Here is a 55,584-nt window from a genome sequence, read left to right on the forward strand (position 1 = left end):
ACCGGGATGTTGATGCCCCAGACGCCGACGCCCTTGAAGAACAGCCAGAAGATCGACACCAGCAGCATGACCACCATCAGGCCGCTCGCCCCCAGCACCGCGGCCCAGGCCCACCCCTTGCCGGGCGGGTGCAGCACCGCGCCGCCGATCTGCCGGGTGACGCCGCGGTCGGTGAGGTCGGCAGGGAAGGTCCTGCCCTCGGCCATCCTCACGCCCCCCTGGTGCGGCGACGCTCGCCGATGCGGGCGAGGTAGGTGGTGCGCGGGCGGGTGCCGACCTCCTCCAAGAGCGCGTAGGCGCGGCCGTCCCGGCGGGCCTGCGCCACGGCGCTGTCCGGGCGGCTCTTGTTGCCGAAGGCGATGGCCCCGGTCGGGCAGGCGGCTTGGCAGGCGGTGCGCACCTCGATGGCGGCGGGGTCGCGGCCATCGCGCTTGGCGTCCTGGCGGGCGCGGGCGATGCGCTGGATGCAGTAGGTGCACTTCTCCATGACGCCGCGGGCGCGCACGGTGACGTCCGGGTTGTATTGCAGCCCCTGCCGGTCGGCGGCGATCTGGCCGTATTCGAAGAAGTTGAAGCGCCGTACCTTGTAGGGGCAGTAACTGGAGCAGGTGCGCGTGCCGACGCAGCGGTTGTAGACCTGCTCGTTGATGCCGTCGGGGCTGTGCACGGTGGCGTTCACCGGGCAGCCGACTTCGCAGGGCGCCTTCTCGCAGTGCATGCACGGCACGGGGAGGAAGTGGATGCGCGGGGCCTCCGGCGCGCCCTCGTAGTAGGAATCGACGCGCAGCCACAGCATCTCGCGCCCCATGGACACCTGCTCGCGCCCGACCGAGGGCACGTTGTTCTCGGCCTGACAGGCCACCACGCAGGCGTTGCAGCCGATGCACAGGTCAGTGTCGATGGCCATCGCCCAGGCGTTCTGCGGGGTGGACCAGTCCGGGTAGAGGCTGGGCGGCGCCTCCTCGATGGGCTTGAGCGTCGGGGATTCGGGGGTGACCACGCGGATCGGCTCGGCCTCGGCGATCTCGTGGTGCGGCTGGGTGGTGACCAGGGGACGCTGCTCGCCGGTCTTGCTCAGCGTCAGGCCGGGCACCGCCCATGGCGCATCGGCGGTGCGCAGCGCGTAAGCGTCGAACCCCGCCCCGTCACCCACCCGCCCGGCCCGGCGCCTCCCCTGGCCGAGGAACAGCGTGACCGAGCGCGCCGCCTGTCCGGGCTGCACCAGCACGGGCGCGCGCAACGTGCGTCCGCCGACGCTCAGATCCACCACGTCGCCGTCCTTCAGGTTGCGCTCGCGGGCGAGCTGCGGGCTGACGGCGGCGTGGCTGTCCCAGCTGATCTTGGAGATCGGCTTGGGCAATTCCTGAAGCCACGCGACGTTGGCGCGCCGGCCGTCCCACAGGCAGGGATCGGGGCGCAACGTGAGCTCCAGCCCGCCGGCCGGCTCCGGCGGCGCGGCGATGGATCCCGCGGTGGGGGAAACCTCGACGGGCGCTTGCGCCGTGCCCTCGACGAAGCCCTGGTGCAGCGCCTGCCGCCACGCGGTCTCGTCGCCCAGCCGGTCGCGCCACGTCGCGCGGACCAGCGATTGCGCGTCGGCGAAGGGATCGCCGGCCAGCGCGGCGGCAATCTCCACCAATGGCCTTCCGCCGAAGATCGGGCGGATGGTGGGCTGGATGATGGTCGCCGTGCCGTCCACCGCCCGCCCGTCGTCCCAGCTCTCCAGCGCGTGCGCCACCGGCGCGTGCCAGTGGCACAGCGCCGCCGTCTCGTCGGCGTGCAGCCCGGCATGCAGGCGGAACGGCACCCGCTCGCAGGCATCGGCGAAGCCCAGGTCGGCCGCGGCATCGTAGGCTGGGTTGAGGTCCAGCATCAGCAGCGCCCGCACCTCGCCGGCGGCCATGGCCCGCACCAGATCGGCGAAGGGCTCGGCGGTGGCGGCAATGGGCGCGGTGTAAGCCACGGCGCCGCTCCGCAGCGCCGCGTTGATGCGGTGGGCGGTCGCCTGAGCTTCGGCCGGCTGGTCGGGGCCGATGGTGACGAGTGCGCGTTCGCCGTGTGCGCGCAGCAGGTTGGCCGCGTTGTCCAGCCAGCGCCGCTCCGGTTCGTTCAGCGCCGCGTCGCCCGCCGCGCCGGGCACGGACAGCGCGCGCGCCAGCGCGTGCACCAGCAGCGGGATGCGCGCGGATTCCACCGGCAACCGTTCCGCCGCCACGGCGCCGGTCGGTGTCGGAGACGCCTCGGCCACCATCAGGCGCGGCAGATTGCCGGGCAGCCGCCCTGCCATCCGCCGCGCCGCCCAGCCAGCCGCGTTGCGGAGTTGCGCCGGGCCGATGCCGAGCAGGTCGTCGCCCAGGCTGACGATCACGTCGGCCCGGTCCAGGCGCGCGTGCACGGCGAGCGGCCGGCCGAAGGCGAGCCGTGTCCCGCCGTCGCGCCGTTCCGCGCCGACCGGTTCGTGGACGTGCCAGCGCAACGCGGGGAACTGGCGACGCAGTTCGTCGATCCGGCGCAGCAGCGTCGGCGACGTGACGCCGCCGGTCAGCAGCCGCACGCCGCGTCCGCCGTCGGCCTGCCACTGCGCGCGTTGGGCGGCGATGGCGGCGGCGACGTTATCCCAGGTCGTCGGGCGGTCGAGGTGACGCGGCGTCTGCGAGCGGTCGGGGTCGTAGAGTTCCAGCACGGCCGACTGGCTGAAGGCGTCCAGCGCGGTCGGGTTGACGCCGCCGCGCGCCAGCGGGTGGTCGGGGTTGCCGTCCAGGCGGGTGGGACGGCCTTCGTGCGTTTCGGCCAGCACCGGCTGGGCGAAGCCCTCGAAAGGCACGGCGGTGGCGTAGAGCCGCGGCTTGCCGGGCACCGCCAGTTCCGGCTGGACGACGTAGGGGACCGCCTCCTCCTTGCCGCAGCCGGTCAGCCCGGCCAGCAGGATGGAGGCCGCCATGGCGCGCAGCACCTCGCGACGCCCCGTCTCCGGCAGCGCCAGCGCGGGGAATTCCTCGGCGAGGTAGCGGCGGAACGGCTCCGCCCCGGCGGCCTGCTCCAGCGTCTGCCAGAACCGCCGGCCGCCGCTGGCGCGCAGGCGTTCGGCAATCTCGGCGAGGTCGGGGGGCAGGGGGCGTATGCTCATGGCCTCACCGGTGGCAGACGTAGCAGTCGTCGAGGCGCTCGGGATGGATGCCGAGCCTTGCCATGCGCTCCTCGCCGCGCGTGCGCTGGTCGGGGGGCGGCTGCCAGTCCATGTCGAACACCTCCGAGGGCGCGCGCAGGTTGGGCGCCGGGTCGCGATGGCATTCCAGGCACCAGCTCATCTGCAAGCTATGGGCTTGGTAGGTCAGCGGCATGCGGTGCACCGGTCCGTGGCAGGTCGAGCAGCCGACGCCGCGCGCCACGTGGACGGAATGGTTGAAGTAGACGAAGTTCGGCAAGTCGTTGACGCGCTTCCAGCGGATGGCGGTGTCGTTGGCGAGGCTCTGCCGCACCGGGGCCAGCATGGGCGCGCCGGTCCAGATCTGCGAATGGCAGGTCATGCAGGTGTGCGTCGGCGGCAGCCCCGCGCTGGCCGCCGTCTCCACGCCCGTGTGGCAATAGCGGCAATCCAGGCCCAGGCCGGAGACGTGATGTTCGTGGCTGAACGGCACCGGCTGCTCCGTGAAGAACCCGATGGTGGTGAACCAGTCCGAGTTGACCAGCCCGCCGATCACCAGGAAGGCCGCGACGATTCCCAGCGCTGCCAGCACCATGAACAGCCGCAGCCACGTGTCGGCGGAAGGCCGGAAGATCTGGGCCATGGCATGCCTTCGCTCCCCGTGACGCGGGCGCGGAACTTATGAGTTGGTCGGCCAACGGTACGGAGAAGGCGCGGTTCCCTTTCCATTGGGCGTATCCCCGCGAGGGGCACGGCCGGTTCCTCACCAACCCCCGTGCCTTGCCTATTTTTTCGTGTCGCCGCCCGGCAGGACGCCGGCCAGCACGTCCTTCGCCGTATCCTTCAGCATGTCCCAGACCTCCGGGTCGCCCTTGGCCAGCGTCGCCATCATGGCGGCGGCGTTCTTCAGCGTGATGTGCGGCGGCAGCGGCGGGACGTTCGGATCGGTGTAGGCCTCGACCACCACGGGGCCGCGGGTCGCCAGCGCCTCGTCCCACACGCGGCCGAGGTCGCCGGGCTTGTCCACGAACAGGCCCTTGAAGCCCAGCAGCTCCGCATAGCGGGCGTAGGGAACGTCGGGAAGCTGCTGCGATGCCTCGAACTTCGGGTCGCCGGCCTGCGCGCGCATTTCCCAGGTCACCTGATTGAGGTCGCGGTTGTTCAGGACCAGCACGACAAAGCGCGGGTCGGCCCACCGCTTCCAGTACTTGGACACGGTAATCAGGCCGTTCATGCCGTTCATCTGCATGGCGCCGTCGCCGACGATGGCCAGCACCGGGCGGTCGGGATAGGCGAACTTGGCGGCGAGTGCGTAGGGCATGCCCGGCCCCATGGTCGCCAGCCCGCCGCACAGGGAAGCCTTCATGCCGCGGCGGATCTTCAGGTCGCGGGCGTACCAGTTGGTGCCCGAGCCGGTGTCGCAGGCGATGATCACGTCGTCCGGCAGCTTCGGCGACAGCTCCCAGAAGACGCGCTGCGGGTTGAGGGGCGTGGCATCGTTCATGGCGCGCGCCTCCAGCACCCTCCACCACTCCGCCACGCCGGCTTCGATCCGCTGGCGCCAGGAGCGGTCCTGCTTGCGCTGGAGCAGCGGGATCAGCGCGCGCAGCGTGCCGGCGCTGTCGCCGACGAGGTTCACCTCCATGGGGTAGCGGATGCTGAGCATCTTCGGGTCGATGTCGATCTGCACGCCGCGCGCCTGCCCCTCCTTGGGCAGGAACTCCGAATAGGGGAAGCCGGAGCCGATCATCAGCAGCGTGTCGCACTCCGTCATCATCTCGTAGCTCGGTCGGGTGCCGAGCAGGCCGATGGAGCCGGTGACGAAGGGCAGATCGTCGGGCAGCGCCGCCTTGCCGAGCAGCGCCTTGGCGACCCCGGCGCCGAGGATGTCGGCCACCTCGATCACCTCGTCGGTGGCGTGCAGCGCGCCCGCGCCGACCAGGATCGCCACCTTGGAACCGGCGTTCAGCGCGTCGGCGGCGCGCCTCAGATCCTCGTCGGCCGGGCGGACCACCGGGGCCGAATAGCCGACGCCGGAATGGATGGTGCCGTGGGCGCGCGGAGGCGTCTCCACCGCGTCCATCTCCTGGAGGTCGTTGGGCAGGATGATGCAGGTGACGGTGCGCTCCGCCTTGGCGATGCGCACGGCGCGGTCCACGAGGTGGCGGACCTGGGCGGGGGTGGAGGCCATGTGCACGTACTCGCCGGCCACGTCCTTGAACAGCGAGAGCAGGTCGACCTCCTGCTGGTAGTGGCCGCCGAGCGCGCTCAGCGCCTGCTGGCCGACGATGGCGAGCACCGGCTGGTGGTCGAGCTTGGCGTCGTACAGGCCGTTCAGCAGGTGGATGGCGCCGGGGCCGGAGGTGGCGAGACAAACGCCCAGCTCGCCGGTGTACTTGGCGTGAGCGGTCGCCATGAAAGCCGCCAGCTCCTCGTGGCGGGCCTGCACGAAGTCGAAGCGGTCGCCCGTGCGGGCGAGCGCGCCGACCAGCCCGTTGATGCCGTCGCCCGGATAGCCGAAGACGCGCCGCACGCCCCATTCGGAGAGCCGCTGCCAGAAAAAGTCGCTGACGTTCGCCGCCATGGTCGCACCCTCAGTTCTTGCCGGGATTTGTTGCCGTTGCTCCGTCAACTGCGGCTGCGGCTATCGGTTCGGCAGCACGGCATGAAATTTTGTCCGGCCTGAATGGCGCCGGTTTCAAGGAACCGGAGCCCGCCCGGTGAGTTGGTCCGCCATCCGCTGCACGATCGCGAGGACGAACGATGCGCCCGGAGGCATCCATAGAAGGGATCGGCGTCGAGGCGTTCACGATCCCGACCGACCAGCCCGAGGCCGACGGCACCATGGACTGGGACCACACGACCCTGATCGCGGTCACCGCCAAGGCAGGTGGCCGGACAGGGCTGGGCTACGGCTACGCCGACACGGCGACCGCGCGCCTGATCGCCGACGCATTGGCGGCGAGGGTGCGCGGCATCGACGCTTTCGATACCAACCGCGCCTGGATCGTCATGACCGAGGCGGTGCGCAACCTCGGCCGGCCGGGCATCGCCGCCATGGCGATCTCGGCGGTGGACGTGGCACTGTGGGACCTCAAGGGCAAACTGCTGGACCGGCCGGTCGCCGATCTGCTGGGCCGCGCGCGGGATGGCACGCCGGCCTACGGCAGCGGCGGCTTCACATCCTATTCGGACGGGACGCTGGTCGAGCAGCTCGCCGCCTGGGCGCGCGACGGGCTGCCGGCGGTCAAGATGAAGATCGGCCGCGACGCGGCGCGCGACGTCCGGCGGGTCGAGCTGGTGCGCACCGCCATCGGTCCCGGCACCGATCTCTATGTGGACGCCAACGGCGCCTATGACCGCAAGCTGGCCTTGGCGCAGGCCGAGCGCTTCGCCGGACAGGGCGTCGCGTGGTTCGAGGAGCCGGTGTCGTCGGACGATCTGGAAGGCCTGCGCCTGCTGCGCGACCGCAGCCCCGGCGGCATGATGATCGCGGCCGGGGAGTACGGCTACACGCCGTTCTATTTCCGCCGCATGCTGGAGGCGGGGGCGGTGGACGTGCTCCAGGCCGATGGGACGCGCTGCGGCGGCGTTACCGGCTTTCTGGCCGCGGCGGCTTTGGCCGAGGCGTTCGCGGTGCCGCTGTCGGCGCACACCGCGCCGACGCTGCACGCGCAGATCGGCTGCGCCTGCCGCACTTTGAAGAACATCGAGTACTTCCACGACCACGCCCGCATCGAGGCGATGCTGTTCGACGGGGCCGTCAGGCCGGTGAACGGCGAACTGACGCCGGACCGGACACGCCCTGGCCTGGGCATCGCTTTGAAGCGGGCAGACGCCGAGAGGTTCCGCACATGAGCAGTATCGACGTGCCCGCCCTGGTGGCCGCCCTGAGGAGCCGCGTGGACGGCGAGATCCGCTTCCGCGACGGCGACCGGGCGCTCTACGCCACCGATTCCTCCAACTACCGCGAAGTGCCCATCGGCGTGGTGGTGCCCCACGACGCGGAGGCGCTGGCCGAGGCGGTGCGGGTGTGCGCCGGGTTCGGCGTGCCGATCACCAACCGCGGCGGCGGCACCGCGCTGGCGGGGCAGACGACCAACCACGCGGTGGTCATCGACAGCTCGAAATATTGCAACCGTTTCCTCTCCCTCGACCTGGAGCGCCGCCTCGCCACCGTCGAGCCGGGCATCACGCTGGACGAGGTGCAGAAGCGCTGCAAGCCGCACGGGCTGCGCTTCGGCCCCGACCCGGCGACGCACGATCACAACTCCATCGGCGGGATGATCGGCAACAACTCCGCCGGGCCGCACTCGGTCATCGCCGGGGTGACCAGCCACAATGTCGAGAGCCTGGACATCCTCACCTATGACGGGCTGCGCCTGACCGTCGGCCGAACGACCGAGGCGGAACTGGCGCGCCTGATCGCCGAAGGCGGCCGGACGGGCGCGATCTACGCCGGCCTGAAGGACCTGCGCGAGCGCTACGACGAGGAGATTTGCCGGATCTATCCGAAAATCCCGCGCCGGGTGTCGGGCTTCAACCTGGACTCGCTGCTGCCGGACGGGAACGGCGCGTTCAACCTTGCCCGCGCCCTGGTCGGCACCGAGGGGACCTGCGTCACCATCCTGCGCGCCACGCTCAACCTCATCCCCGACCCGCCGGCCAAGGTGCTGCTGACGGTGGGCTTCGACACCGTGTGCCACGCCGCCGACGTGGTCTGCGAGGTGCGCGGCTTCGGCCCCGACGCCATCGAGGGCGTGGACGAACGCCTTGCCGGGTTCATGCGCAAGAAGCACCTGCACGTGGACGACCTCAAGCTTCTGCCGGAAGGGCCGTCCTGGCTGTTCGTCGAGTTCGGCGGCGAGAGCCGGGACGACGCGCTGGCCAAGGCCCGCCGGCTGGAGGAGCATCTGCGCGGCCAGCCACATGTGAAAGGCCTCAGGCTGGTCGCCGACCACCACGAGCAGACCCGGCTGTGGGAGGTGCGCGAGTCCGGCCTGGGTGCCACGGCCTGGGTGCCGGGGCAGAAGCACGACAGCTGGCCCGGCTGGGAGGATTCGGCGGTGGCGCCGGAGAACCTCGGCGCCTACATGCGCGACCTGCTCACGCTGTTCGACCGCTACGGCTATCACCCGTCCATCTACGGGCATTTCGGCGACGGGCTGATCCACTGCCGGATCGGCTTCGGCCTGCACACGAACGAGGAGGTGCGCAAGTACCGCGCTTTCATGGAGGACGCCGCCCACCTCGTCGTGCGCCACGGCGGCACGCTGTCCGGCGAGCACGGTGACGGGCAGGCGCGGGCGGAACTGCTGCCGATCATGTTCGGCGACGATCTCGTCCGGGCTTTCGCCGAATTCAAGGCGATCTGGGACCCGGACAACCGCATGAACCCGCACAAGATCGTGCATCCGCACCGCATGGACCAGGATCTGCGGCTCGGGCCCCGGTTCCACCCGCCGCACATCGACAGCGTCTTCGCCTATCCCGGCGACGGCGGGTCCTTCGCGCACGCGGCGCTGCGCTGCGTCGGCGTCGGCAAGTGCCGGCGGCACGAGGGCGGCACCATGTGCCCGAGCTTCCGCGCCACCCGCGAGGAAAAACACTCGACCCGCGGCCGCGCCCGCCTGTTGCAGGAGATGCTGCAAGGTGATCCCATCCAGGACGGCTGGAGGGATGAGGCGATCCACGACGCGCTGCACCTCTGCCTGGGGTGCAAGGGCTGCAAGGCCGACTGTCCGGTCAATGTCGACATGGCGACCTACAAGGCGGAGTTCCTGCACCACCACTATCAGGGCCGCGTCCGCCCGCGCGCGGCCTGGAGCATGGGGCTGATCCACCGCTGGGCGCGCTGGCTGGCGCCGGTGTGGTGGGCGCCCAATCTGGCGACGCAGACGCCGGTGTTCGGCCGGCTCTCAAGGGCGGTGGCCGGCATCGCCCCGCAGCGCCCGGTGCCGGCCTTCGCCCCACGGACCTTCCGCCGATCCTGGACACCCGAGCCGGACCGCGGGCGTCCGCCGGTGGTGCTGTGGACCGACAGCTTCAACAACCACTTCACGCCGGAGCCGCTGTTCGCCGCGGCCGAAGTGCTGGAGGCCGCCGGCTTCGCCGTCACCATTCCACGCCGCAACCTGTGCTGCGGCCGGCCCTACTACGATTTCGGCTGGCTGGACGCGGCCAAGCGTACCCTGCGCCACACCATGAAGGGGCTCCGGCGCGAGTTGGACGCGGGCGCCTATGTGGTCGGCATCGAGCCGAGCTGCCTGTCGGTGTTCCGCGACGAGCTGCTGAACCTGTTCCCCGATGATGCCGAGGCAAAGCGGCTCGCCAAGCGCACCATGCTGCTGGCCGAGTTCCTGGAGAAGGTCGCGCGCTTCGACCCGCCGCGGCTGTCCGGCCGCGCCCTGGTGCACGGGCATTGCCACCATAAGGCGGTGTTCGGCATGGGCTGCGACGCCGCGCAGATCCGCAAGAGCGGGCTCGAGGCGCGCATGCTCGACGACGGATGCTGCGGTATGGCCGGCGCCTTCGGCTACGAGGCGGACAAGTACGAGGTGTCGCTTGCCGTCTTCGACCAGGGGCTCGGCGCCACGCTGCGCAACGCACCGGCCGACGCGCTGTTCATCGCCGACGGCTTCTCCTGCCGCCAGCAGGTGGAGCAGCTGACCGGCCGGCACGCGCTGACGCTGGCCGAGGTCTGGCGTGACGGGCTGCGCCGCCGAACCTCGCACGTGCCTGCCAACCAGGAGCGGGCGCCGCACGCCGCAGAGTAGAGGAACAGGAGGTGACGCATGAGCAACGCACCGATCGGGCACACCCGCTGGGCCATTCCCGACGGCTACATTCCGTCCTGGAGCCACGGCCCCGAGCCCGAGATGACCAGCCACGAGGGGCTGTGCATCCTGAACGCCGGCGACCGCGAGGTGGAGGTGCGGATCACGCTGTACTTCACCGACCGCGAGCCGGCCGGCCCCTACCGCGTGCGGGTCGGCGCGCGGCGCACCAACCACGTCCGCATGAACCTCCTCAAGGACCCGGAGCCGGTCCCGCTGGGAACGCCCTATTCGAGTGTCATCGAGGCGGACGGGCCGGTGGTGGTGCAGCTCACCCGCCTCGACAGCCGGCAGGCGGAGAACGCGCTGCTCAGCACCATCGCCTTCGCCGGTTGAGCGATGGGGTCAGGGCGTTCCGCCGCCGCCGTCCGCGCGCTGCCGGGCCGGCTCGGCGTTGCGGCTGAGGTTGTGGGCGGAGTTCACCAGGGCGATGTGTGAGAATGCCTGTGGGAAGTTGCCGACCAGGCGCCGGGCGCCCGGATCGTATTCCTCCGACAGCAGGCCCAGGTCGTTGCGGAGCGCCAGCAGGCGCTCGAACAGCGCCGCCGCTTCGCTGTGCCGGCCTTGCAGGACATACGCGTCCACCAGCCAGAAGCTGCACGCCAGGAAGCAGCCCTCGCCGGGCGGCAATCCGTCCTTGACCCGGCCCGTGTCGTAGCGTCGGACGAAGCCGTCTTTCAGCAGATGGTTCTCGACGGCAGCAATGGTGCCAACCACACGCGAGTCGTCGGCGGGCAGGAAACCGACGACGGGCAACAGCAGCAGCGAGGCGTCCAGTTCCTTGGCCCCGTAGGACTGCACGAAGGAGCCCATCGCCGGATCGTAGCCCTTGGCGCAAGCATCCTCATGAATGCGCCGGCGGAGATCCTTCCAGCGCTCGACCGGCCCGTCCATGCCGAACCGCTCGGCGCTCTTGATGACGCGGTCGACCGCGGCCCAGGCCATCACTTTGGAAAAGGTGAAGGACCGGCGCCCGCCGCGGGTTTCCCATATTCCCTCGTCCGGTTGGTCCCAGATCTTTTCCAGGTGGGCGAGCAGCGCTCGCTGCAATTTCCAGCCGGCCTCGTTCCGGCCAAGGCCGCCCTGCCGACCCTGATGCAGCGTGTCCATCAGCTCGCCGTAGACGTCGAGCTGGAGCTGCGCCGAGGCGGCGTTGCCGACGCGCACGGGTTTGGCGCCTTGGTAACCGGGAAGCCATTGCGCCTCCCATTCCAGGAGGCGGCGTTCGCCGGCCAGCCCGTACATGATCTGGAGCTGGTCGGGGCTGCCGGCGGCGGCGCGCACCAGCCAGTCGCGCCATGCGTTCGCCTCGTCGTAATAGCCGGCGTTCATCAGCGCTTGCAGCGTGAAGGTGGAGTCGCGCAGCCAGCAATACCGGTAGTCCCAGTTGCGGACGCCGCCGAGCTGTTCCGGCAGCGAGGTCGTGGGGGCGGCGACGATGCCGCCGGTCGGCCGATAGGTGAGCGCCTTCAGAGTGACCAGCGAGCGCCGGACGGCGTCCGACCAGGGGCCTTCGTAGGAGCAGCGGCCTATCCAGTCCTGCCAGAATCCCTCGGTGTCGCGCAGGGCCTGCTCCGCATCCACCGGCTCGGGCAGGGCCGTGTAAGAGGCGGCGTAGGTCATGACGAACGGCACCCGCTCGCCGGCCGCCACGGTGAAGTCTCCGACCGTGGTCAGGTTCTCCCCGTGAAGCGGAACAGGCGTGCGGACGAGAAGCATGTCCGGCCCGGCGATGGCGCGCAGGCTTCCGTCGTCGAGGCGCGACACCCACGGCACGGAGCGGCCGAAGCCGAACCGGACGATCAGTTCGGTGCGCATGGCGACGCGGCCGCGGCGCCCGGCCACGATCCGCACCACGTCTGATGCCTGGCCGCGCGGCGGCATGAAGTCGATGACGGTCACCGCCCCGTCCGCCGTCTCGAAATCGGTTTCCAGGATCAGCGTGTCGCCGCGGTAGCGCCGGGACGCAACGGCCGATGGATCGGCGGGGGCCATCAGCCAGCGGCCGTGCTCCGGCGTGCCGAGCAGGGCTGCGAAGCACGCATCGGAATCGAAGCGCGGCCAGCACAGCCAGTCGATCGAGCCCTCGCGCGACACCAGGGCCGCCGTCTCGCAGTCCCCGAGCAGGGCGTAATCTTCGATCCGTGATGGCATGCCAGTCCCTCGCGCGCGGCCTGTCCGCACGTCGCCAACTCAGGAGCGGCCGACAGGTTCCCGTGGCTCATCGAGCGCACCGATGTGTTGAAGAGGCCGCTGCGCAGGCATAGGTATGACGAAACGGCTGGTGCGCACGGACGTGCGGGACCGGCTTCAGCGAAAATGGCGGGGTGTTCACCATGCGTTGTGGGTCGCGATCGACGGTCAGAAGGATGATGATGGGCCTGCTGCTCGGCGGCGCATTGCTGGGCGGGCCGGCCCTGCTGGGCAGCGCCCCGGCCGCCGCTCAGGAGGTCGAGGTCTGGAAGGCCCGCACCTGCGGCTGCTGCGAGGGCTGGGTGAAGCACATGCAGTCCTCCGGCTTCTCCGTGAAGGTCCACACGGTCGAGGACGTCGACCCGGTGAAGGCCGCCAACGGCGTGCCCGACCGGCTCGTCTCCTGCCACACCGCCGTCGTCGACGGCTATGTCATCGAAGGCCACGTACCCGCCAGCGACGTGCGGCGGCTGCTGGCCGAACGCCCGCGGGCCAAGGGGCTCTCGGCTCCGGGCATGCCGCAGTCCGCGCCCGGAATGGACAATCCCGGCCAGCCGTACGACGTCATCCTGTTCGGCTCGCCGCAAGGCAACTCGGTCTACGCGCACCACTGACCGGAAGCACCGTCCGGGACGAACAACGGAGGACGTGCCATGGGCACCGGCAGGGGCAAGGATCGTCACAACCAGGGGCACCCGGACCAGTTCCCCTTGAGGCCCGACATGGCGCTGGGCCTCTGGACGTCCTGGATGGAGTCCAGCGCCGGTGCCATCCGGGACTGGGGCGGCGCGGGCAAGCCCTGGTGGCAGGTCACGCCCGACGATCTCCTCGGCACCATGCTGGAGGGCGGAACCCGGCACCTCAACGATATCCTGGCCAAGGACCCGTTGCTCCGTTCCATCGACGATTTATGGAACGCCAACCCGTTCCGCACCATCGTCCCGGTCGATTGGGCGGAAGTCGCCCGCGCGCTGCGGACCGTGTGGGTCCTGTCGCTCGGCCGGCCCGGCAAGACCGTCCAGAAGGCCGCCGATGTCCAGACGGCCCAGTGGCAATCGGCCATGGAGGCGTGGAACGACGCCGGCCGCCGCTGGTGGGGCATCGGCGACGGCGCCGCGCCGCCGGCCGAGACCGACAAGCGCTTCGCCGCGCCGGAGTGGCACGCCAACCCGGCCTACCGCACGCTCAAGGAGATGTACCTGCTGGCCTCCGACTGGCTGCTGGACCAGGGTGAGCACGCCGACGGCCTCGACGACCGGGAACGGCAGCGGCTGACCTTCCATCTCCGCCAGTTCGTCGATGCGACGAGCCCGACGCTGCTGCTGTTCTCCAACCCCGCCGCGTTGCGCCGGGTCATGGAAACCGGGGGCGTCAGCCTCGCCGACGGCGCGCGCAACCTGCTCTCGGACCTGAAGGAAGGCCGCCTGAGCATGGTGGATGCCACGGCCTTCGCGCCGGGGCGCAATCTGGCGATGACCCCAGGCAAGGTGATCCATCGCAACCGCCTGATCGAGCTGATCCAGTACCAGCCGGCGGGTGGAGCGGTGCACGCGGTGCCGCTGCTCATCATTCCGCCCTGGATCAACAAGTACTACATCCTCGATTTGCAGCCGAAGAACTCGATGGTGCGCCATCTGGTCGAGCAGGGCTTCACGGTGTTCATGGTCTCGTGGAAGAACCCCGACGCCTCGATGGACGAGACCAGCTTCGAGGACTATATGGACCTCGGCCCGCTGGAGGCCGCCGAAATGGTGAGGGAGATCACCGGGGCCAAGTCCCTCAACGTGATGGGGTACTGCATCGGCGGCACGCTGCTCGCCATGACGCTGGCGTGGCTCGCGGCGAAGGGCGACACCCGGTTCAACGCCGCCACCTTCATGGTGTCGTTGCAGGATTTCTCCCACGTCGGCGACACCGCGGTGTTCCTGGGCGAGCCGACCATCGACTTCATCGAACAGCAGATGATGGAGCGCGGCTATCTCGACAGCCGGGAGATGAGCAACATGTTCAACCTCCTGCGCTCCAACGACCTGATCTGGTCGAACGTCGTCAACAACTACCTCATGGGCAACAAGGCGCCGGCCTTCGACCTGCTGTACTGGAACAGCGACGGCACCCGCATGGCGCGGGCGGCGCACAGCTGGTACCTGCGCAACACCTACGTCGAAAACAACCTGATCGAGCCGGGCCGGATCACGCTGAAGGGAGAAGCCATCGACCTCGGCCGCATCCCACAGGACGTCTACGCGGTCGGTGCGGAGAAGGACCACATCGTGCCCTGGGACGCCGCGTGGCGCGTCACCCAACTGCTGGAACACAGCAAGGTGCGCTATGTGCTGGCGTCCAGCGGGCACATCGCGGGGATCATCAACCCGCCCGGCGGCAAGGGCACCTATTGGATCAATGACGCTGCCGAACCCGCCGCCACCGCGCAGGCGTGGCGCGAGGCCGCCACCGCGCACGGCGGCAGCTGGTGGACGGACTGGACGGCGTGGCTGGCCGAGCGGTCGGGCCGGAAGGGCAAGCCGCCGCCGCTCGGACGTGCGGCGAATCCCCCGCTCGGCGACGCGCCCGGCACCTACGTGCTGGAGACCTGACCCCGCAGGAAGTCGGCGCCGGCCTGCGCTTCGCTCTGCGTGATGGTGTGGCCGACGCCGGGTTCCACCCGCGTCTCCACGGTGAAGCCCGCTTGGCGCAACGCCTGGGCGGCGATCTCCATTTCCTCGACGGGAATGACCGGGTCGGCGGCGCCGTGCGCCAGCAGCACGCGGGTGCCGGCGACGATCCCCTCCGGCGGCCGCCGAGCGAGTCGCCCGGCGTAGGCCACGACCGCCGATGGCTGCCAACGGCCGGTGGCGACGGCGTCGAGCGCCATGATGGACCCTTGCGAGAAGCCGACGAGAATCAGTGCCTCCGGCCCGACGCCGGCCCAGGCCAGTTCCCCGGCCAACACGCGGTCGAAGGCCGGGACGGCGTCCGCCACGCGGTGCGCCCGGTTCGCCGGGGTGACGCCATCGACGCTGAACCACTGCCGCCCGACGGGGCCGAGGTCGAAGGGCAGGGGGCCGTCCGGCACGGCCATGGCGGCGTCGGGCAGCGCGCTCTGCCACATCCGGGCCAGCGGCGCCAGATCGGCGCCGTCGCTCCCCACCCCGTGCAGGAACACCACGAGGCGCTTGGCGCTTCCCCCCGAGGCCGGCGGCAGCCGGATCGTCGATGGTGACGGGCTCATGTCCTTCCTCTTCACAAAGTGCGGGCATTCAGCGGGAGGCCACAATAGCCGGGGCCGACGTGCGCGTCGATGCCGGCTCCTATACTTTGACTTGGGTCGATGGCTTGGGTACCTCTTTTGAGGGAACCAATTTGGGGGATATCGGCCTATGCGACAGGTGGCGGCTTTCTGGAGCGTCATGCTCATGGCGACCGTTTCGGGTACGGCGCTGGCACAGCGCGTCGACTCGGTGGCGATCGACGGGGTCAAGGCAGGGGATGCCAAAGGGTGGAGCGCCACCCGCGCCGTCGGTGCCGATGGCAAGCTGGCGCGTTGTGCCGTCGTCCGTACCCTCGCCGATGGCGGCGTGCTGAAATTCTCGCAGGACCGCGCCCGCTCGCTGTTCCTCAGCGCCACCCATCCCGACTGGGCGTTGGCCGCGGGCGGCAAGGAAACCGTCCGGGTCGGCATCGACAAGGGACGCGGCGCTCCGGTCGAGGTGCCCGTCGTCGCCGGTGAGGGGATCGTCCTCGACCTGACGCGGGACGCCGATCTGGTCGGCGGTCTGCGCGCCGGTCGCGAACTGTTCGTGAAGGCCGGCAAGGCGAGCGCCACCTTCCCGCTCGCCGGAGCCCGCAAGGCGCTGGCCGGGCTTTCCAGCTGCGTCGACGCCGCCCTCGCCGCCGAAGCCGCCACGCCGCCGGCCCCGGCTGCGGCGCCGGCTCCGGCCCCCGTGCCGGTTGCGGCACCCGCTCCCACCCCCGCCGCCGCCCCGGAGCCGCCGCCGGCCCCGGCCCCGGTCGCGGCACCCACCCCGGAATCTCCGGCCGCCACGCCGGTCGCGCCGGAACCGCCGCCGGCTCCTGCCCCGGTCGCGGCGCCCGCCGTTGCTCCGGCTCCGGCCGCCGAGGCAGCTCCCGCAACTCCCGCCCCGGCTGAGCCCGCGCCTCCGGCTCCAGCCGCCGCTGCCCCGGCCGAGCCGGCCGCTTCGCCCCCGACCGCCGCTGCTCCGGCGGCTCCGCCCCCGGCCGAGCCTGCCGCGGCAAGTCCCACCCCGGCGGCGGCGCCGGCGGAACCGGCGCCCGTTGCCGCTCCGGTTCCGGCTCCGGCGGCGGAAGCGCCCGCGGCGGCCCCGGCTGCGGTCGCTCCCCCGGCCGCGCCGGAAGCCGCGCCAGTGGCGGCCCCCGCTCCAGCCCCGGCTCCAGTTGCGGCGGCAGAGCCCGCGGCGGCTCCGGCCGCACCCGCCGAGACTCCGGCGCCCGCGTCCACTGAAGCCAAGTAATGAGCCCCCTGTGGCGCACGGCCCCGAGCCATGCGCCACAGGGTCCCGGCGACCGATTGACGCCTCCCCCCTTCCACGTTCTGCCATTCTCTGCAAGACTCCCCGCCAACGAACCAACACGGGTCAGGGGAGGACCGCCATGCCGGGCACCACGCGCAATCCGTACGAGACCGATCTCGACCAGAACGCGGCCAACACCACGCCGCTGACGCCGCTCTCCTTCCTGCGCCGCACCGCGGCGGTCTTCCCGAACCGCACCGCGATCATCCACGGCCCGGTCCGCCGCACCTGGGCCGAGACCTACGAGCGTTGCGTGCGCCTCGCCTCGGCGCTGGCGAAGCGGGGCATCGGCGTCGGCGACACGGTGGCGGTCATGGCGCCCAACATCCCCGAGATTTTCGAGGCGCATTTCGGCCCGGCGATGATCGGCGCCGTGCTGAACGCGCTGAACATCCGCCTGGACGCCGAGGCGCTGGCCTTCATCCTCGAACACGGCGAGGCCAAGGTGCTGATCACCGACCGGGAATTCTCGGGCGTGATCTCCGCGGCGCTGGACCGCATGGACGCCGCGCGCCGGCCCATCGTCATCGACATCGACGACCCCCAGGCCAAGGGCGGCACGCTGATCGGCGAGCAGACCTACGAGCAGTTCCTGGAAACCGGCGACCCGGCCTTCGCGTGGCGCATGCCGCCCGAGGAGTGGGAGGCCATCGCGCTCAACTACACCTCCGGCACCACCGGCAATCCCAAGGGCGTCGTCTATCACCACCGCGGCGCCTACCTGAACGCCATGGGCAACATCGCCACCTGGGCGATGCCGCACCACCCCGTGTATCTGTGGACACTGCCGATGTTCCACTGCAATGGCTGGTGCTTCCCGTGGACGGTCACCGCCATGGCCGGCACCCACGTCTGCCTGCGCACCATCACGGCCAAGGCCATCTATGACAACATGGCCGACCACGGCGTCACCCACCTGTGCGGCGCGCCGATCATCATGGGCCTGATCTGCAACGCCCCGGACGACCAGCGCCGCGAACTGCCCGCCGGCATCCGCATGATGACCGCCGGTGCCGCCCCGCCGGCCGCGGTGATCGAGAAGATGGAGCGCATGGGCATCGAGGTCGCGCACGTCTACGGGCTGACCGAGGTGTACGGCCCGGTCACCATCTGCGCGTGGCACGAGGAGTGGAACGCCCTGCCGCTGGACGAGCGCGCCACGCTGAAGGCGCGCCAGGGCGTCGCCTACGTCACGCTGGAGGGGCTGATGGTCGCCGACCCCGTCTCGCTCCAGCCCGTGCCCAAGGACGGCGAGACCATGGGCGAGATCTTCATGCGCGGCAACACGGTGATGAAGGGCTACCTGAAGAACCCGCGCGCCACCCACGAGGCGTTCGCCGGCGACTGGTTCCACACCGGCGACCTGGGCGTCTGGCACGCGGACGGCTACATCCAGATCAAGGACCGCTCGAAGGACATCATCATCTCCGGCGGCGAGAACATCTCGACCATCGAGGTCGAGGGCGTGCTGTACAAGCACCCCGAGGTGGTCGAGGCGGCGGTGGTGGCCCGCGCCGACGAGAAGTGGGGCGAGACGCCCTGCGCCTTCGTCACGCTGAAGGAGGGCTCGACCGTCACCGAGGAGGACATCATCGCGTGGTGCCGCGCCAATCTGGCGCACTTCAAGTGCCCGCGCACCGTGGTGTTCTCGCCCCTGCCCAAGACCTCCACCGGCAAGATCCAGAAGTTCGTGCTGCGCGAGCAGGCGAAGGGGCTGTAAGGCGCGGCCGATGCCTACCGGCCCCATCTCCGTTGGCCCCGCCTACGACCTGTTCCGGCCGGACGACCTGGACGCCGTCGCCTATCTGGTGCGCCAGGGCTTCGGCATCCCGCGGGACGACCTGCTGCGCTTCCGCGACCTGCTGGACGACGGGGCGTTCCGCGTGTTGCGCCAGGATGGGCGGCCGGTGGCGTGTGCCGCGGTGTGGACGACGGACCAGTGGTTCGGCGGCCAGCCGGTGCCGTCCCGCGCGGTGGCGGCCATGGCGGTCGATCCGGCGGCGCGCGGCAGCGGGCTGGGCGGCGCCATGATGGCCGGCATCCTGCGCGAGGCGCAGGCCGAGGGCTGCGGGCTGTCCGTCCTCTACGCCGCCACGCTGCCGCTCTATGCCAAGGTCGGCTACGCGCGCGCCGGCAGCGCCATCAACTACCGGGCGGCTCCGTCCGTGCTGGCCTCGGGCCGCGCGGACGGCCTGCGGCGCCTCGACCCGCTGGACGCCCCGCTGGACGCTGACGCGCTGGCGGCGCTGCGGCGGCGCGAGGCGCGGTCTTCCAACGGTCTGGTGGAGCGCGACGAGGCGCGCTGGACGCTGCTGCTCAAGCCCGGCGACGAGCAGGCGGCCGATGTCTTCGTCGCCGATGGACCGGACGGGCCGGAGGGCTACGTCGCGGTGCTGCCGCCGGCGGACGGGCGGCTGGTGGTAGTCGACGTCTGCGTGCACGGCCGGCGCGCCGCGCGCCGGGTGCTGAGCTTCCTCGCCGGTTACCGCGCCCAGGTGGAGCGCGTCGTCTGGCCCGGCGGGCCGGAGGACCCGCTGGTCCACCTCGCCGCCGACGCGGGTGTCGAGATCGACGAGTGGGACGAGTGGCTGGCGCGCGTGGTGGACGTCGAGCGGGCGCTGAGTCGGCGCGGCTACCCGCCGGAGGTGGAAGGCACGCTGGTGCTGGACGTCGCCGACCCGCTGCTGGCCGGCAATCATGGCCGTTTCCGGCTGTCGGTGGGGCAGGGGAGGGGGGACGTGCAGCGCGTGACGGGGGCCGGGTCGGCCGACGTGGTGCTACCAGTTGCCGCACTGGCGCCACTCTACACCGGCCATCTCGGGGCGGCGGCGCTGGCGCGGATGGGGCTGCTGGAGGGCTGCGAGGCCGGAATTGCCTTGGCCGCTAAGCTTTTCGCGGGTCCGCGGCCCTGGATGGCGGACCGTTTCTGACCCCCGGTTCCACCCCTGGCGAAGGCCGTGACCACGCTGAGCCAACTGGTTTTCTGCGGCGTCCCGTCGTATGAAAAACCAGACTTTAACCCTTTAACGCTATAAAAAGACGCGGCGGAGGCCGCACACGCCGGGGGGGAGCCCGCAGTTATGACTATTGGTACGCGTATTGCGCTCGGTTTCGCGACCGTGCTGCTGCTGACGGTGGCGGTCGCCTTCGTCGGCTGGAACAGCTTGCGAACCTATGCCGGACGCGTGGACTTAGCGGCCCACACGGCGGAACTGGATGCCCGGCTGAAGAGCGTGCGGCTGGAAGAGGCGCGCTTCGTCACCGAGCGTGACTCCGCTGCTTCCGCCGCCGTCCCCGGCATGCTCGACACGCTGCGCCAGGAGGCGCAGGAGACCCGCACCGCGCTGGACGGCGCCGACGGCGCCCGGCTGGTGGACGAGATCCTTGCCGGCATCGACGGCTACCGCACCGCCTTCGCCAACTTCGTGGCGCAGGACGCCGAGGCCGGCAAGCGCACGCAGACCATGGCCGCCCGCGCCAAGGAACTGCGCGAGGTCGCCGAGAAGATCGGCAAGGAGCAGTCGGAGCGCTACGACCATAACATGGTCAGCCTCAACGACGCCTCCGCCGCCGCTAAGCACAGCCGCGAGACCGCCGGCCGCGCCGACCGCATGATCGAACAGCTTCTGGAGGCCCGCCGCCTGCAAAGCGAGTTCGCCCGCACCCGCACCCGCGCCTTCGCCAACGGCACCGTCAAGGTGCTGAACGCCCTGCTGGAGGACGCCGAGGCGGTGAAGGGCGAGGTGGCCGGCACCAACGACGAGGAGTTGGGCGACAACATCGCCGCCGCGGTGCGCGCCTACCGCGACACCATCGCCGAGCAGACCACCCAGTCGTCGCGCGGCGAGGATTCCGAGACGTTCCAGGCCCGCATCGTCGTGCTGGAGAAGCAGGCCGAGCAGGTGCAGGCGCTGGTCCGCGAGATGCAGGAGAACCAGACCGCCGTCTCCGGCGCGTTGCAGGACGCGGCAGGCTTCGCCCAGGCCGAGGTGAACGAGGCGGTGCTGCTGCGCGGCATTGCCATGCGCATGATGCAGAGCGCCCAGGCCGCCATGCTGGCCGAGCGCGACTACCGCCTGAAGGGCGGCGACCCCGCCCGCGCCGCCGCGGCGCTGGCCGTGAAGGACACGCTGGACCTCGCGGCGGAGGCCGGCAAGCTGCTGGTGGACGCCGGGGGCAAGACGCTGGTCGGCGGCGCCACGACCGCGGCGCAAGCCTTCGACAAGGAATTCGCGGCGCTGGTGACCACCACCGAGAACCAGCGCACCGCGCTGGCCGCCATGGCCCGGGCCGCCGGCACGGTCAGCGATCAGGCGGCGCGGCTGGTTTCCATGCAGCGCGAGGACCGCGAGAGCGGCCGGGCCAACGCGACGCTGGTCATCACGCTGGGGTCGCTGGTGGCGCTGCTGCTGGGCGGTGCCCTGGCCTGGGTCATCGACCGGGCGATCACCGTGCCGCTGCACGCCATGACCCACGCCATGGACAAGCTGGCCGAGGGCGACCTGTCGGTGGAGATCCCCGGCGGCGAGCGCAAGGACGAACTGCGCCATGTCGCCGACGCGCTGCGCGTGTTCAAGGAGAACGCGCTGGAGATGCGGCACATGGAGGAGGAGCGCGAGAGCATGCGCCGGCAGATCGACGCCGACCGCCGCCGCACCATGAACGAGTTTGCCAACGGTTTCGAGCAGGCGGTGTCCGGCGTCGTGACCTCGCTGACCGCGTCGGCCGGCGAACTCGGCCGCGACGCGCAGGAGATGTCGTCGGACGCGGCGCTGACCACCGCCAAGTCCACCGCGGTCGCCAGCGCCTCGCAGCAGGCCACCAACAACGTGCAGACGGTGGCGGCGGCGGCAGAGGAGCTGTCGGCCTCCATCGCCGAGATCTCGCGCCAGCTCACCGCCTCCTCGCAGGCGGCCATGGACGCCGCCGACAAGGCCAAGCAGACCAACTCCGCCGTGCAGGGCCTGTCCACCGCCGCCCAGCGCATCGGCGACGTGGTCGGCCTGATCCAGGAGATCGCCGAGCAGACCAACCTGCTGGCGCTGAACGCCACCATCGAGGCGGCGCGCGCCGGTGAGGCCGGCAAGGGCTTCGCCGTGGTGGCGACGGAGGTCAAGAACCTCGCCGGCCAGACCGCCAAGGCGACCGAGGAGATTTCCGCCCAGGTGTCGGAGATGCAGGCGGCGACCGGCGGTGCGGTGGAGGCGATCCGCACGATTTCCGACGCGGTGGCGACGATCAGCCACACGGTGACCGGCATCGCCGAGGCGATGCAGCAGCAGGGTTCGGCGACCCGCGAGATCGCGCAGAACGTCAACCACGCCGCCGAGGGCACGCAGGACGTCATGCGCAACATCGCCGAGGTGACGACGGCGGCCGACAAGACCGGCAGCGCCGCCGACGCCGTGCTGACCGCATCGCGCGAATTGGCCCGTCAGGCCGACATGCTGCGCAACGAGGTGACGGGCTTCCTCAACAAGGTGCGCGCGGCGTAGGGCGGGGGCCTACTTCGCTTCGCGCTTCGGCAGCGGCGTCCCGTCCCCGCGCAGGATTTCCGAGGGCTTGAGGGTGCCGTGGCTGGCGGTGCCGGTCACGGTGAGCCGGTCGCCTTCCTTAAGGCCGTCGAAGACGAACTCCTTGCTGGGGACGTCCACCGTCTGCTGCCCGTCGCTGAGCGAGACGTACTTGGCGCCGACGCGCGTGACGGTGCCGGCGACGGTCCCCTCGCCGAGCATCAGCAGGTCGATCACCCGCATCTGCGGCGGCTTCTTCGCCTCCTGCGCCTGGGCGGTGCCGAGGGTGAGAGACGCCGCGAACGCGGCGGCTACGAAAACGATTTTCATCGACGATCAGCTCCCAACGTTGGGCCGGTGGCCCACCCTACCGTGAACCGCGCGAGCCGGTAGGTTGGGCCACCAGCCCAACGTCACGCACTCCGCATCGTGGCGTCAGTATGATGGCCCGTGGCACGCACGGGCTTGACGTTCATCAAGCCCTATTGCGCCGTCCAGGCCCCGTCCATCGGCAGCGACGCGCCGGTCATCTGCGCGGCGGCGTCGGAGCACAGGAACACCGCCAGCCCGCCCAGCTGTTCCGGCGTCACGAACTGCCCGGACGGCTGCTTGGCGCTCAGCAATTCGCGCCCGGCCGCCTCGTTGCTCAGGCCCTTGGTCGCCGCCAGCGCGTCGATCTGCTTCTGCACCAAGGGCGTCAGCACCCAGCCCGGGCAGATGGCGTTGCAGGTCACGCCCGTGCCGGCGGTCTCCAGCGCCACCGTCTTGGTCAGGCCGACGACGCCGTGCTTGGCCGCCACATAGGCCGATTTCTGCGCCGAGGCCACCAGGCCGTGCGCCGAGGCGATGTTGACGATCCGCCCCCAACCGCGCGCCTTCATGCCGGGCAGGGCGCAGCGCGTGCCGTGGAACACCGCCGACAGGTTGATGGCGATCACCGCGTCCCAGCGCTCGATCGGGAAGTCCTCCACCGGCGCCACGTGCTGGATGCCGGCGTTGTTGACCAGGATGTCCACGGCGCCGAGCGTCGTCTCCGCGTGGCGGATCAGCGCCTCGACGCCGGCCGCCGTGGCGAGGTCGGCGCCGTGGTAGGTGACCCGCACGCCGCAATCGCTTTCCAGCGAGGAGCGCAGCGCCTCGATGGCCGCCGCGTCGCCGAACCCGTTGAGCACCAGATCGGCCCCGGCCTGTCCCAGCGCTCGCGCGATGCCCAGCCCGATGCCGCTGGTGGACCCCGTGACCACCGCCACCTTACCCTTCAGCATGTTCGTTCCTCCCCGTTGTTGTTCGTTGCTGTCACGCAAGACCGGTTCAGCGCTTCAGGCCCTCCAGCACGCCGCGGATGACGTCCTGCGGGGTGGCCGCCCCGCCCGGTGCCGGCACCGGCACGGCAGGCGCCACCTTGTCCACCAGCGCCGCCGCGGCGCGCTGGGCGAGGAACTCCTGAACCTCCTGCATCTCGAAGCTGCGCGTCGGCTGGTCGAGCGGGCCGGTGAGGCGCAGGCTGACCGGCGGCAACGGCTCGTTCGACCGCGCGGCGACGCGCACGCGCATGTCGATGGTCCGTGCCGGCAGGCTCACCTGTCCCACCGCCGTGGCCTCGCCCAGGTCGGAGATCAGGCGCAGATCCCCGGTGCGCGCCACGCCGCGCTCGATGGCGAAGGTTCCGTCCATCCGGCCGAAGCGGCTCTCACCGCCCTGGAGCGCCCCGAGCACCGCCGGAAGCGCGTCCTGCGGCCGTTCCACGTGGGTCAGGCGGTCGCGCAGCACGCCCAGGTCGAAGCCGCGCACCACGCCGTCGCGGGCGTGCAGCGTGCCCTTGCCGGACAGGGCCTGCATCATCGCGGCGCGGCTGGCACCGGCGGTGTTCAGTTCCAGGTCGAGATCGAGGGTGCCGCCGGCGATATCCAAGGCGCCACCGCCGAACGCCTCGGCCAGCTTCGCCTTGACCAGCGTGACGTTCAGCTCACCCTTCGCCGCATTGCCCTCGGCCGTCAGGCGCCCGGTGGCGCCGACCTGCCCGCCGAGCACCCCGCCGTCGAGTTGCTCCAGCGTCAGCACGCCGCCCTCGACGCTGGCGCGCAGGGCCGGCCGCTCGATGCGCGTGCCCTCGGCGACGATGGCGGCCGAGGTCAGGCCGAGCCGCCCGTCGAAGCCGCGCAGCCAGCCGAAATCCAGCGCGTCGCCGCCCACGGACTCGCCACCGCCACCGGCCGGAGCCCCGCCCGCCGGGCGCGAGGCCGCCGCCGGGGCGGCTGGCAGATGGTCGAGATCGAGGTCGCCGGTCTGCACCTCGGCCTGCACCCGCGGCTTGGACCCTGCGAGGTCGACCTGGGCGCCACCGCGCAACGCCGTGCCGGCGATGAGTCCCTGCATGTTGGACAGCGTGAACGCCTTGGCCGAGCCCGCGGCCTCCGCGTAGAGGTCGAGCGGGCCGACATCGCGCACCGGCTCGGCGCTGTCGGCGAACAGCGAGGCCAGCCGCGCCAGTTCCGGGTGGGTGGCGCGCAGCTTGAGGTCGGCGCTGGCGGTGCGCTGCACATCGGCGACGGTGCCGCCGGCATCCAGCGTGCCGCCAAGGGCGGCGAGGTTCAGCTCGACCGCCAGCTTCTCCAGGTCGCCGGCAAGACGGCCCTGCGCCTTGACCGGGCCGACGCGCTCAGGCGCCGGGGCGTTCGCCGGCCAGTGGACGATCTTCGGCAGGCCGACCAGACTGTCGGCCCCGGCGGTGAAGGTCAGGTGCGTGATGCGCAGCGGCGACAGGCCGCCGATCTGCCCGGTGGCCTGCGCCGTCACGCCGGCCATGTCGCCGACGCTGGCGTCCCGCACGGTCAGCGTGCCGCTGTTGGCGGTGGCGTCCAGGTGCAGCCCCTGCACCGGCAAGCCCTGCACGGTGAGTTGGGCCACGGTGAGGTCGAGGTTGGCGTCCACCGCGCGCAGCAGCCGGTCGAGCGCTGGCGGCACCGGGCCTGCCGCGCCGGCGTCGGCAGCGGTGGGGGCGTTCCCCTTCAGCCCGGCGCCTCGGAACGCGGGCAGGTAGGGGTCGAGGACCAGCCGGTCCACCTCGGCGCGCACGCCGAAGGCCGGCCGGCCACGGTCCACATAGGCGATTCCGCCGGTCAGGCGGCTGCTGTCGAGGCGCAGGTCGATGCCCGTCACCTCCATCTTGTCGCGCCGGCCCTGGGCGTGCGCCGCCAGCGAGGCCTTGCGCAGCCGGTCGGGCGGCACCGCGCCGGCATCGATCTTCAGCCAGTCGAGCAGGCCGCGCAGATTGTCGGCGTTGGCCTCCACCCGCACATCCAGCGACGGCGGCCCGCCGGCCGCGGTGAGCGACCCGGCGGCGACGATGTCCGAACCGCCGGGCAGCAGCGCGCTGACCCGGTCGAGGTTGAGCGTGCCGCCGGCCAGCGCCGCTTCCACCCGCAACTGGCGGATCAGCCCGCCGTTGTAGCCGATGCCCTCCACCGACAGGTCCAGGTGGCCGGTCACGTCGGTGGGCAGCGCAAGATCCGGCGCGGCCGCTGCCGGCGGCATGGCCGGGCCGCTGCCCTTCGCGTTGGTCGGACGCGGCGCCGGGAGAGCCGCCTGATGCAGCCACGCGTCGAGGTCCAGCCGGTTGACCGCCAGCGTCAGCGCCAGATCCGGTGCCGGTTTCAGGCGCAGGCCGGCGCTGCCGGTGGCCCGCGTGTTGCCGAGCTGCGCCTCCAGCCCGTTGAAGGCGTAAGCGCCGTTGGCCCCAGCCTCGACCACGGCGCGCAGGGCGAAGGGCTGCGCCAGCACCGTCGGGGCCGCCGGGCCCTCACCACGCAGGGTGTCCACCACGCGGGCGAGGTCGCTGCCCTCGGCGCGGACATTGAGCGACAGCAGGCCGCCGACCGTGCCGGCAAGGCGCAGCGTGGCGTCGCCGTCGGCCATGCCGATGGTGGTGCGCAGCGGCACCGCCATGCCCTCGACGATGGGGCCGAAGATCAGCTCACCGCGCAGCGGGGCGCCGCGCCACGTGAAGGTGCCCTGCACCTGGAACGGCCCGACGAGGCTGTTGGCGACGACGCGGGCGTCGACGTTCTCGGCGCGCTCGGTGCGGCCGGAGGCGTCGCGGTAGAGGATGGTGCCGCGGCGGATCTGCACGTCGTCGAACCGCACTACGCCGCCGAGTCCCTCGCCTGGCCGGCCGCCGGCCTCGGGAGCGGTTCCCCGCGCCGTGGACAGGTCCCAGTTCAGCCGGCCATCGGGCAGCACCTCGGTCGCCAGCACCGGCTCGACCAGGGTGACGCTCTCCACCGCCACCTTGCCCTCCAGCAGCGGCCAGAACGCCACCGTGGCGTCCAGCCCCTTCAGCCGGATCATGTCGGGTTCGGCGGCCCCCGGCGCGTTGGACAGGCGGGCGTCGCGCACCGATACGGTGGGCGTCGGCAGCAGCGACAGGCGGACGGCGCCGTTGATCTCCACGGTGCGGCCGGTAGCCGCGCCGATGCGCCGGGCGATCTCCGCCTTGTAGGCGTTCCAGTCGATGAAGCTGGGGACCGCCAGCACGGCGGCCACCAGGACCACCGCGAGGATCAGCAGCGTGATGAGCGTCTTCTTCACCGGATCTCCACCGCCCCTGATGCGCGAGGCTTCTCGCCCCTGTCGTCTTCCGCTAAGGTATCCGTCCCGGAAAGAACAAGCAAATCGGGCAACACCGCGGCAAGACCGCGGCTTTGCCGAAAGCGGCGCCCGTGGCGCCCGGAGGGCATACCTATGGGCGATGTCGTCAATCTGAACCGCTACCGCAAAGCGCAGGCGCGCGTCGAGCACGAGCGGCAGGCCGAAGAGAACCGCATCCGATTCGGCCGCCCCAAGGCCGAGACCCAGGCCCGCCGCCTGGAGGAGGAGCGTTCCCGCCATGATTTGGACGGCAAGAAGCGCGATGACTGAGCGTCATAGGACCGCGACTCTTTCGGAGTAATGCGGCAAAAAACCCCTATAAAACAAAAGGGAAGGCCGACTGTCTGCGGGTGCGACAATCTGGCGCACGGTGCGGTGCTTTGCTATCTTGACCGTATGGAAGGGCGCGCCCCGCCCCAACCGGCAGGAGATGGCACTATGGTCGATCTCACCACGCACCGCGCCCCCCAGCCCAACGCCAACCAACCCGGCGCCAATCGGCCCAGCGCCAACCAAAACACCGCCGTGCCGCGTCTGCACGCCATCGACACCGGGCGTCCGTGGGTGTGGCTGGCCGCCGGCTGGCGCGACATGTGCGCGGCTCCGCTGGTCAGCGCGTTCTATGGGGTGCTGGCGGTGCTCTCCAGCTTCGTGCTGGTCGCCGGGCTCGCCATGTGGGAGATGCAGTACCTCGTGCTGCCGATGGCCGCCGGGTTCATGCTGTTGGGGCCGGTGCTGGCCGTCGGCCTCTATGAGAGCAGCCGCCTCATGGAGCGCGGCGAGCCGGTGACGCCGCACGCGGTGCTTGGCGCCTACCAGCGCAACGCCTCGCAGATCGCCGGCATGGGGGTGGTGCTGATGCTGGCGCTGCTGGCGTGGATCCGCGTCGCCTTCCTGGTGTTCGCCATCTTCTACTCGTCGGCCCCGCCGGCCCTGGACCAACTGGTGGACCGCATCTTCTTCTCGGCCGAGACGATCCCCTTCCTGCTGACCGGCACCGTCCTGGGCGCCGTCATCGCTACCGCCGTGTTCGCCATTAGCGTGGTGTCGCTGCCCATGCTGCTGGACCGCGAGACCGACGTCTTCACCGCCATGGCGACCAGCGCCGAGGCGGTCCGCCACAACGGCCGGGCGATGCTGGTGTGGGCCGCGCTGATCGCGCTGTTCACCGCCGCCGGCATCGCCACCGGCTTCCTCGGCCTCGCCATCGCCTTCCCGCTGATCGGGCATGCGTCGTGGCACTGCTACCGCGATCTGGTCGGGGAGCGCTGAGGAAAGAACGAGGGGGAGCGCCCGGCCCCCCTTTCCGCTTCAACCCTTCTTGAAGAACGCCTCCGCCGCGTTCTTGTGGGCTTCCTTGGCGTCGATGAAGGTGCGGGCGCGGGCGATTTCCGTCTCCAGGCCGGCGATGTAGTCCTTCAGCTCGCCCACCGACAGGGTGGACAGATCCTTCAGCGCCACCTTCGGCTTGCGTGGTTCCAGCTCGTCGGTGTCCAAGGCCATGGCTGCCCTCCCTTGTCGATCCCTTGCCAGTACGGACGGTCAGTTCTACCTTCTGCCAGCCAGTCGGAGAAGGGGAAAGCCATGGGAATCGCGCTTCCGGACACCATGCGTTGCGTCGAGATCAGCCAGCCCGGAGGGCCGGAGGTGCTGCGCCCCACCACCCGTCAGGCGCCGATCCCCGGCCCCGGCGAGGTGCTGGTGGAGGTGGCGGCGGCCGGCGTCAACCGCCCGGACGTGCTGCAACGGACCGGCAACTACAACCCGCCGCCCGGCGCCTCCGACCTGCCGGGGCTGGAGATCGCGGGGCGCGTCGTCGCCATCGGCGAGGGCGTCATGGACTGGGCCGCCGACGACAAGGTGTGCGCGCTGGTGGCCGGCGGCGGCTACGCCCAATACTGCGTCGTGCCCGCCCCGCAGGTCCTCCCGAGCCCCAAGGGCCTGAGCGCGGTCGAGGCGGCGGCGCTGCCCGAGACCTTCTTCACCGTGTGGACCAACGTGTTCGAGCGCGGTGCGCTGAAGCGCGGCGAGACGCTGCTGGTGCACGGTGGCTCCAGCGGCATCGGCACCACCGCCATCCAGCTCGCCAAGGCGTTCGGCGCCACGGTCTTCACCACCGCCGGCAGCCCCGAAAAGTGCCGCGCCTGCGAGCAACTCGGTGCCGACCGCGCCATCGACTACAAAACAGAGGACTTCGTCGCCGTCATCAAGGAGGCCACCGGCGGCCGCGGCGTCGACGTGGTGCTGGACATGGTCGGCGGCGATTACGTCGCCCGCAATATCGACGTCCTGGCGCCCGAGGGCCGCCACGTCTCCATCGCGTTCCTGCGCAGCCCGAAGACGACGCTGAACCTGTTCCCGGTGATGGCCAAGCGGCTGACGCTGACCGGCTCGACGCTGCGCGCCCGCACGGTGGAGGAGAAGGGCCGCCTTGCCCAGGCGATTCGCGAAAAGGTCTGGCCACTGATCGAGGCCGGCACGGTCAAGCCGGTGATCCACGCCACCTTCCCGCTGGAGCAGGCCGCCGAAGCCCACCGCCTGATGGAATCCAGCGCGCACGTGGGCAAGATCGTGCTGACGGTGGAGCAGCCGCTGTAGGGGCTATTCACCCTTCAGAAGGGCGAAGGCGATGTCGAGAATGCGGTCCAGAACGGCTTGCGGGCAGGTATCGAATCGGTCGGTGTTGCGTGCTTCGTAATCGATGGTCCGCAGTTCGTTGGCGAGTGCCACGCCTTTTGCCTTGCGTGCGCCAACGATCGGCACCTCGAACGTGCCGCCCTTCGCCTTTGTGGTGACTGGAACGACAAGCACAAGCCCGGTAGCGACGGCGTAAGCAGCGGGCGTGAGCACGATCGCCGGATGCCGTCCGGCCGTTTCGTGACCGGCATGCGGCGTGAAGTCGACCCAAACCACATCGCCACGATCCGGTGTGTGGATCACAGGGTTTCCTTACCGCGCGGCGCATCGTCCCATACCCGCTCATCGGGCGTATGACGGTGTTTGGCTGGGTCGAACCCGGCCAGCAACTCGGTAAGGGTCGGCTTGCGTGCCGAGCGCAGCGTGACGACACCGTCCTCGCTGGTGAACACGACCGGACCGCCGTCCGCCAAGCCGAGCGCGCGGCGCACTTCGACGGGGATGGTCACCTGGCCTTTGCTGGTTACAGTTGCTTGATGGGAGCGCATTGCATTCTCCATTACCTCATTACATATTACGCGCCGTGTCGGGGAATGCAACGCGAAGGGAGCGGCGTTTGCCGCATCCAGGGGCACGGACGGCAGACGGACGGCGCTTTCGGCTATTTTTTGACTGGTTCTCCTTTGTGGATGGAACCGCGGGCTTGCCAAAGCCTTCCCTTCAGTTTAGCAGGGGATGGGGAGTCGGCATTCCGGCATCCCACCCTAGTACGCTTACATAAGCGGACTCCGCTCCCATATTGGGGGGATAGGGTCCGCACGATCGGGAAGGCAGGCCGGAGATCGCACCCACCGGCGGGTTGCGGTACGGCCTTGAGTTTGTCAGGAGGGATGATGGCACTGCCCTTGATGCCGAAAGCGACGGCCGTGTGGCTGGTCGAGAACACAGCGCTGAGCTTCGAGCAGATCGCCGCATTCTGCGGCCTGCATCACCTTGAGGTGCAGGCGATCGCCGATGGCGAGGTGGCGGTCGGCATGGTGGGGCTCGACCCGATCGCCAACGGCCAGCTCACCAAGGCCGAGATCGAGCGTTGCGAGAAGAACCCCGATTTGCGGCTCAAGCTGCTGGTCGTCGATCTGCCGCAGCCGGTGGCCCGTTCGAAGGGCCCGCGCTACACCCCGATCACCAAGCGTGGCGACAAGCCGGATGCCATCGCCTGGGTCGTCAAGACCCATCCCGAGCTGTCGGACGCGCAGATCAGCCGCCTGATCGGCACCACCAAGCCGACCATCGCCGCGGTGCGCGAACGCTCGCACTGGAACGCCACCAACATCAAGCCGCGCAGCCCGGTGATGCTCGGCCTGTGCACCCAGCGCGAGCTGGAAGAGGCGGTGGCCATCGCCGTCAAGCACCGCGGCCCGCTCCCGCCCGGCGAGGTGCAGGCCGCCGACGCGGACGACGCGGAGGGCAACTCCTACTCCGAGCATGCCGAGCATTGAGCCTGGCGCTCTGAAAGCGAAAACGGCGCGTCCCCGGACGCGCCGTTTTCGATTCGGGGGCGGCTCTCCGTCCGTCAGGCCCGCTCCAGCCGGCTCATCTCGTCCTTCAGGCGGAGCTTCTCTTTCTTGATGTTGATGAGGGTGTAATCGTCCGGGTGGGGTCGCTGGCATTCCGTCTTGAGCGCGGCTTCGAGTGCCTGATGCTTGATGCGCAGGGATTCGATCCGGTCCTCAAACGCCATGACGGCCCTCCATCGGAATGTTGGCGGATATGCCCCGCTACGGCACGGGACCGGTCATCCTCCGCCGGACGACAGGGTGAATCAAGGACGCGTCGGCCATACTGGACGAAGGGGGTAGCGTGCGCTACATCAGCGGCATGAGCCATTTTGTCCGCCCTCCGGCCCGTCTCCCCCCGACCCGTCTCGTGGTCGGCATCAGCGGGGCCTCGGGGGTGATCCTCGGGGTTCGCCTGCTGGAAACGCTGCGCCGGATGTCGGTGGAATCCCACCTTGTCCTCAGCCGCGCCGCCGAGGTGACGCTGGCGCACGAGACCGACCTCAAGGCCGCGGACGTGCGGGCGCTGGCCACCGCGCACTATTCCCCCGCCGACATCGGCGCCGCCATCGCGTCGGGCAGTTTCCGCACGCTGGGCATGATCGTCGCCCCGTGCTCGATCCGCTCCATGAGCGAGATCGCCACCGGCGTCACCTCCAGCCTGCTGACCCGCGCCGCCGACGTGACGCTGAAGGAACGCCGGCCGCTGGTGCTGATGGTGCGCGAGACGCCGCTGCATGTCGGCCATTTGCGCACCATGACGCAGTTGGCGGAGATGGGGGCGGTCCTCGCCCCGCCGGTGCCGGCCTTCTACACCCGGCCGCAGAGCCTCGACGATGTGATCGACCACACCGTGGGGCGGGCGCTCGATCTGTTCGGGCTGGATTCGGGAACGGTGCGGCGCTGGGGCGAGGCGGACCGACCGGACATCGGCCAACCGGAAATTGCTGGAATCTGACACTCTGTGCCTTGGCGTTTCGTATGAATTCGACTACACCGCTGAGTGCACTGTACCGCAAGGGGAACGCACAGCCATGGCGCTCAGCGTACCGCACGAGGCGATCCGCCGGTTGATGGCCGGGATCAAGGGATTCCGCGCCCGCTACTACGAAAAATATCCCGAGAGCATGCGCATGCTGGTCGAGCATGGGCAAAAACCCGACGTGTTGCTGATCGGCTGCTCGGACTCCCGCGTCGACCCCGCGCTGATCACCCAGGCCGAGCCCGGCGAGCTGTTCGTGGTGCGCAACGTCGCCAACCTCGTCCCGCCCTACCAGCCCGACGGCCACTACCACGGCACCTCGGCCGCCATCGAGTATGCCGTGAGCGTGCTGGAGGTGGGCCATGTGGTGGTGCTGGGTCACGCGCAGTGCGGCGGCATCCGCGGCCTGATCGGCATGCAGGCCGGCGAGCAGCCGCCGGGCAACTTCATCGCCCCCTGGGTGTCCATCGCGCAGTCCGCGTGCGAGCGCTTCCTCACCCCCGCCGAGGAGGGCGAGACAGTGGACGAGCGTCAGGCCGCCGCGGCGTGGCTCCGGGACTCGCCCCATCTGGTCGAGCGCGCCGCGGTGCGCGGCTCGGTCGAGAACCTGATGACCTTCCCGTTCATCCGCGAGCGGGTGGAGGAGGGCACGCTGCACCTGCACGGCTGGTGGTTCGACCTGGAAACCGGCGACCTCTGGGTCATCGACCCGCGCACGTCCGCCTTCATCCCGGCGTTCAGCTGAGATGGGCGGCTGAGATGGGCGGCCGGGGGTTGTGGTGGGCGCGCGTTGCGGTGTTGGCGCTGGCGCTGTTTGCGCCGGAGGCTCGGGCGGAAGGTGGCGGCGGCAACAGTTGCCCGTGGGCGCAGGACATCAAGCTGGATGTGAACGGCAAGTCCCTCACCATCCCCCAGGCGATCTTCGCGCCGAAGAATCCGAATCCGACGGTTGACGGCTACGAGCTGCGCCCCGACCTCGACGGGCTGTTGCTGCGCATCATCAGCCCGCGCGGCGACGTCTGGCACGCCGCGCTGACGCAACTCGTCGGTGGCAAGCGCTGCACGGTCTTCTACGTCGGCCGCGCGACGCTGGTGGAGGACGCCATCGCGTCCGACCACCTTGCCGCCGGGCACTGACGCTTTCCTCAATCCCCCAGGCTGATCCCCAGGCCGCGCGCGGTCTTCACCAGCGTGCCGTCGGGATCGACGCAGGCGTAGCGCTCGATGGCCTCCTGGATGGGCACGTCCACTACGCCGCGGTTGGACCACGCCACCATGCGGTCGAACTTGCCCTCGGCGATCAGGTCCACCGCGTGCACGCCGAAGGCCGAGGCCACCAGACGGTCGCGCGGGCTGGGCGGCGAGCCGCGCTGCACGTGGCCCAGAACGGTGACGCGGGTCTCGGCGCCGGTGGCCTGGGCGATCTTTTCGCCGATGTAGTCGCCGATGCCTCCATAGCGCTTCTCGCCGCCTTCGAAGACCTTCTTGACCTCGCCGCCGTCGGTGGTCTTCACCGCCTCCGACACGACGACCAGCCCGAAGTTGCGCCCCGTGGAGCGGACCTGCCGCATCTTCTCGGCGATCTTGTCGATGGAGTACGGGATCTCCGGGATCAGGATGACGTCGGCGCCGCCGGCGATGCCGGCCGACAGGGCGATGTGCCCGGCGTCGCGCCCCATCACCTCCAGCACCATGACGCGGGCGTGGCTGGCCGCGGTCGGCTGGAGCCGGTCCAGCGCCTCGACCGCCACGCCGACCGCGGTGTCGAAGCCGACCGAGACCTCGGTGGCGCCCAGGTCGTTGTCGATGGTCTTCGGCACGCCTACCAGATTGAGCCCGCCCTTCTGCGCCAGCTTGCGTAGGATGGCGAAGCTGCCGTCGCCGCCGATGCCGATCAGCGCGTCCAGTCCCAGCTCGCGGTAGCCGCCGATGATCTCGTCCGAGCGGTCCTTGAAGGTGCCGTCGCCCATGGGGTAGGCGAAGGGGTCGCCGCGGTTGGTGGTGCCGAGGATGGTGCCGCCCATGCGCATCATGTTGCCGTCGACCATGGGCAGATCCAGCACCTGATACTGCACCGGGCGCTTCAGCAGCCCCTGCGTGCCTTCCTTGATGCCGAGGACCTGCCACCCGTAGGTGATGCAGGCGCGGTGAACCGCGGCCCGCATGACCGCGTTCAGGCCGGCGCAATCGCCGCCGCTGGTGAGGATGCCGATGCGCTTGGTTGCCGTCATGATGGTATCCCGTGTCGCGAGGGTGTGCGGTCGCCCGGATGGTAAGGACGCAGTGTTACAAGATCGCGGGCGCTTCGCAATGGCACGCATGCGTCAACCGGCGGGACGGGGAGTGGTTTCACCATGCGTCTACGCTGGATTTCTGCTACAGTCCGCGCCGCCCCGCCAGCTCTGCGACGCCCGATGAACGAACAGGAAATGCTGAAGCAGAAACTCGCCGACTTGAGGAGCGAGCACCGCGATCTCGACGACGTGATCGCGCGCCTGTCGGAGCGAGCCCCCTTCGACCAGCTTCAGCTGCAACGGCTGAAGAAGCGCAAGCTTGCCCTGAAGGACCAGATCACGCTGCTGGAAAGCCGCATGTTGCCGGATATCATCGCGTAATCTCCCCCTCTCCCAGGGCGGGAGAGGGATTCAAGCGCCGCTGGACTCCGCGCGCGTCCTTCCTATAATGCGCCGCTTTCCGAAACACCCCCTGGAAAGCACCGCCGTGCCCGTCCAAACATCCTCCTCCGCGCCGCTGGTCGGCATCATCATGGGCAGCCAGTCCGACTGGACGACCATGAAGCACGCCGCCGACACGCTGAAGGCGCTGGGCGTGCCGCACGAGGTGCGCATCGTTTCCGCCCACCGCACCCCGCAGCGCCTCGTCGAATACGCCACCACCGCCCGTGACCGCGGCCTCAAGGTCGTCATCGCCGGGGCCGGCGGCGCCGCCCACCTGCCGGGCATGGCCGCTTCCATGACGCCCTTGCCCGTTCTAGGCGTGCCGGTCGAGAGCCACGCGCTGAAGGGCATGGACAGCCTGCTGTCCATCGTGCAGATGCCCGGCGGCGTGCCGGTCGGCACGCTGGCGATCGGCAAGGCCGGCGCCATCAACGCGGCCCTCCTGGCCGCTTCGGTGATCGCGCTGATGGACAAGGGCGTCGCCGAGGCGCTGGACGGCTGGCGCGCTTGCCAGACCGCGGCGGTCGCCGAGGCCCCCGTCGACGAACCGGCTTGACCGCCATGCTCGCTCCCGGTTCCACCATCGGCATGCTGGGTGCCGGTCAGCTCGGCCGGATGACGGCGCTGGCCGCTGCCAACCTCGGCTACCGCACCCACGTCTTCGCCCCCGACGCCGCCGGCAGCCCGTGCGGTCAGGTCGCCGACGCCATGACCGTCGCCGACTGGCACGACCGCGCGGCACTCGCCGCCTTTGCCAAGGCCGTCGACGTCGTGACGCTGGAGTGGGAGAACGTCCCCGTCGACACGGTGGAGTTCCTCAACACCCTGGTCCCCGTGCACCCCGGCTCCGGGGTGCTGGCGGTGGCGCAGGACCGCATCGCCGAGAAGTCGTTCGCCAACCGCTTAGGGATCGCCACGGCCCCCTGGCGCGCGGCATCGTCCGCCGGGGACGTGGCGCAGGCCGTGGCCGAGATCGGCCCGCGCTGCATCCTGAAGTCCACCCGCCTGGGCTATGACGGCAAGGGGCAGGCGGTGATCGGCCCCGGCACCGATCCGGCCGAGGCGTGGGCCGCCATTGGGTCAGACGCCGGCATCGTCGAAGGCTTCGTGGACTTCGTCTGCGAGGTGTCGGTGATCGTCGCCCGTTCGGCCGACGGCGACACCGCCGCCTACCCGGTGGTGGAGAACCGCCACAAGAGCGGCATCCTCGACCGCACGCTGGCCCCCGCCCGCGTGTCGCCGGAGACGGCGGCCGAAGCCGGCCGCGTCGCCACCACGCTGGCCGACGCGCTAGGCGTCGTCGGCCTGCTGGCGGTGGAGATGTTCGTGGCGCGCGACGGCCATGTGCTGGTCAACGAGATGGCGCCGCGCCCGCACAACTCCGGCCACTGGACCATGGACGCCTGCGCCACCAGCCAGTTCGAGCAGCTGGTGCGCGCCGTCTGCGGTCTGCCGCTGGGCGGCACGGAGCTGCGCTTCGAGGCGGAGATGGAGAACCTGATCGGCGACGACGTGCTGCGCTGGCCGCAGATCCTCGCCGAGCGCAACGCCCACCTGCACCTCTACGGCAAGGCCGAGGCGCGGCCCGGCCGCAAGATGGGGCACGTCAACCGGGTGTTCCCGCAGGGCCGCCCGTAAGGCGATCGCGACGCGGTGAGGACGGCCTGCGGAGCCGGGGTGCGACGCCGTGCCTGCCATCCCGGCGTGACGGAGCCCGTACACGTTCAATTTGTCGCACCGGCGCTCCGTGACATCCCCGCAATGAATGTATAAAAATTGTGAAAATATTAGCGGTAATGGCGACATTCCGCGGGGGGAAACAGTTCGCTGCGCCCCGAGGTGCGACGAACGGAGCAATGGGCTGATTCAAAGATGCTGAGTGCACTCCGGAACGTGCGTATCGCGGCGAAGCTGGCCGGCAGCGGCGCCACGGTCGTGGCGATGGTCGCCGCGATGACCTATGGCGGGTACGACGCCTTCGAGCGGGTGAAGACCGAAACCGCGCTGTCGCAACGTGCGGCCACGGTGGCAGCCTCCACCCAGGAAATCCAGGCGCGGTTCACCGCGGTGGCCTACGCCAACCTCGCCGTCGCGACCAGCGGCAGCCAGGAGGAGGTTCAGCGCTTCGCCGAGGCCAGCCGCAAGGAACGGGTCCAGAGCCTGGAGCTGATAGACCGCATGATTGAGGTGGCGGTCAAGGCCGAGCGCAAGGAGGCGCTGCGTCAGGCGCGCGAGGTGATGCACCGCTACGACGGCCTGACCGTCGAAGGCGTGGCGGCGCGCCAGCGTTACCTGGACACGCTGTCCAAGGGCTATGCGCCGGCCCGCAAGGCGGCCGACGCCGCGGTGGCCGAGGTGGTCCGCGTCACCGAAGCCGACAGCTCCGTGGGCAGCGCCATCCGCGCCTACGATCGTGAGTTGCGCGGCACGGTCGAGGCATTCACCGCTTACCTGATGAGCGGCACGCCGGCCGACCTGGAGGCGGTGACGGCGCGCCGCACCGTGCTGCGCGGCCCGATTGCCGAACTGGAGCAGCTCGCCGGCAAGTTCCCCAACCTGAAGGACGTCGTCGGCGCCCACGCGGCGCTGGACGCGGCGGTCACCTCCGTCATCGCCGCGCGCCGGGAGAACGACCGCATCTGGTTCGCCGAGGCCCGCCCGGCGCGCCTCAAGATGCAGGAGAACCTGAGCAGCATCGCCACGGCGGCGCAGAGCCTGTCGGCCGAGCTGGCGGCGCAGACCGTCGCCTCGGTGAACACCGCCTTCTGGCAGACCATTGCCGCCGCCCTCTTCGTCACCGCGATGGTCAGCCTGCTGAACGGCGCGCTGTACCGCCTGATCGCGACGCCGGTTTCCCGCCTGACCGCGGTGATGCGCGCCCTGGCGGACGGCGACAACACGTCGGAGATCCCGGCGGTGGAGCGGCGCGACGAAATCGGCGAGATGGCGCGCGCGGTGGAGGTGTTCCGGCGCAACAGCATCGAGAACGACCAGCTGCGCGCCCAGCAGGAACGCGACCGCGAGCAGGCCGAGGAGGCCCGCCGCAAGGCGCTGGAAACCATGGCCGAAACAGTGGAGCGCGAGACCCGCACGGCGGTGGACCGCATCGCCGAACGCTCGCGGGAGATGAACGTGAGCGCCGGGTCGATGGCGGAGTCCGCTGTGCTGGTGAACGGCAACGCCCAGTCGGTGGCCAGCGCTGCCCAGCAGGCGCTCGCCAACGCCCAGACGGTGGCCAGCGCCACCGAGCAGCTGACCGCCTCCATCGGCGAGATCTCCACCCAGATCGCCCAGGCCACCGTGGTCAGCCGCACGGCGGTGGAGCAGGAACGGCACACCCAGGCGGCGATCCAGCAGCTGAATCAGGCGGTCGGCGAGATCGGCGCGGCGGCGACGCTGATCAACTCCATCGCCTCGCAGACCAACCTGCTGGCGCTCAACGCCACCATCGAGGCGGCGCGGGCCGGCGAGGCCGGCAAGGGCTTCGCCGTGGTCGCCGGGGAGGTGAAGAACCTCGCCAACCAGACCGCCCAGGCCACCGAGGACATCACCGGCCAGATCGCCCGCGTGCAGGCCGGCACCGCGGCGGCCATCGGCGCGGTGGAGGCGATCGGCAGCGCCATCCGCAACATGGACCAGATCAGCGACGGCGTCGCCGCCGCCATGGAGGAGCAGGCCGCGGCGACCCAGGAGATCGCCCGCACCATCGCCGAGACGGCGCACGCCGCCCATGAGGTGTCGACGCGCATCGCCGAGGTGTCGCGCGAGGCCAACACCACCGAGGGACGGGCCTCCGACGTGTACGCCGGGACCGCGCTGGTGGCCGAGGGCATCGACGAACTGCGCCGCGTGCTGGTCCGCATCGTGCGCACCGCCACCTCGGACGTGGACCGCCGGCGCGAGCCGCGCTTCCGCTTCGACCGGCGCTGCCGGATGGAGGCCGACGGTTCCGCGCAGGAGGTGCTGGTCGAGAATCTCTCCAAGGGCGGCGCCTCCGTCCTCGGGATGAATGGGGCATCGCCGCCGCGGAGCGGCCGGCTGTGGCTCGGCGATGGGGCGGCGGTCGATTTCTACGTCGTCTCCACCAATGGCGACCACTGGAGCGTGCGCTTCGAGGGCGACCAGCAGAGCATCGAGCGGCAGGTCGCGACCCTGACGCGCGCGCTGCCGACCATCGACGCGGCGTGATGGCCGTCCGGGTTACCCGGCGCCGTCCAGCATCTCCCGGCAGGCTGCCGCCACCGCGCCGGGCGGGACGCTGAAGTCGAAATCGAAGGTGATCGTGCCGCGGTTTTCCAGCGTGCGGCCGATCACGCGGCGATAGCGTTGATGAAGCGTGGCGGTCAGCATCCCGTACTGCGGTATGGCGAGCTGTGCGTGCGTCAGTTCGACGAACGCGGCCCCCGGCGGCGCGAACAGAATGGCCGCACTGCCGCCGCCCAGCGGCCCGACGATCAGCTCGGCCGAGGCGAACAGGGCCACCTGTTCCGCCATGGAGTAGTCCTCCGGCACCACCTCTTCCACACCCAGCGGCGCCAGGGCGTCCAGCACCTCGCGTTCATTGACGATGGCGCGGTAGGTGGCGGTGCGCCGCGACAGGTAGAGCCGTCGGCGCGGCCGGCGCATGCCCTCTTCGATGAGGGGCGCCAGCTTGCGCCGCAGGAAGTCGATGTGCAGCGGCGAGGCGTATTTGTGCCGGTGTGTCAGCGAGGGAATCCACAGGCGCTCAGCCCGCACGACCGGCACGTCGGGCAGCGTGACGATGCGCGACGGGTCTACGCCGAGCAGGCCCATCAGCTCGCGCACGGACCGCATCATGTGCGGCGACACCAGCAGCGGCAGCCGGTCGAGTTCGGGGAAGCGCTCCAGCACGGTCAGGCGCGACAGCCACTCCTGCACCAGATGCGCCCAGTTGGCGACGCCGCCGATCAGAATCGCTTCCGGCTCGACGGTGGCGCTCGGCGGTTCCAGGTCCGCGAGGATTTTTCCGGTGGGGCTGTTGCACGGGAACTCGGGATGCCGGATCAGGCGGTCGGGATCGTAGTGCAGCAGGCCGTCGAGCAGCAGCGTGTCGCCGCAGGCCACCGCCCAGGTGGAGGTGGAGATCCGCGCGTCGTCGACGCGGGCGAGGAAGATCTCCGGGAATGTGACGTTGTGGTGCTGGCCGATGTCGTCGATGAGATGGGCGCGGTGGGCGGCCTGCACCCGGTGGTAGGGCCACGACCGCTCGGCGCACAGCTCGGCTGCGGGGCGGCGGCGCAGGACCGCCGGCTCCGCGTTGGGCGAGCGCTTGGGATTGTCCGCCATGCCGGCGCGGTAAGCGCGCAGCGCGTCCTCGGGGTGCCCGGCGTCCAGGAGGTGGCTGCTGATCTCCGTCAGGTCGGCGGCGCGGCCGGCGAAGCGGCCCACCAGACTGTTCAGCCGGGCGGCAGCCTCGTCCCGCCGTCCCATCGCCAGCAGCGCCTGGGCGCCACCCAGCAGGCTGTCGCGCTGGTCCGGGTCGAGGCGGACGGCTTCGTCGAAGTGCATCAGCGCGCTGGCCGCATCACCGAAGGCGAGCAGGGAGCGGCCGATGGACGCACGGGTTTCCGCGGTGTTCCCGACCGCCAGCGCCTGCCCGAAATGTTTCAGCGCAGGCTCCACGAGCCCGGTCTTCAGTTGGATATCGCCGAGATCGCGCAGGACGCTGGCGTCGTCCGGCGTCAGGTGTGCCGCCCGCAGCAGGCAGCGCACCGCTTCGGCCCGCAGCATGCCGTCCAGCATGGCGGCCCGCCCCTCGCGCATCCACGCCTCTGCCGATTCCGGCGCCAGCACGATGGCGCGGCGGAAACTCAGGCGCGCCAGCCCCACCTGTCCCAGGATCATCTCGAAGGTGCCGAGCATCAGATACAAGGCCGCATCCCTGCGGGGATTTTCCGAGACGAATGTCCGGTACTCCACGATGGCCGCCAGTTCGCCGCGCTGCATCCGCGCGATCAACAGCGCCTCGGTGGCCTCCTCATGCTCCGGGTCGATCTCCAGGACCATGCGGTAGATGACCTCTGCCTTTTCTGGCTCGCCGGCCTTATGCAGCGCCAGTGCGCGAGCAAAGGTTTGCGCCGCAAGCCCTTCAAGGAAATTGGCCAAGTATGTGTCTCCCGCAGCTCGGTTGCCCCCGAAGGGGACGGCTCAGCGATGGAGAAGGAATGGTGCCCCAGGTCGGACTCGAACCAACACGACCTCTCGGCCAACAGATTTTGAGTCTGCCGCGTCTACCATTTCGCCACTGGGGCACGGGATCAATGGTGGCGCGATCATACAGCCCCGTCCGCGCGGGTCAATCGCAAAGGAAGCGCCGGCTCCGCATCGCGACAACTGGCGCAACGCGCCGCATCGCGCTATATCCGAAGGCGCCATGCCACATCGCCTCACACTCATCGATCCCCGCCTGCCAGCCCTCCTTCTGGCGCTCGCCGCCGCCGGGGTGCTCGGCGCCGCGTTCGTCTTCCAGTACGGGTTCGGCTATCAGCCGTGCGTCCTGTGCATCTGGCAGCGCTGGCCGTACGCCGCCGTGCTCGCCTTCTCCATCACCACGCTGGCCTTCCCGCGCTGGCGCGGGGTCGGCGACGCCATGCTGGTGGCCAGCGGCTTCGCGCTGCTCGCCAACGTCGGCATCGCTTCCTACCACGTGGGCGTCGAGCAGCATTGGTGGGCCTCGGGGTGCAGCGTCACCGGCGCGGCGATGACGCTGGAGGAAATGCGCGCCCAGATCATGAGCGCGCCGGTGGTGCGCTGCGACGACATCCAGTGGTCGCTGTTCGGCATCACCATGGCCGGCTACAACGTGGCCGTCTCGCTGGTGCTGTCCGTCTTCGCCTTCGCCTCGGCGCGCACCGCCTACCTGCACGCCGACCGCAGCAACGGAATCCCGGCGTGAGCGCCGCCGCCCGCCCGCCGGTGCGTGGCGCGCTGCCCGGCGACCCCCGCCCGCGCGAGCGCATCGCCCGCATCTGCCGGGTCGATCACGCCGGCGAGTACGGCGCCAAGCGCATCTACGAGGGCCAGATCGCCGTCATGGGCGACGGCCGGCACGGCCGCACGTTGCGCCACATGGCGGCGCAGGAGAGCGAGCACCTGCGCTATTTCGAGGAGCAACTGGCGGCACGGCGCGTCCGTCCGACGGCGTTGCAGCCGCTGTGGCACGTCGGCGGCTTTCTGCTGGGCGCGGTGACCGCCGTGCTCGGCGAGAAGGCAGCCATGGCCTGCACGGTGGCGGTGGAAGAGGTCATCGACGGGCACTACGCCGCCCAGCTCGACCACCTCGGACCGGAGGACGCGGACCTGGAGGAGAAGATCCTCAAGTTCCAGGCCGAGGAACTGGACCACCGCGACATCGGTCTCGCCAACGGCGCGGAGCATGCGCCGGGGTACCCGGTGCTGTCCGGGGCCATCAAGCTCGCCACCCGCACGGCCATTTGGGTCGCCGAGCGGATCTGAATCTGTCCTACGCCGGGTCCAGTTCGGTGTCCCAGTACAGGAAGTCGCGCCAGCTCTCGTGCAGGAAGTTCGGCGGGAAGGCCCGGCCGTGCTCTTGCAGCTCGTAGGCGGTTGGCTGGAAGGGCGGGCAGAGCGGGATCATGCCGCAATGGTGCGGCAGCCGGTTGCCCTTGACCAGATTGCACGCCGAGCACGAGGTGACGACGTTCTCCCATGTCGTGCGGCCACCGCGCGAGCGCGGGATCACGTGGTCGAAGGTCAGCTCCTGGGTCGGGAACGGCTTGCCGCAGTACTGGCAGCTGAAGCGGTCGCGCAGGAACACGTTGAATCGGGTGAACGCCGGCCGCCGGGTCGCGGGGATGTACTCCTTCAGCGAGATGACGCTGGGCAAGCGAATCTCGAAACTGGGGGAGTGGACGACCCGGTCATACTGGGAAATGACGTTGACGCGGTCGAGGAAGACCGCCTTCACCGTCTCCTGCCACGACCAGAGCGACAGGGGGAAGTAGCTGAGCGGGCGAAAATCCGCGTTCAGCACCAGAGCCGGACAGTGATCGGGTGGTGGAGCCAATGGCCACTCCCTAGTCTCATTCCGTCTCGCACGGCCTCTGACCCCGAGCGCACCAGATACATAAGCGATAACGCTGGCAATCTCAACATCTCGTGTCACGGACCGCCGCCGCACCGCACAATCTTCATGGGAGCGTAACGCTTTTGCCACCCCCTCGGTGCCCTGCGCCGGCCAGAGAAAAGGGAGTGCCCAGGGGAAGACCAGATGTGACAAATCCGGTCTTCGCCATCAATAAGGGGTGAGGACAGCCGGCCGCTTACCCCTCGTTAACCATGGTTGGGCACAGTTGCCGCAATGACCACGGGGGCCACCATGACTGCACAGATCATCGACCTCACCGCGAAGCGCCTGGAACGTGAAGAGAAGGCGCGGCAGAAGCGCGTCGAGGCCTTCGACCAGGAACTGCGCCGCCGGCTCGCCCTGTACCTGGAAGGTGACGACATCCCGGTCGAGCCGATCCGCGACAACCCGTACATCTGAACAGGGGGGCCGCCCCCTTTGTGAGGGGGGTGCGGGATCGGTTATAAAGGCGGCATGACGACCGTCACCCGCTTCGCTCCCAGCCCGACCGGGCACCTGCACCTGGGCCACGCCCATTCGGCGCTGTTCGGCTGGCGCGCCTCCGGGCAAGCGCCCGGTGCCGAGGGAGGCCGCCGCTTCCTCCTGCGCATCGAGGACATCGACCCGCAGCGTTGCCGTCCCGAATTCGAGCGGGACCTGATGGAGGACCTGGCGTGGCTGGGTCTCTCGTGGGAAACGCCGGTGCGTCGGCAATCCGACCATCTCGACGACTACCGCGTGGCGCTTGATCGCCTGCGCGGCCTCGGCGTCGTCTATCCGTGCTTCTGCACCCGCAAAGACATCGCCGCGGAAATCGCCCGCGCCGGCCACGCCCCGCACGGGCCGGACGGCCCGCTCTACCCCGGCACCTGCCGGGCGCTGCCGGCGTCCGAGCGCGAGGCCCGCATGGCGGCCGGGCACGCCTTTGCGTGGCGGCTCGACGTGGCTGCGGCGATGCGCCGCACCGGGCCGCTGCGCTGGCTCGACCGCGGCAAGGGCTGGCAGCCGGCGGCGCCGCAGATCCTCGGCGACGTGGTGCTGGCCCGCAAGGACACGCCGACCAGCTATCACCTGAGCGTCACGGTGGACGACGCCGTGCAAGGCGTCACCCTGGTGACGCGCGGCGAGGATCTGTTCTTCGCCACCCATCTGCACCGGCTGCTGCAGACGCTGCTGGGCCTGGGCGTGCCGGAGTGGCACCACCACGGCCTGCTGACCAACGAGCGCGGCGAACGCCTCGCCAAGCGCGACCGGGCGCAGACGCTGCGGTCCCTGCGCGAGGCGGGGCATACGCCGGCCGCGGTGCGGGCGCTGGCTGGGTTTCCCGATTGACGCGGAACGCTCCGGCCGGAGAACCGGCCGGAGCGCGTCGGCGCTGTAAGTGAAGGGCGATCAGCGCTGGCGGACCAGCGCGCCCTGACCCGCGAAGTTGCCGATGCCGGCGGCGAGGTTCTGCACGTTGGCGGCGTTTGCCGGGCCGAACAGGCCGCTGGAGCGCTGCTTCACGGTCGCCCCCTGGACCGCAGTGTTGCCGATGCCCGCCGCGGTGTTGCCGACCAGGGCCGTCGAGCCGCCGGAGAGTTGGCCCCTGCTCCGCTGCATGACCAGCGCGCTCTGGCTGGCCGAGTTGCCGATGCCCGCGGCGAGGTTCGACACGCCGGCGACGTTCGGCCCGCCGCCACCACGCTGGAAGACGGCGGCGCCCTGGCTGGCCGAGTTGCCGATGCCGGCGGCGGTGTTGGAGACGTCGGCGACGTTCTGCGCCATGGCCGGCGCGGCGAGCAGGGCGAGCGTGGCGAAGCCGGCGAGCAGCGAGGTGCGGATCATGGGGTCGGTTTCCTTTTCAAGGGGGCCGGCGCTGTGCGTCCGGCGCGTTGTCGATGACCAGACCCTACCCAAGCCGGCCCCGGCCCGATGTGAGCCGGGCCACACAGTGCTCATGGTTTCCGGGGAGATCCGAAAGCCCTTGGCGCCGCCGGCCGATGGCGCCATTCTGGCGCGCGGATTCAGGGGCGTGCGATGATCGAAATCGAGTACACCGACGCTGGCGGGAGGCGCCGCTTCCTCTGCCCGGACACCATGGCGGAGCACGTCAAGGGCATCCTGAGCGGGCAGGCCTACCCGGTCGTGCCGGGGCTTTTCCGGCCACCTGCGGTGATCCTCGATGCCGGTGCCAACGTCGGCGCGACGTCCGTGTACTTTTCTCAGGCGTATCCGGGTGCGGCCATTCACGCGGTGGAGCCACATCCCGAAAACTTCGGGCTGCTGGAACGCAACACGGCGCACCTTCCGAACCTCGTCCGCCATCGGGTCGCGTTGAGCGATCGCGACGGGCAGGCGACCCTCTACGACGGTGCCGCCAACGCCGGAACCGCGAGCCTCACCGAAAGCGCGGAAACCTCGGCGTCCGGTCACGAGGTGCAGGTCAGGGAGGCCGCCGCGTTCGTCTCCTGCCTCGGCCTTTCCACCATCGACGTGCTGAAGCTGGACACGGAGGGCGCGGAGTGGCCGATCCTCAGCGCGCTGTTCGACATCGTTCCGCGCGTCGCCGTCATCTACCTGGAATACCACAACGACGGCGACCGCCGCCGCATCGACGCCGCCCTGGCGCCGACCCATTTGCTGTTTGCTGGCCGGGCGCTGGCGCCACACCGCGGCGAGCTGGTCTACGTGGCGCCCTCCGCCCTGAGCGACACCGCCTGGGTGGATTCGTTCCGCATCGGTCCGCCGTGATCGTGTGAGCGCCGCCCGCGTTGGCCTGAAGCCCCTCTCCCGCGGGAGAGGGGCTTCCAATGCCCCTACGCCGCCACCCGGTTCGACTCCCTGATCTCGTGCAGGAAGTCCTCCACATGGCGCTCCAGCGCCTCCGACTGCTTGACCAGTTCGCCCGCCGCCTCGGCCACCGCGTGCGAGGCGCCCAGCGTGCCGTCGGCGGCGCGTGAGACGTCGTTGATATGCAGGTTGATCTCGTCGGTGCCGTGCGCCGCCTGCTGGACGTTGCGGCTGATCTCGCCCAGCGCCGCGTGCTGCTCCTGGATGGCGGCGGCGATGGAGGACGAGGTCTGGTGCACCTCGCCCACCGTGCGGGCGATCTCGCGGATGGCGGCGACGGCCTGATCTGTCTCCGCCTGCACCACGGCGATCTGCGCCGCGATCTCGTCGGTCGAGCGCGCGGTTTGCGTCGACAGGCCCTTCACCTCGTGCGCCACCACGGCGAAGCCCTTGCCGGCCTCACCGGCGCGCGCCGCCTCGATGGTGGCGTTCAGCGCCAGCAGGTTGGTCTGGCCGGCGATGTCGCGGATCAGATCCACCACCTGACCGATCTTGCCGGCCGCGTCGGACAGGCCCTGCACGACGCCGTCGGTGCGCGCCGCCTGCTCGGACGCCAGCTGGGCGACGGAGGAGGCGCGCTCCACCTGCCGGCCGATCTCCAGGCTGGCGGCGTTCAGCTCCTCGGTGGCCGCCGCCACGGTCTGCACGTTGGCCGAAGCCTCCTGGGTGGCGGCCGCCACGGCGGTGCTCTGCGCGCTGGTCTGCTGGGCGTTCGACGACATGGTGCCGGCCGAGGCTTGCAGACGCTCGATCACCTTGGCGATGGACTGGATCATGCCGTGGACGCGCTGTTCCATGCTGTCGGCCATGGCGAGCATGGCGCGCTTGCGCTCGTTGATGGCGTGGCGCTCGTGCTCCTCCTGCTCGGTGCGCATCTGCTCGATGCGCAGCACGTTCTCCTTGAACACCTGGACGGTGCGCGCCATGTCGCCGATCTCGTCACCACGCTCCCGCGCCGGCACCTCCACGTCGGTGCGGCCCTCGGACAGCGTCAGCATAGTGGCGCGCATGGCGGCGATGGGCCTGGCGATGGAGCGGCTCATCCACCACGCCGACAGCAGCACCGCCAGCAGCACCACGGCGAAGATCGACACCTGCTCGACCACCTTCTGGCGGAACACCGCGTCCACGTCGTCCACGTAGATGCCGGTGCCGACCACCCAGTCCCAGCCGGGGATGCGCTTGACGTAGGAGATCTTCGGCGACGGCGCCTCTCCCTTGGCCTTGGGCCAGGAATAGGGCACGAAGCCGGCGCCGGCGCCGCGCGCCACGCCCAGGAAGCCATCGAAGATCGAGTAGCCGCTGGGGTCGCGGATATCCAGCACGCTTGTGCCGATGCGGTCCTTCAGCGTCGGGTGCATCAGCAGCACGCCGTCCAGGTCGTTGACCCAGAAATAATTGGTGCCCTCGTAGCGCAGCGTGCCGATGGCCTCCAGCGCCGCCTTTTTGGCCTGCTCGGCCGGCATGGCGCCGGTGCGCGCCAACTCGGCGTATTTCAGGGCCAGGCTGGAGGCGGCGTCCACCAGATCGCGGGTCTTCATCTGGCGGTCGTTCATCAACTCGGCGCGCAGGCTGGTCAATGCCACCACGGCGATCATGATCATGCCCACCAGGGCTACCGACGCCATGGCGGTCAGCCGACCGCGCAGCTTCAACGAATAAGCCATTTCACGCTCGTGCAACTAAAGGACGATCACTGTCCGAATTAATCCCAAAGGATAATAGACGATTCGCCTGGGTTGCTTCACTAGACAATTCGAAGACCCCGGTATGCTAATCGGCCGAGCCGCACGCCCGCGCGGACCCTCGCCCGTCCCGCCCTGTTGCAGCAGGGTCGGCGAGGGGGAGGGCGCGCGCATGATCAATGACCTTTGGTACAAGAACGCGGTGGTCTACTGCCTGTCGGTGGGCACCTTCATGGACTCCGACGGCGACGGGGTGGGCGACTTCAAGGGGTTGATGCGGCGGCTCGACTATCTGCAAGGGCTGGGCGTCACCGCGGTGTGGCTGATGCCGTTCCAGCCCTCGCCGCGCAAGGACGACGGCTACGACGTCTGTGACCATTACGGGGTGGACGGGCGTTACGGTTCGCTGGGCGATTTCGTCGAGTTCACGCACGCCGCCAAGTCGCGCGGCATCCGCGTCATCATCGACCTCGTGGTCAACCACACCTCCGACCAGCACCCGTGGTTCCAGGAGGCGCGGCGCGACCCCAACTCGCACTACCGGGATTGGTATCTGTGGTCGGACAAGAAGCCGGCCAACGCCGACGAGGGCATGGTCTTCCCCGGCGTGCAGACCACCACCTGGACCTACGACAAGCTCGCCAAGGCCTATTATTTCCACCGCTTCTACGATTTCCAGCCCGACCTCAACACCTCCAACCCCGAGGTGCAGGCGGAGATCCTGAAGATCATGGGGTTCTGGATCCAGCTGGGGGTGGCGGGATTCCGCATGGACGCGGTGCCGTTCATCATCTCGACCAAGGGCGCCGAAGTAACCAAGCCGACTGAACAGTTCGACATGCTGCGCATGTTCCGCGAGTTCGTGCAATGGCGTCAGGGCGACGCCGTGCTGCTGGCCGAGGCCAACGTGCTGCCGAAGGACGACATGCATTACTTCGGCGACGACGGCGACCGCATGCACATGATGTTCAACTTCCAGGTCAACCAGACGCTGTTCTACGCACTGGCCGCCGCCGATGCCCGGCCGCTGGCCAAGGCGCTGGCCGCCACCAAGCCGCGCCCGGCGACGGCGCAGTGGGGCCTGTTCCTGCGCAACCATGACGAGCTGGACCTCGGCCGCCTGACCGACCAGCAGCGCCGGCAGGTGTTCGCCGCCTTCGGGCCGGACAAGGGCATGCAGCTCTACGACCGCGGCATCCGCCGCCGCCTTGCCCCCATGCTGGACGGCGATCGTCGGCGCATCGAGCTGGCCTACAGCCTGATGTTCACGCTGCCCGGCACGCCGGTGCTGCGTTACGGCGATGAAATCGGCATGGGCGACGACCTGTCGCTGCCCGAGCGCAACTGCGCCCGCACCCCCATGCAGTGGTCGACCGAGCCGAACGCCGGCTTCACCAAGGCCGACACGCCGGAATTGCCGGTGATCAGCGGCGGCCCGTTCGGCTACGAGCGGGTCAACGCCGCCCAGCAGCGCCGCGATCCCGACGCGCTGCTTAACTGGATGGAGCGCATCATCCGCATGCGCAAGGAGTGCCCGGAGTTCGGCTGGGGCGACGTCACGGTGATCGACACCGGCGATCCGGGCGTACTGGCGCTGCGCTACGACTGGCGCAACAACGCGGTGCTGGTGCTGCACAACCTCAAGGGCAAGCCCTGCGAGGCGGTCTTCGAGCCCGGCCCCACCGGCGAATCGCCCCGCTTGGTCAACCTGTTGACCGAAAACCACGCCGATCCGGACGACGACGGGCGCTACTGCGTGCTGATGGAGGCGTACGGCTACCGCTGGTACCGCCTTGGCGGATTGGACTACATCTTGCGGCGTAGCGACCTATGACAGGGCACAATGAGGTAGAATGTCGCACCTAAAGTAGATTACAGTCTGAACAAATTGCTGCAACAATCCGACGCTAGGATGCGAAGCGGGAAAAGAGATGGAGGGGGGCATGCACACCAACACACCGTTCGCCGCTCGGGTGGATCGCGAGGCGGACCGCATGATGTGCGCGTTGAGTGGCATGCTGACCTACAACAGCTACAGCACCTTCCGCCCCTTGCTGGACGCGGTGGACGCGCATGGTGAGGGCGAGGTGGTGCTCGACCTCGGCGACCTGCACTTCCTCGACTCGAACGGGCTCGGCATGCTGCTGGTGCTGCGCGAGCGCGCCACCGCCGCCGGCCGCCGCATGCGGCTGATCAACGTGTCGCCGCGCGTCGACAAGGTGCTGGTGCACACCCACACGCAGGAGATGTTCGGCGCGGCGTAGAGGGGGGCAGGGCGGCTCATGTCGGACCACAATATAACTGACCCAGCTAACGTGTTGTAAAATTTACATTCAACTGAGATGGGGTGACCTCGCTTCCACAGTAAGATTGACCCGATTTTGGCGTTTCCACAACAAGACTGACCCGATTCACGCCGTGGTCAGCCGAACGGCGGTGGTCGGCATCAGCGGCGACGCGCTCATCGTGTGCGATCACCCCTTCGCCGCCAGCCGATTGCTAAAAGCATGGCGTCGAATTCTTCGGAAATCGGGAGCACCCGCCCACCGTGAAGGGTAATGATAGTACCCTCGTCCGTCTCATGGAGCCCGATGACGCTCCCCGTCCTGACGGCATGGCGATGCCCGTCGGTATCGATCAGCACAATGATTCCGTCTCCCGATTCGACGAGTTCCATGCCGTCCTCATGAGGAAGCCAGTTTGCGGGAAGCGGTCGTGGCGGAACGTCGATCCCGCCGCACCCAGGTTTCTCGAGCGCGGCCCGTTCGCTGTGAATCGCTGTCTCTCTAGGGATCGCTTTCCATGCCGAACACGTCTGCTCGTCGCCAGATCAGACGCATCCCCGCCCGCAGCGCGCAAACAGGTTCGATCCCCCTCTGTGCGAGTGCCCGCTTCACATGGCTGGGATGGATGCCGAGCCGTCGGGCGATCTCGGCAGTGTGCACGAATTCCTCGTTGAATCGGGCGAGCGCATCCCGGGTGATCCGCCGGTCATGGGAGCCGGTCGTGTCAATCAGACCAGCCGAAACCAACCAAGAGATGTTCGGCGTGGACATACCGATGTGGATCGCCGCTTCCCGGTATGCCAGGGGCTCGTCCGAAGCATGGATCTCGGTTTGAGCGCCCGCCGTTTCCGTCAGCGCCCGGAGCCGCTCCGTGTCCACGAACAGCCGCGTGAACAGTCCGCCCGATCCTTCGGTTCCGAAGACTGGCAGGGTGCCGTCAAGAATGGCCTGGACGATGGTAAGCCAAGGCTTATCCCCCGCGGGCAAGCGGCGCAAGGCCGCATGGAAGCGCCGGCATCCTTCCGTCCTCTTTCCTCGTCGGCGCGCCTGCTCGACGGCGGCTATGAGTTTTTGCAGGCTGCTATAGCGATATTGGAGTCGGCCCGACACCATAGCGAGGGCCGGTCCGTCAGCTCGGCGGATCAGCTCCGCTTCGGCGAGGGCCTCGAGAGCGCTGAGAGGCAGCGCGATCAGGCGTGCGGCCTTCATGCCGTCGATCATATCCCGGCGCACCTGTCGGATTTCTTCGATCTGCGAGGCCTTGAAAAGCGCTAGGGAACGTCGGCCCTCTGTCCGGATGACGTCGATCTCGCCGCACCGCGCGAGCTTGCCGACCAGTCCGCCCTTGACCCCAAGACGGGCCGCCACCTCTTGGGTGTCAATGAGGTCTTCGCGGTGTCGGAGCGCGCGGCGGCGGGGAGCTGCCGGCTCATCCGCGGTGCGCTCCATATCCTCTGCGATGGTTTGCTTCAAGAGATTGCGGATGCCCTGGGGAACGGATTGATGCCGCGCCAGCAAGGGCAAGGCCCCCAGCTCCTTCGCCACGCCGAAGTACCCGGGCCGCTCGGGTGCCAGTGCCCGCATCGAATCGGCAATGGCCTGGAATTCGGACCGCCAGTCCATCAGCGCTCGTCCAATCCGCGCCAACAGGTCGGGCGTGAGGAATTCGAAATCTTTTCGCGCTCGCAGGTTCCGCAGCTTTACGGAGTCCACTGGTGGTGGGGTCGCGACCGCGCGCGCCATCAGAATGGCAAATTCGAAAAGCTCACCGGGTCCGCATCCGGACAGCTTCCGGTCCACGTTCTCTAGTGCCTTCTCGCGGACGGGTGGGACGGGGTTGACGAGATCGGTGAGGAACCGCAGCGCCGCTTCGTCATCGATGTGAACGATCGGCTGGGGGAAATCGCGCAAGTCCACTCGCGGGACGCCATCCCCATCAATGCAGTGTTCGCAAAACGTCACCCCCGCCGTCGTGAACCAGCCCAACGGTTCGTGGCAAGCCGGGCACGCATCGAGAAGTTCTTCCAGAGTCTCCGGGCAGAACGAGAACGGCCGCAGGTCGTGGAGCGCCCTGTGATGGGGGGAGATCGCCAGCGCCCGGGGGGAAACGCGGCGGAGCATGCTTTCCCGGTAGCGGGCGCGCAGGGGAATGCCAAAGAAATCAATGCGGTTGGCGTCCGCGTTCTCTCCGCCGGCGGATCCGTGGCAGCGAGAGAGAATCTCGCCGACCGAAACCTTCAGGACGAAGGCGACGCGTTCCGCTTCGGCAGGGCCGATGTATGGCAGAACCGGCGGGGTTCCCGCGGTGATGTCGGCGAGCGACAGGACTTTCATCAGCCCTGTGAAGCCGTTCCGGTGCGTAGCCCGGGCGAGCAGTCCAAGAAGGCTCTCGCCCACGATGGGCGGCGGGTCGGGGCGGAACGCGAGCGGACGCATCAGCATTCCGTGCCTGCCCGGTTGGGTGAGCCTGTAGGTGCTCGGATGAACCGGCGGGAGGGCATCGGTCATGTCACGCCCCCTTGCCGGTCCTGAACCGACGGGGACCCAATTCGAAAGGATTGTGGTCGATAATTCCGAGCGGGATCGCCCACGTCCGGACCGCATCCGAGAGATCGTTCCGACAAACGGCGTCATCTCCTCGGCGCAGCGCGAGTACGGTGGCGGTCTCGAACAGGTTCGACGCGGTCCCGATAATGCCTTGGCTCACCTCGTACACGCAGGCGGGGACGTCTCCCGCAACCAGACCCGACAATGTCGTGAAGATGCCGTGTTCGACGAGCTTCATGTCGAAACCGGCGCAGTGGTCGAGGAACATCTCCCTTTCGTCTGGGATGGAGACGTCAAGGGGGCCGAGGATGATCGGCGCGTAGCTGCGCTGCTTGAACTGAGGGTTCTTGAGAAGCAGCGGCGTCGCCTGCTCGGTTCCAAGGAGGATGAACGGGCAGGCGCCGTGGATGAGCATGCGTTTGATCGTCTCGGTAACGGACCATGCGGTCTTTCCGCCGCCTCGCGCGTTCATGGCGTTGTCGCTGTTGATGAGATGATGGATCTCATCAAGCGCCATGGCCTCCGTTCGGGCCACGTCGATGTGGTTCGACACCCGGCGTAGCAGCCTGGTCGCGGTGCCCCTCTCGAAGTCCGGGTCCTGGTACGCCTCCAGGATGTCGGACGCGAGAGTCTTGGTCGTGGCCTTGGCGGACAGCGTTATATGAAGGAAGGGTCGCGCATCCGGCACATACCGCTCCAAGGACGCGGCCGTCTCGATGTAATGATTGATCGACGTGCTCTTGCCGGTTCCCGAAGGTCCGATGATCGGCAGGAACTTTTGGGGAGGCCGGGCACCGTTCCGACCGGAGGCCTCCCATTCCTTGCGCGCTTGCCGGCCGAACCGCCGCAGGGTATCGATCTCTTCGCCGATGCGCAGCAGGCGGGGGTGGAGAATCCGGAATTTCCGGAACTCACCATAGGCATGGGCGAGGCGATCGGAAATGCTCATGATCTCGTCAGTCTCCATCCTTGGCGGCGCGACGCTGCGCCAGCCTTTCGGCGAGCGCTGCCATGTAGACGTCGGGATCTTCGACCATCAGATCCTGTGGGGCGAAAGGATCCGCCGCCGGCGTGCCGGCCGGTGTCGTGCCGCCGTCACCGTTCGTCCCCTTGGCGGCGCGGGCTCGCGCGGCAGCTTTCGCGGCCTTGGCTCCGCCGCGCCGCGGCCCCTTTTCCGGGTAGCCCTCGTCGTCACGTTCCTGGGCGGCGATCGACACCGTGACGTCATTGGTCTGCAAGCCGCTGACGCTCGGGGTCCCCTGAGTCCTCTGGACGGTGTCTCCGCTGAGAACTGGCGGGGAGGGTTCAAGCAGACGGCGCTGCGTCCGCATCGCGGCGAACCTCAGGTCCGGAGCGGCGGCTTCGAGGCTGGCCCGCAAGCGGTCCCGAGCCAAGCACTTATCGACGTCTGAGCGGAATGCCAAGTTTTCCGCCTTGGCGAAGGCGAGGACCTGCTGGTGGTGCCAGAAGCCGAGTACCGGCGTGGCCGCGTACTCCGAGTCCCAATTGGGAAGGAAGACATAGCCCCGCTTGGGCGTCATCTTCGGGTTCCAGACCCAGATCCCCCGGATATCGGCCGGGTTGTATTTGATTTTGACGCGAGCGGTGGCACTGCTGAGGCGCTTGCGCTGCCGTCGGACTGGAGTCGTCGACGCGAGGTCGTTCAGGAGGGCCGTCGTGACGTCAGGGTCATGGAATTTCAGGTTTCGGAAGGTGATCCCGGTCCGATCGAGTGTGGCCTCGTCCACCATCCCGAAGGCGGCCGCCAGGAAGTCGATGTCGTCGACGATCTCCCGCGGTGCGGCGGCCAAGCCCTTTCGCCAAGCCAGCAAAGGGGCCATGCCGATCCCCGAATGGGGCTCCTGGCCGTACACTTCGTAGATCGCCGTGTAGATGAATTCTTCAAGCCGCGACAGCGTGATGGCGGCGGTCTTCCGCGGATCGAGTCCAAGCTTGCGCATCATCACGGGGTCGAAGGGCACGCCGCCCGGCATCTCCTTGAACAGGATCTCGTTCAACGTCCGGAAGAAGCGCTCGACGAACGCCTTGTATTCGGGATTTTTGACCGGCGCCCACTCGACGTTGATGTTGCCGTCCTCGCAAGCGTCCTGGAAAGACACGCCGGTCTGCCGCCACGCGTTGTCGACGACGATGGTGTCGGGTTTCCCGTAAAGGCCTTCCAGAAGGTCCCGGAATTGCGGCAGGCGCTCGATGATGTCGTGCTTGCCCGTGATCACCTGCTGCAGGCAAGCCATGATCGCGAACAACGACTCCCCCTCGTAGGTGATGATCACGCCGAGCACAGCCCGAGATTTCAAATCGATGGCGAGCGTGAGCGTCGGCCTGCCCGCTGGGGTGTGCGTCCGGTCATCAAGGACGCACCACCCGTCGACAACAGTTCCGTCGATTAGGACGACATCGAGGATCTGCTTCGCTTCCAATCCGCGCCGGATCCCCTGAAAGCGTCGACGGGCTTCGGTCATTCCCCATTTTGCGGCGCAGGTCTCCAGGCTTGCGGCGTCACGAATGTACCGGCGGACCGTCTCGTCGGACGGGGTCGGCAGTGTCTTCCATCCGTCGCCATAGCGGGCGCGGCCGATGCCGTTCACGTGCCCGACGAAGCGGACGATTCGCGCGTGCGCCTTGAGCGCGGTGCGGGTGTTCATGGCGTAGTACCACGCCACCGTTCGCTTCAGGACCTGCTCGATGACGGGGGCCCAGCGGCGGCGCGGGGTTTGCGCGCGCATATCCTGCATGACGCGGATCGGGCGAAGGCCCGGCTCGCCCCGTTGACCGATGGCGCGCTTGAGGGTCGAGGGGCTTGGCTGCCAGAGCAGGCCTCTCCGTTTCGCCTCAGGGGTGTGGAAATTGATCAGCCGTTGGAGCGCGACCTCCCCCGTCCCGCACGGAGCCTCATCCCACATCCGGGTGTAGAACTGCAGCGTCCGCGCCTTGTCGCTGGCGCCTTCCGGTAGCACATCGCCGGCGTCGTTGCTGCGCTGGAGCCGCCCCGTCGCGTCGCGGAACTGACGATCGCGCCGCGCCCTGCGCGTGTCGCGCAGTCGATCGAGCTCGGCTTCCGCCTTGACGAAGTGCTGAACCTCTCCGTTAGGCTGCGTGCTTTCGAGCCGGAAGAGCATAAGGCCGCCCGGCTGTTCCTGGACGAAGATGCACGCCCCTTCGGGGAGGATCCACCGCTCGCCAATCGCATATCTGTTCTGCAGCGGCATCGGGGCGCCTCAGCGGAAGCGGTGCGACGCGTCGGAACGGCCGGCGACGAGCGTGACCGGGCTATCGGATTCGAGCCGCGCCGCGATGTCGATGGAGGCGACGCGGCGCACGATGCACGCGCACAGGAGCGCGTGACCGGCGGGGCCGCCGCCCAAGG

At 69.5% G+C, this 55,584-nt stretch carries 50 protein-coding genes and 1 tRNA gene (2 of these 51 running past the window's edge); 27 read left to right on the top strand and 24 right to left on the bottom strand.

What is annotated here, in order from left to right; genetic code table 11:
• The 4 genes from nrfD to ACSVDD_RS07795 form a co-directional block, all read right to left on the bottom strand.
• On the bottom strand, positions 1-206 hold the 5' end (the start) of the coding sequence (gene nrfD, locus ACSVDD_RS07780) for an NrfD/PsrC family molybdoenzyme membrane anchor subunit (protein ID WP_448188761.1). The gene continues 1,138 nt to the left of window position 1, outside the view; the window shows 206 of its 1,344 coding nt (coding positions 1-206); it begins with the start codon at positions 204-206; its stop codon lies off the left edge, out of view.
• 2 nt (positions 207-208) lie between these two features.
• Complete coding sequence (locus ACSVDD_RS07785) at positions 209-3,127, bottom strand: Fe-S-cluster-containing hydrogenase (protein ID WP_448188762.1); 2,919 nt, start codon at positions 3,125-3,127, stop codon at positions 209-211.
• A gap of 4 nt (positions 3,128-3,131) precedes the next feature.
• Positions 3,132-3,788, bottom strand: coding sequence for a cytochrome c3 family protein (locus tag ACSVDD_RS07790; protein WP_448188763.1), 657 nt, complete (start codon positions 3,786-3,788; stop codon positions 3,132-3,134).
• A 141-nt stretch (positions 3,789-3,929) separates the two neighbouring features.
• Positions 3,930-5,729 carry a thiamine pyrophosphate-requiring protein gene (locus ACSVDD_RS07795; RefSeq protein WP_448188764.1) on the bottom strand — a complete coding sequence of 600 codons (1,800 nt, stop codon included), beginning with the start codon at positions 5,727-5,729 and terminating at the stop codon, positions 3,930-3,932.
• A gap of 179 nt (positions 5,730-5,908) precedes the next feature.
• Here ACSVDD_RS07795 and ACSVDD_RS07800 point away from each other — a divergent pair, with 179 nt between their 5' ends.
• From ACSVDD_RS07800 to ACSVDD_RS07810, 3 genes are read left to right on the top strand one after another with little or no spacing between them, the layout of a single operon-like run.
• Positions 5,909-7,003: an enolase C-terminal domain-like protein gene (locus ACSVDD_RS07800; RefSeq protein WP_448188765.1), complete on the top strand. Its 1,095-nt coding sequence runs from the start codon at positions 5,909-5,911 to the stop codon at positions 7,001-7,003.
• The gene (locus ACSVDD_RS07805; protein ID WP_448188766.1) at positions 7,000-9,921 is read left to right on the top strand and encodes an FAD-binding and (Fe-S)-binding domain-containing protein; all 2,922 of its coding nucleotides are present in this window, start codon (positions 7,000-7,002) and stop codon (positions 9,919-9,921) included. The genes ACSVDD_RS07800 and ACSVDD_RS07805 overlap by 4 nt, the downstream gene beginning before the upstream one ends.
• Before the next feature lie 18 nt (positions 9,922-9,939).
• Complete coding sequence (locus ACSVDD_RS07810; protein ID WP_448188767.1) at positions 9,940-10,317, top strand: sensory rhodopsin transducer; 378 nt, start codon at positions 9,940-9,942, stop codon at positions 10,315-10,317.
• A 9-nt stretch (positions 10,318-10,326) separates the two neighbouring features.
• Here ACSVDD_RS07810 and ACSVDD_RS07815 read toward each other — a convergent pair whose 3' ends face one another.
• Entirely contained in the window at positions 10,327-12,135 is a 1,809-nt protein-coding gene (locus ACSVDD_RS07815) for a glycoside hydrolase family 15 protein (protein WP_448188768.1), read from the bottom strand.
• A 221-nt stretch (positions 12,136-12,356) separates the two neighbouring features.
• On the opposite strand from ACSVDD_RS07815, the gene ACSVDD_RS07820 reads away from it, so the two are divergent.
• Both ACSVDD_RS07820 and ACSVDD_RS07825 read left to right on the top strand, forming a co-directional pair.
• Positions 12,357-12,788: a DUF411 domain-containing protein gene (locus tag ACSVDD_RS07820; RefSeq protein WP_448188769.1), complete on the top strand. Its 432-nt coding sequence runs from the start codon at positions 12,357-12,359 to the stop codon at positions 12,786-12,788.
• 39 nt (positions 12,789-12,827) lie between these two features.
• Entirely contained in the window at positions 12,828-14,771 is a 1,944-nt protein-coding gene (locus tag ACSVDD_RS07825; protein WP_448188770.1) for a PHA/PHB synthase family protein, read from the top strand.
• Here the strand turns inward: ACSVDD_RS07825 and ACSVDD_RS07830 are convergent.
• The gene (locus ACSVDD_RS07830) at positions 14,753-15,406 is read right to left on the bottom strand and encodes an alpha/beta hydrolase (RefSeq protein ID WP_448188771.1); all 654 of its coding nucleotides are present in this window, start codon (positions 15,404-15,406) and stop codon (positions 14,753-14,755) included. The two genes, ACSVDD_RS07825 and ACSVDD_RS07830, sit on opposite strands and share 19 nt — an antisense overlap.
• A gap of 184 nt (positions 15,407-15,590) precedes the next feature.
• On the opposite strand from ACSVDD_RS07830, the gene ACSVDD_RS07835 reads away from it, so the two are divergent.
• The 4 genes from ACSVDD_RS07835 (at position 15,591) to ACSVDD_RS07850 (ending at position 22,222) form a co-directional block, all read left to right on the top strand.
• On the top strand, positions 15,591-16,667 hold the full coding sequence (locus tag ACSVDD_RS07835) for a hypothetical protein (RefSeq protein ID WP_448188772.1): 1,077 nt from the start codon (positions 15,591-15,593) through the stop codon (positions 16,665-16,667).
• A 139-nt stretch (positions 16,668-16,806) separates the two neighbouring features.
• A complete protein-coding gene (locus ACSVDD_RS07840; RefSeq protein WP_448188773.1) occupies positions 16,807-18,447 on the top strand; it encodes an acyl-CoA synthetase in 1,641 nt (546 codons plus the stop codon).
• Positions 18,448-18,457: 10 nt separating this feature from the next.
• Positions 18,458-19,657, top strand: a complete 1,200-nt coding sequence (locus tag ACSVDD_RS07845; protein WP_448188774.1) for a GNAT family N-acetyltransferase — start codon at positions 18,458-18,460, stop codon at positions 19,655-19,657.
• A gap of 150 nt (positions 19,658-19,807) precedes the next feature.
• Entirely contained in the window at positions 19,808-22,222 is a 2,415-nt protein-coding gene (locus tag ACSVDD_RS07850) for a methyl-accepting chemotaxis protein (RefSeq protein ID WP_448188775.1), read from the top strand.
• Between the two features lie 9 nt (positions 22,223-22,231).
• On the opposite strand, the gene ACSVDD_RS07855 is transcribed toward ACSVDD_RS07850, so the two are convergent.
• From ACSVDD_RS07855 to ACSVDD_RS07865, 3 genes are all read right to left on the bottom strand, one after another.
• Positions 22,232-22,570 carry an OB-fold nucleic acid binding domain-containing protein gene (locus ACSVDD_RS07855; RefSeq protein WP_448188776.1) on the bottom strand — a complete coding sequence of 113 codons (339 nt, stop codon included), beginning with the start codon at positions 22,568-22,570 and terminating at the stop codon, positions 22,232-22,234.
• A 152-nt stretch (positions 22,571-22,722) separates the two neighbouring features.
• Entirely contained in the window at positions 22,723-23,505 is a 783-nt protein-coding gene (locus ACSVDD_RS07860) for a 3-hydroxybutyrate dehydrogenase (protein ID WP_448188777.1), read from the bottom strand.
• A gap of 46 nt (positions 23,506-23,551) precedes the next feature.
• A complete protein-coding gene (locus tag ACSVDD_RS07865; protein ID WP_448188778.1) occupies positions 23,552-26,827 on the bottom strand; it encodes an AsmA family protein in 3,276 nt (1,091 codons plus the stop codon).
• A gap of 153 nt (positions 26,828-26,980) precedes the next feature.
• Here ACSVDD_RS07865 and ACSVDD_RS07870 point away from each other — a divergent pair, with 153 nt between their 5' ends.
• On the top strand, positions 26,981-27,157 hold the full coding sequence (locus ACSVDD_RS07870; protein WP_448188779.1) for a DUF4169 family protein: 177 nt from the start codon (positions 26,981-26,983) through the stop codon (positions 27,155-27,157).
• A 168-nt stretch (positions 27,158-27,325) separates the two neighbouring features.
• Entirely contained in the window at positions 27,326-28,159 is an 834-nt protein-coding gene (locus ACSVDD_RS07875; RefSeq protein WP_448188780.1) for a DUF2189 domain-containing protein, read from the top strand.
• Between the two features lie 39 nt (positions 28,160-28,198).
• On the opposite strand, the gene ACSVDD_RS07880 is transcribed toward ACSVDD_RS07875, so the two are convergent.
• Positions 28,199-28,390, bottom strand: coding sequence for a DUF1192 domain-containing protein (locus ACSVDD_RS07880; protein ID WP_448188781.1), 192 nt, complete (start codon positions 28,388-28,390; stop codon positions 28,199-28,201).
• A gap of 81 nt (positions 28,391-28,471) precedes the next feature.
• On the opposite strand from ACSVDD_RS07880, the gene ACSVDD_RS07885 reads away from it, so the two are divergent.
• A complete protein-coding gene (locus ACSVDD_RS07885; protein ID WP_448188782.1) occupies positions 28,472-29,485 on the top strand; it encodes an NAD(P)H-quinone oxidoreductase in 1,014 nt (337 codons plus the stop codon).
• A 3-nt stretch (positions 29,486-29,488) separates the two neighbouring features.
• On the opposite strand, the gene ACSVDD_RS07890 is transcribed toward ACSVDD_RS07885, so the two are convergent.
• Together ACSVDD_RS07890 and ACSVDD_RS07895 are read right to left on the bottom strand one after the other, a co-directional pair.
• Complete coding sequence (locus ACSVDD_RS07890) at positions 29,489-29,827, bottom strand: type II toxin-antitoxin system PemK/MazF family toxin (RefSeq protein ID WP_448188783.1); 339 nt, start codon at positions 29,825-29,827, stop codon at positions 29,489-29,491.
• Positions 29,824-30,084: an AbrB/MazE/SpoVT family DNA-binding domain-containing protein gene (locus ACSVDD_RS07895; protein WP_448188784.1), complete on the bottom strand. Its 261-nt coding sequence runs from the start codon at positions 30,082-30,084 to the stop codon at positions 29,824-29,826. Before ACSVDD_RS07895 ends, ACSVDD_RS07890 begins: the two co-directional genes overlap by 4 nt.
• Positions 30,085-30,417: 333 nt before the next feature.
• Here ACSVDD_RS07895 and ACSVDD_RS07900 point away from each other — a divergent pair, with 333 nt between their 5' ends.
• A complete protein-coding gene (locus tag ACSVDD_RS07900) occupies positions 30,418-31,023 on the top strand; it encodes a DUF1013 domain-containing protein (RefSeq protein WP_448188785.1) in 606 nt (201 codons plus the stop codon).
• 74 nt (positions 31,024-31,097) lie between these two features.
• Here the strand turns inward: ACSVDD_RS07900 and ACSVDD_RS07905 are convergent, their stop codons facing one another.
• Positions 31,098-31,265: a YdcH family protein gene (locus tag ACSVDD_RS07905; protein WP_448188786.1), complete on the bottom strand. Its 168-nt coding sequence runs from the start codon at positions 31,263-31,265 to the stop codon at positions 31,098-31,100.
• 137 nt (positions 31,266-31,402) lie between these two features.
• Here ACSVDD_RS07905 and ACSVDD_RS07910 point away from each other — a divergent pair, with 137 nt between their 5' ends.
• The 3 genes from ACSVDD_RS07910 (at position 31,403) to ACSVDD_RS07920 (ending at position 33,199) form a co-directional block, all read left to right on the top strand.
• Entirely contained in the window at positions 31,403-32,038 is a 636-nt protein-coding gene (locus ACSVDD_RS07910) for a UbiX family flavin prenyltransferase (RefSeq protein ID WP_448189149.1), read from the top strand.
• Between the two features lie 76 nt (positions 32,039-32,114).
• Positions 32,115-32,807, top strand: coding sequence for a carbonic anhydrase (locus tag ACSVDD_RS07915; protein ID WP_448188787.1), 693 nt, complete (start codon positions 32,115-32,117; stop codon positions 32,805-32,807).
• A 14-nt stretch (positions 32,808-32,821) separates the two neighbouring features.
• Complete coding sequence (locus tag ACSVDD_RS07920; protein ID WP_448188788.1) at positions 32,822-33,199, top strand: hypothetical protein; 378 nt, start codon at positions 32,822-32,824, stop codon at positions 33,197-33,199.
• Positions 33,200-33,207: 8 nt separating this feature from the next.
• Here the strand turns inward: ACSVDD_RS07920 and ACSVDD_RS07925 are convergent, their stop codons facing one another.
• Positions 33,208-34,293: an ATP-dependent 6-phosphofructokinase gene (locus ACSVDD_RS07925; protein ID WP_448188789.1), complete on the bottom strand. Its 1,086-nt coding sequence runs from the start codon at positions 34,291-34,293 to the stop codon at positions 33,208-33,210.
• Between the two features lie 183 nt (positions 34,294-34,476).
• Here ACSVDD_RS07925 and ACSVDD_RS07930 point away from each other — a divergent pair, with 183 nt between their 5' ends.
• The 4 genes from ACSVDD_RS07930 to ACSVDD_RS07945 all read left to right on the top strand — a co-directional run bounded on the left by ACSVDD_RS07930 (position 34,477) and on the right by ACSVDD_RS07945 (position 38,928).
• Positions 34,477-34,677, top strand: a complete 201-nt coding sequence (locus tag ACSVDD_RS07930; protein WP_448188790.1) for a YdcH family protein — start codon at positions 34,477-34,479, stop codon at positions 34,675-34,677.
• A gap of 151 nt (positions 34,678-34,828) precedes the next feature.
• A complete protein-coding gene (gene purE / locus ACSVDD_RS07935; protein ID WP_448189150.1) occupies positions 34,829-35,296 on the top strand; it encodes a 5-(carboxyamino)imidazole ribonucleotide mutase in 468 nt (155 codons plus the stop codon).
• Positions 35,297-35,301: 5 nt separating this feature from the next.
• Positions 35,302-36,378, top strand: a complete 1,077-nt coding sequence (locus ACSVDD_RS07940) for a 5-(carboxyamino)imidazole ribonucleotide synthase (protein ID WP_448188791.1) — start codon at positions 35,302-35,304, stop codon at positions 36,376-36,378.
• 234 nt (positions 36,379-36,612) lie between these two features.
• On the top strand, positions 36,613-38,928 hold the full coding sequence (locus ACSVDD_RS07945) for a methyl-accepting chemotaxis protein (RefSeq protein ID WP_448188792.1): 2,316 nt from the start codon (positions 36,613-36,615) through the stop codon (positions 38,926-38,928).
• Positions 38,929-38,940: 12 nt separating this feature from the next.
• Here ACSVDD_RS07945 and ACSVDD_RS07950 read toward each other — a convergent pair whose 3' ends face one another.
• Together ACSVDD_RS07950 and ACSVDD_RS07955 are read right to left on the bottom strand one after the other, a co-directional pair.
• A complete protein-coding gene (locus ACSVDD_RS07950) occupies positions 38,941-40,866 on the bottom strand; it encodes a glycosyltransferase 61 family protein (protein WP_448188793.1) in 1,926 nt (641 codons plus the stop codon).
• 60 nt (positions 40,867-40,926) lie between these two features.
• Positions 40,927-41,012, bottom strand: a tRNA-Leu gene (locus ACSVDD_RS07955).
• A 122-nt stretch (positions 41,013-41,134) separates the two neighbouring features.
• Here ACSVDD_RS07955 and ACSVDD_RS07960 point away from each other — a divergent pair.
• Positions 41,135-41,656: a disulfide bond formation protein B gene (locus tag ACSVDD_RS07960; RefSeq protein WP_448188794.1), complete on the top strand. Its 522-nt coding sequence runs from the start codon at positions 41,135-41,137 to the stop codon at positions 41,654-41,656.
• A complete protein-coding gene (locus ACSVDD_RS07965) occupies positions 41,653-42,216 on the top strand; it encodes a demethoxyubiquinone hydroxylase family protein (RefSeq protein WP_448188795.1) in 564 nt (187 codons plus the stop codon). The genes ACSVDD_RS07960 and ACSVDD_RS07965 overlap by 4 nt, the downstream gene beginning before the upstream one ends.
• Positions 42,217-42,223: 7 nt before the next feature.
• Here ACSVDD_RS07965 and ACSVDD_RS07970 read toward each other — a convergent pair whose 3' ends face one another.
• A complete protein-coding gene (locus tag ACSVDD_RS07970; RefSeq protein ID WP_448188796.1) occupies positions 42,224-42,787 on the bottom strand; it encodes an HNH endonuclease in 564 nt (187 codons plus the stop codon).
• A gap of 312 nt (positions 42,788-43,099) precedes the next feature.
• Between ACSVDD_RS07970 and ACSVDD_RS07975 the strand changes: the two genes are divergently transcribed.
• Positions 43,100-43,267: a hypothetical protein gene (locus ACSVDD_RS07975; protein ID WP_448188797.1), complete on the top strand. Its 168-nt coding sequence runs from the start codon at positions 43,100-43,102 to the stop codon at positions 43,265-43,267.
• A gap of 54 nt (positions 43,268-43,321) precedes the next feature.
• Positions 43,322-44,179 (top strand): tRNA glutamyl-Q(34) synthetase GluQRS, encoded by an 858-nt coding sequence (gene gluQRS / locus ACSVDD_RS07980; protein ID WP_448188798.1) that lies wholly within the window; start codon positions 43,322-43,324, stop codon positions 44,177-44,179.
• Between the two features lie 60 nt (positions 44,180-44,239).
• Here gluQRS and ACSVDD_RS07985 read toward each other — a convergent pair whose 3' ends face one another.
• The gene (locus ACSVDD_RS07985) at positions 44,240-44,674 is read right to left on the bottom strand and encodes a hypothetical protein (protein WP_448188799.1); all 435 of its coding nucleotides are present in this window, start codon (positions 44,672-44,674) and stop codon (positions 44,240-44,242) included.
• A gap of 192 nt (positions 44,675-44,866) precedes the next feature.
• Between ACSVDD_RS07985 and ACSVDD_RS07990 the strand changes: the two genes are divergently transcribed.
• Positions 44,867-45,580: an FkbM family methyltransferase gene (locus ACSVDD_RS07990; protein ID WP_448188800.1), complete on the top strand. Its 714-nt coding sequence runs from the start codon at positions 44,867-44,869 to the stop codon at positions 45,578-45,580.
• A 65-nt stretch (positions 45,581-45,645) separates the two neighbouring features.
• Here the strand turns inward: ACSVDD_RS07990 and ACSVDD_RS07995 are convergent, their stop codons facing one another.
• On the bottom strand, positions 45,646-47,346 hold the full coding sequence (locus ACSVDD_RS07995) for a methyl-accepting chemotaxis protein (RefSeq protein WP_448188801.1): 1,701 nt from the start codon (positions 47,344-47,346) through the stop codon (positions 45,646-45,648).
• 190 nt (positions 47,347-47,536) lie between these two features.
• Between ACSVDD_RS07995 and ACSVDD_RS08000 the strand changes: the two genes are divergently transcribed.
• Together ACSVDD_RS08000 and ACSVDD_RS08005 are read left to right on the top strand one after the other, a co-directional pair.
• Positions 47,537-49,198, top strand: a complete 1,662-nt coding sequence (locus ACSVDD_RS08000; protein ID WP_448188802.1) for an alpha-amylase family protein — start codon at positions 47,537-47,539, stop codon at positions 49,196-49,198.
• Between the two features lie 109 nt (positions 49,199-49,307).
• Positions 49,308-49,628, top strand: a complete 321-nt coding sequence (locus tag ACSVDD_RS08005; protein WP_448188803.1) for an STAS domain-containing protein — start codon at positions 49,308-49,310, stop codon at positions 49,626-49,628.
• 197 nt (positions 49,629-49,825) lie between these two features.
• On the opposite strand, the gene ACSVDD_RS08010 is transcribed toward ACSVDD_RS08005, so the two are convergent.
• From ACSVDD_RS08010 to ACSVDD_RS08030, 5 genes are all read right to left on the bottom strand, one after another.
• A complete protein-coding gene (locus ACSVDD_RS08010; RefSeq protein WP_448188804.1) occupies positions 49,826-50,041 on the bottom strand; it encodes a hypothetical protein in 216 nt (71 codons plus the stop codon).
• 109 nt (positions 50,042-50,150) lie between these two features.
• Positions 50,151-52,157, bottom strand: coding sequence for a TniQ family protein (locus ACSVDD_RS08015; RefSeq protein WP_448188805.1), 2,007 nt, complete (start codon positions 52,155-52,157; stop codon positions 50,151-50,153).
• 1 nt (position 52,158) lies between these two features.
• Complete coding sequence (locus ACSVDD_RS08020; protein ID WP_448188806.1) at positions 52,159-53,145, bottom strand: ATP-binding protein; 987 nt, start codon at positions 53,143-53,145, stop codon at positions 52,159-52,161.
• A 7-nt stretch (positions 53,146-53,152) separates the two neighbouring features.
• Positions 53,153-55,426, bottom strand: a complete 2,274-nt coding sequence (locus ACSVDD_RS08025; protein WP_448188807.1) for a TnsB C-terminal domain-containing protein — start codon at positions 55,424-55,426, stop codon at positions 53,153-53,155.
• A gap of 9 nt (positions 55,427-55,435) precedes the next feature.
• Positions 55,436-55,584: the final stretch of a hypothetical protein gene (locus ACSVDD_RS08030; protein ID WP_448188808.1), read on the bottom strand. It continues 586 nt past the right edge of the window; 149 of the gene's 735 nt are visible here — the last part of the coding sequence; its start codon lies off the right edge, out of view; it ends in the stop codon at positions 55,436-55,438.

The sequence above is a fragment of the Azospirillum terrae genome, from assembly GCF_053470425.1.

Excerpts from the sequence above, each read along its gene's own strand:
- ACSVDD_RS07785 (WP_448188762.1), bottom strand. The coding sequence starts at position 3,127 with ATGAGCATACGCCCCCTGCCCCCCGACCTCGCCGAGATTGCCGAACGC.
- ACSVDD_RS07790 (WP_448188763.1), bottom strand. The coding sequence starts at position 3,788 with ATGGCCCAGATCTTCCGGCCTTCCGCCGACACGTGGCTGCGGCTGTTC.
- ACSVDD_RS07795 (WP_448188764.1), bottom strand. The coding sequence starts at position 5,729 with ATGGCGGCGAACGTCAGCGACTTTTTCTGGCAGCGGCTCTCCGAATGG.
- ACSVDD_RS07800 (WP_448188765.1), top strand. The coding sequence starts at position 5,909 with ATGCGCCCGGAGGCATCCATAGAAGGGATCGGCGTCGAGGCGTTCACG.
- ACSVDD_RS07805 (WP_448188766.1), top strand. The coding sequence starts at position 7,000 with ATGAGCAGTATCGACGTGCCCGCCCTGGTGGCCGCCCTGAGGAGCCGC.
- ACSVDD_RS07810 (WP_448188767.1), top strand. The coding sequence starts at position 9,940 with ATGAGCAACGCACCGATCGGGCACACCCGCTGGGCCATTCCCGACGGC.
- ACSVDD_RS07815 (WP_448188768.1), bottom strand. The coding sequence starts at position 12,135 with ATGCCATCACGGATCGAAGATTACGCCCTGCTCGGGGACTGCGAGACG.
- ACSVDD_RS07820 (WP_448188769.1), top strand. The coding sequence starts at position 12,357 with ATGGGCCTGCTGCTCGGCGGCGCATTGCTGGGCGGGCCGGCCCTGCTG.
- ACSVDD_RS07825 (WP_448188770.1), top strand. The coding sequence starts at position 12,828 with ATGGGCACCGGCAGGGGCAAGGATCGTCACAACCAGGGGCACCCGGAC.
- ACSVDD_RS07830 (WP_448188771.1), bottom strand. The coding sequence starts at position 15,406 with ATGAGCCCGTCACCATCGACGATCCGGCTGCCGCCGGCCTCGGGGGGA.
- ACSVDD_RS07835 (WP_448188772.1), top strand. The coding sequence starts at position 15,591 with ATGGCGACCGTTTCGGGTACGGCGCTGGCACAGCGCGTCGACTCGGTG.
- ACSVDD_RS07840 (WP_448188773.1), top strand. The coding sequence starts at position 16,807 with ATGCCGGGCACCACGCGCAATCCGTACGAGACCGATCTCGACCAGAAC.
- ACSVDD_RS07845 (WP_448188774.1), top strand. The coding sequence starts at position 18,458 with ATGCCTACCGGCCCCATCTCCGTTGGCCCCGCCTACGACCTGTTCCGG.
- ACSVDD_RS07850 (WP_448188775.1), top strand. The coding sequence starts at position 19,808 with ATGACTATTGGTACGCGTATTGCGCTCGGTTTCGCGACCGTGCTGCTG.
- ACSVDD_RS07855 (WP_448188776.1), bottom strand. The coding sequence starts at position 22,570 with ATGAAAATCGTTTTCGTAGCCGCCGCGTTCGCGGCGTCTCTCACCCTC.
- ACSVDD_RS07860 (WP_448188777.1), bottom strand. The coding sequence starts at position 23,505 with ATGCTGAAGGGTAAGGTGGCGGTGGTCACGGGGTCCACCAGCGGCATC.
- ACSVDD_RS07870 (WP_448188779.1), top strand. The coding sequence starts at position 26,981 with ATGGGCGATGTCGTCAATCTGAACCGCTACCGCAAAGCGCAGGCGCGC.
- ACSVDD_RS07875 (WP_448188780.1), top strand. The coding sequence starts at position 27,326 with ATGGTCGATCTCACCACGCACCGCGCCCCCCAGCCCAACGCCAACCAA.
- ACSVDD_RS07880 (WP_448188781.1), bottom strand. The coding sequence starts at position 28,390 with ATGGCCTTGGACACCGACGAGCTGGAACCACGCAAGCCGAAGGTGGCG.
- ACSVDD_RS07885 (WP_448188782.1), top strand. The coding sequence starts at position 28,472 with ATGGGAATCGCGCTTCCGGACACCATGCGTTGCGTCGAGATCAGCCAG.
- ACSVDD_RS07895 (WP_448188784.1), bottom strand. The coding sequence starts at position 30,084 with ATGGAGAATGCAATGCGCTCCCATCAAGCAACTGTAACCAGCAAAGGC.
- ACSVDD_RS07900 (WP_448188785.1), top strand. The coding sequence starts at position 30,418 with ATGGCACTGCCCTTGATGCCGAAAGCGACGGCCGTGTGGCTGGTCGAG.
- ACSVDD_RS07905 (WP_448188786.1), bottom strand. The coding sequence starts at position 31,265 with ATGGCGTTTGAGGACCGGATCGAATCCCTGCGCATCAAGCATCAGGCA.
- ACSVDD_RS07910 (WP_448189149.1), top strand. The coding sequence starts at position 31,403 with ATGAGCCATTTTGTCCGCCCTCCGGCCCGTCTCCCCCCGACCCGTCTC.
- ACSVDD_RS07915 (WP_448188787.1), top strand. The coding sequence starts at position 32,115 with ATGGCGCTCAGCGTACCGCACGAGGCGATCCGCCGGTTGATGGCCGGG.
- ACSVDD_RS07920 (WP_448188788.1), top strand. The coding sequence starts at position 32,822 with ATGGGCGGCCGGGGGTTGTGGTGGGCGCGCGTTGCGGTGTTGGCGCTG.
- ACSVDD_RS07925 (WP_448188789.1), bottom strand. The coding sequence starts at position 34,293 with ATGACGGCAACCAAGCGCATCGGCATCCTCACCAGCGGCGGCGATTGC.
- ACSVDD_RS07930 (WP_448188790.1), top strand. The coding sequence starts at position 34,477 with ATGAACGAACAGGAAATGCTGAAGCAGAAACTCGCCGACTTGAGGAGC.
- purE (WP_448189150.1), top strand. The coding sequence starts at position 34,829 with ATGGGCAGCCAGTCCGACTGGACGACCATGAAGCACGCCGCCGACACG.
- ACSVDD_RS07940 (WP_448188791.1), top strand. The coding sequence starts at position 35,302 with ATGCTCGCTCCCGGTTCCACCATCGGCATGCTGGGTGCCGGTCAGCTC.
- ACSVDD_RS07945 (WP_448188792.1), top strand. The coding sequence starts at position 36,613 with ATGCTGAGTGCACTCCGGAACGTGCGTATCGCGGCGAAGCTGGCCGGC.
- ACSVDD_RS07960 (WP_448188794.1), top strand. The coding sequence starts at position 41,135 with ATGCCACATCGCCTCACACTCATCGATCCCCGCCTGCCAGCCCTCCTT.
- ACSVDD_RS07975 (WP_448188797.1), top strand. The coding sequence starts at position 43,100 with ATGACTGCACAGATCATCGACCTCACCGCGAAGCGCCTGGAACGTGAA.
- gluQRS (WP_448188798.1), top strand. The coding sequence starts at position 43,322 with ATGACGACCGTCACCCGCTTCGCTCCCAGCCCGACCGGGCACCTGCAC.
- ACSVDD_RS07985 (WP_448188799.1), bottom strand. The coding sequence starts at position 44,674 with ATGATCCGCACCTCGCTGCTCGCCGGCTTCGCCACGCTCGCCCTGCTC.
- ACSVDD_RS07990 (WP_448188800.1), top strand. The coding sequence starts at position 44,867 with ATGATCGAAATCGAGTACACCGACGCTGGCGGGAGGCGCCGCTTCCTC.
- ACSVDD_RS07995 (WP_448188801.1), bottom strand. The coding sequence starts at position 47,346 with ATGGCTTATTCGTTGAAGCTGCGCGGTCGGCTGACCGCCATGGCGTCG.
- ACSVDD_RS08000 (WP_448188802.1), top strand. The coding sequence starts at position 47,537 with ATGATCAATGACCTTTGGTACAAGAACGCGGTGGTCTACTGCCTGTCG.
- ACSVDD_RS08005 (WP_448188803.1), top strand. The coding sequence starts at position 49,308 with ATGCACACCAACACACCGTTCGCCGCTCGGGTGGATCGCGAGGCGGAC.
- ACSVDD_RS08010 (WP_448188804.1), bottom strand. The coding sequence starts at position 50,041 with ATGGAACTCGTCGAATCGGGAGACGGAATCATTGTGCTGATCGATACC.
- ACSVDD_RS08015 (WP_448188805.1), bottom strand. The coding sequence starts at position 52,157 with ATGACCGATGCCCTCCCGCCGGTTCATCCGAGCACCTACAGGCTCACC.
- ACSVDD_RS08020 (WP_448188806.1), bottom strand. The coding sequence starts at position 53,145 with ATGAGCATTTCCGATCGCCTCGCCCATGCCTATGGTGAGTTCCGGAAA.
- ACSVDD_RS08025 (WP_448188807.1), bottom strand. The coding sequence starts at position 55,426 with ATGCCGCTGCAGAACAGATATGCGATTGGCGAGCGGTGGATCCTCCCC.